This window comes from Christiangramia crocea (assembly GCF_022410465.1).
Taxonomy (GTDB): Bacteria; Bacteroidota; Bacteroidia; order Flavobacteriales; family Flavobacteriaceae; genus Christiangramia; species Christiangramia crocea.
In genome coordinates this window covers 57,672-103,859 of the sequence record NZ_JAJSON010000015.1, presented here as the reverse complement: position 1 = coordinate 103,859, position 46,188 = coordinate 57,672, and the positions used below count along the sequence as shown (strand labels likewise).

Here is a 46,188-nt window from a genome sequence, read left to right as displayed (position 1 = left end):
TATTGGTGACCTTTATTCCGGCCATCAGCCTTTGGTTACCAAATCTATTTGAATAAAAATAACAATAATGAACATGAAAAATTTATTCTTTTTAATTCTTACCATTGGATTTGTGGTCTCCTGCAAAAATGAAAACGATTCTAAAAAGTCCACCAAACTTCCTACTGAACCATTCAAAGACACTATCAGTAATTCACAGACCTATGCAGAAATTTCAGTAAGAAAAGGTGGTTCATGGAAAGAAAATAATTATATCGGAGGAAAATATGAAAATGTTAAAGAGCTTGAAGTTCCAAAGAACCACACTGATCATTCTGGCTTTATAAAATATGAAGGCCCGGGTTGGGAGAACCAGAATGTTGCCTATAGGTTATATCTGGACTGGCGCAATGCCATCGATATATTTGGAAAAAGAGTTGATACGCTGGTTTTACCTTTTGTAGGACAAGATGATTTTGGTTCCTACCATGAAGATGCTGAGTGGGGATTAGATATACTTAAAGCCGGTAAATCTTTGGGAATTGGAGGGTTTGGACGTTTTATGAATGACACCGTAGCCCATTTCAGAAATGTGGAAAATACTACGGCAACTATCAATAATTTAGAGAGCAGTTCTTCGGTAGATATTTTTTATGAAGCCTGGACTACCGGTAATGAAACCATTGATCTGGAGGCGAAACTGAGTATTTTTCCTGAAGGACTTTATACCAAAGTAGAGCTTTTTCCTTCCAAAGAAATTGAAGGACTTGCCACCGGAATAGTAAAACATGTACCGGAATTAATCAAGAAACAAAGCGATAATAGCAAATGGGCATACATAGCTACTTTTGGCGCACAAACTCTGGTTAATGACACAGATAAATTAGGTATGGCTGTTTTTTATAATACTGAACAACTGGATAAAATTGTAAATGGTGAAAATGATCACTTGGTAATTTTTAAACCAACTACCGAAAAAATAACCTACTACTTTCTTGGAGCCTGGGAGCAGCAAAAAAATGGTATTGCGACAAAAAAAGAGTTTAATAAATATTTGATTAAAACTCTGAAATACCTAGAATCAAATAACATTGAGAATAATTAATGCAGTTATAAATATGAAAAGAATAGCCATCTTTACTATCGTCTTTTTTTATGTCACCTCCTATGCTCAAAATTATAGCAAGGAGGTTGTTAACCTCTGGGATCAAAAAAAACCACCTTTTAATAAAGAAAACATAGAATTTAAGGAGACAGTAGATTCTACAGGAAGACGCTTTAGTAAAATTTCCGATCCCGTATTATATATCTACAGAAAAGATAGCCAAGAATCCAAGGGTCCGACAATTTTATATTATCCAGGTGGAGGCTATGCCATTGTTAGTATAAAAGATGAAGGAGAGAGTCGGGCTAAACGGTTCTTAGAAATGGGATTCAATATTGTAGCTATACTTAAATATAGGCTTCCTGATTCCTGTATTGTTTATGAACAAGAGAAAGTGCCATTAGCTGATGCTCAAAAAGCTCTTTCATTATTACATCAAAATGCAGAAAAATGGGGGATTGATGAAAACAAAATTGCGGTAATGGGTGGATCTGCTGGGGGCCATTTGGCCTCCTCTTTAGCTAACTTGAAAGATAGTATAGTTGCACCTGGAGTAAAACCTGAAAATTTGTCTCATGCAGTATCAATACTGATGTACCCGGTAATTTCGTTTAACTTACCTTATAGACACAAAGGCTCCTATAAAAGATTACTAGGTCAAAAATCAGAAAATCAATCTTTCCTAGATTATTATTCCATGGAAAATCAAGTATCTGAAAACACTCCTCCTACTTTTCTGGTACATGCTAGAGATGATAGTTCTGTCTCATATCAAAACAGTATAATCTACAGAGATAGCCTAAAAAAATACAATGTTCCATTTAAATATATTGAATTAGAAAAGGGAGGTCATGGATTCGGGTTTAATTTTGAAAAAACTGGCGGGGTGGATTGGACTATAGAGTTAGAAGACTGGTTGTATAAAAATACAAGCCTATTTGAAAATGCACATTCCACCAAAGAGAACAGAAAATTTGAATAGGTATTCGATCAGAAAGAACTACCGTGGTTGAGAACGCAAGTCTCACCACATAAAATCACATATCACATAAAAAACCCTGATAATAAAAATATTAACAAGGTTTCATTATAGGCTATAACCTTTCCAGTAGCCTCACCAGGTACGCAACCCTTTGAATTTTTGAAGCTCGCTAAAGCCCCTATTTTAGCTTGAAAGTATCATAAAACCTCACTATTCGCCTCAGGTTCAAAAGTTTCATGGAGTACACTCAAGTTTAATGAAATACAAATAAATTCAAAAAATGTCGGCACCCCGTCGGCACCCATTTTATTTTTTTAATACCTTTAAGTGGTTTCAAATGAGTTTACTATGGCTACCGTTAAATTCTTCATTAAGGGTAAATCAAATCCGGCTACGATATACCTCAGATTTGTCGCTGGCCGTAAAATCGACCTTAAACATACCACCTTTAAACCTATTGATCCGACTCACTGGAACCGAAAATCCGGAACCATTAAAAGAAATGCAGTATTTGAAGACCGATTAAAACTTGAAAATAATCTTACGGATCTCAAAGGCGAAATACTTAAATGCTATCGTATGGACTTTGAGCAAGGGATCTTAATAGATGCCGACTGGCTGAAAACTGTCATCATCCGCTTTTATAAACAGGATCAAAACTTAAAAACTGAATTCTTAATTGATTTTGCCACTTACCACCTGGGCAATTTACCTAATAAGATCCAGAAAGATGGAACTACTGGAGTAAGTAAAGCTACTATCCAGAAATACGCAACCAACCTTAAAAAATTAAAAGCCTTTGAAAAGTATAAAGGCAAACGATATTTAATCTCTCAGGTAAACATGGAATTTCACAGGGAGTTTATAGCTTATTTAAAAGAAAAACATCACCTCAACTACAACAGTATTGGGAAATACCTCACTATCATTAAAACAATATGCCTAGATGCCTATAGAACACATGGATTAAAAATAAATGATGCCATTTTAAACGGGAATTTCAGAGCCACTAAAGAAAAGACAAACTTTATAACCTTGAATGAGGCCGAAATAGAAAGGATATTTGAAAAGGATTTGAGTTCTACTCCATACCTAGAAAATGCTAAGGACTGGCTAATTATTGGAGTTTGGATAGGCGCCAGGGTAAGCGACCTATTAAGGCTTACAAAAGATAATATTAAAGGAGAATACATAGAATACACCGCCAAAAAAACCGGACAAAAAATCGTAATGCCTTTGCACTGGCAAGTTTCCGCCATTCTGGATAAAAGAAATGGAAATTTCCCTCATGCTATTAGCTCTCAAAAATTCAATGATTATATAAAAAAGGTTTGCAGTGAATCTGGAATCAATGATATCGTTCCGGGCACCAAAAGAGAAATAATCGGAAAAACTAAGGACGATAAAAAAATCTGGAGAAAGAAGGCCGGGGAATATAAAAAGAGTGATTTAGTAAGCACCCATATTTGCCGAAGATCCTTTGCAACTAACCATTATGGTAAACTACCTACTCCGGTAATAATGAGCGCAACAGGGCATAAAACTGAAAAAATGCTTTTGAATTATATAGGTAAAGCACCTAAAGATAATGCAGATATTTTAGCCGAATATTGGAAAAAAGCCAAACAAAACGGGGAAACCAAAATGGAAGTAATTAAAACAGCCCAATAAAATGGATATAAACCAACTTACCAAGCTATATTCAATAATTCTCACCTTTATTATAAAGAAGAAAGGAAGTTATAAGAACAGCTTAAAAAGAGAATTTCTAGTAAAGCTCTCTTAAAGGCTTATTATTTCAAAATTGTACAAATGAGTAATGATATAGAATTACAAAGAGACCAGGCCAAATTAAGGAAACGGAATCGAGAATATTTGGAAAAATTTGTATCTGAATATTTTGAATCTGCCTATTCAAAAATTTCTAGCAAATATGAAACCTTATTGCTTTCAGAATTATTTGATCCTGAAGATTTACAAGAAAAAAGAAAATTTTTAAAAGATCATTTTGCCAGAATTAAAAAAGAGCGACCGCTATTCTACGATTCACCTTATCATTTTTTCTCCAGTATCAAGGTCGAAAATGGAGTTTTCAAATATTGCATTGATGAAATACTTAGAAATACGAATGATTTAGTTAATGAAATATACCCTACATTGGATATTAAAACGGGCCAATCTGCATCTTTCCAATTTTTTACAGGAAGTCTTAGAACCTCAGCGGAAAAAGTTTATCTAAAAAATTTATTAGAGGTGAATTCTATTACTTTTAATCCTGCTGTTTTTAACTGTATTAAAGTTCAAGAATTTTTTGAATTGTCACTATACAAAAATTGGCTTTCGAGAATTGAAGATTGTAAACCTCAATTAAGCTACATTTATAAAAGACTTAAAGGCAGTGGAAGTTACATCGAAACAAATGATCCAGGCTCCATTATTTGTACTAGTAAAGTATTTATGAATTATTGGAATTCATTAAACCACCCCTTTAAAATAGAGGAGCGAAAAAATTCTAACATTTCACTCCATAATGAGCCGGGGTTTTCTCATAAGTCTAATTTTGACGCTTTTCTTCAAGATTTTTTGACTAGGAATGCATAAATAAATCTATCCTCTTTTATCCTTTATAAATCCTCTAATTTTCCTCTAATCTTAATGGAATAGGACTAAATACTTTTACAGTGTTTAACTTAAAATACTGTTTAAGAAATGGGAAATATCACACAACTTCACGAAACCACTCCAGAAGAATTAACCGATATTATTCTTAAAGGAGTAGATGCACGAATAGATGAACTCAAAAAGAATTTTCAGCCAAAAGAACCTGAAGAATTTTTAACCAGGCAAGAGGTTTGTAAATTGCTGAGCATCTCTTTTGGCACTCTGCACCAATGGGTAAAAAAGGGAATACTCGAACCACTTACTAAAGGCGGTCGGGTGTATTATAGCCGGAAGAAAATTATAGAAGATTTATATAATTCTAATCCCAAAAAATAATGGAAAAGGATAAAATGGATTTTACTGGTATATGGGTACCAGTGGAAGTTTTAGAATTGAAATGTGTTTCAGGAAATGAGCTTTTGTTACTATCCTATATAATTGGATTAAGCAATAATAATAGAGGATGTTACGCTACTAATAAACATTTGGCTGAAAGATTGGGTTTAAGTAGAGGTCGTATTTCAGAAATGATAAGCTCCCTTTTCAATAAAGGTTTAATAACATATAAGATATATAAAAGTGAGGGCAATAAGAGATCTATATTTCCTAACCTTGAGACCCTTTCTGAAAAATCCGTAAACCCAATAAAAATTAATGGCTACACCTATATGGGGAAAAATGTAAACCCTCTAACCGAAAAGGCAAAACATAATAATAAAGTATATAATAAAGAAGAAATTAAAGAAGAGAGAGGAATTTCTCACATTGAGTATTTAAACACTTATTGTTCAAAAGATATTCAAAATTGGAAGAAAGAAAACGAACATAAGTTATTCAATAAATTGGAGTTTTACGAGGCATTTAATAATGATATGATCCTTGAGAGCACAAAGATGAATGAAAAATTATTTTTTAGGTTTAAGAAATATGCTCGAAACTGGATAATTAGACAAAAACCTAGTGATAGACCGGAACCTAGACCACCTTGGTTGAGGAAATTTGAATAGGGGCATAGGGGTAAAAACATCTAGAAATTTCATTAAAGTACATCGCCACTCAATCTAAATTTTACTAGGAGCCATTTTTTAAGGGGGGGGTATGAAAAATAAATAGTCAAAAAACAGTATTCACTACTGGGGGCTTTATATATAAAAAGATTTTTATCTTATTACTGATCTTGCAAAAAGCTTAAAACTGTCTTTATACAATTCATTTTCTGGTAAAAGAATATATTTGATTTGATATTACGAGTTGGCAAAAATTATAAACACATTTGAGTACTAATAATTCCTTATCCCTCAAAAACTTTTATCCAACAGATTTATTCTACAAATGGAAAAAATTGATTGGAAAAGCTGATAAAAGCGTACAGATATTTACGCCATATTTAGATTCTACTGTAAATAAATTACTAAAATCTGCATCGAACGAGGTAGAAATCGATATTATTACATCTTTAGAAGGTCATAACCTATTTCAAAAAGATTATCAAATCAATGCCTTAATAGAGGCAATAAACAATGGAGTAGCAATTCATAATTTAGAGGGATTACATGCTAAAATCCTAATGGTTGATCATAAGTACATTTCCTTAGGCTCGCAAAATTTCACGAACAGAGGACGTAAAAATAAAGAGGCTGGATTTATAAGCAATGTAACATTCGAAGGGACTAATTTCTTAAATGTTTTAGAAGAATGGTTTTATGAATCCAAGGATGTAAGCATAGAATTATTAGAGAGTTTAAAAGAACATGTAGATGAAAATGAAGATGAAATTTCGGCCCTTAAAAATAAATTCGAAAATGGAATAGATGAAATTCTAACTAATTACTATCAAAAAATAGAGAAAAACAACTCAGTTTATTCAAATCATTATGACCCTATTTTACGGTTCGCTCAAGGTTCCGTCATTGTGAACAAGACTCTACCACCACCAGATTATAACTACTATTCATTTTTCGCAGGTGAAAATAATAATCTCTGTGAATGGATTAAAACCAATGAAAAAGGAATTGAAGAAAAAATATCTTTAGAGGAATATTACTATTATCCAGGATTAAATTATTCCACTATGCAAATGGCATTTATCAGGATGCACACTAGTAGAATAACTTTCATAAGAACTAATTTCAATTTTTTTGAATGGCGTGAAATAGAAATTGGAGGAGAAGAGTTTGAAATAGAATTTAACTTTCTACGGTCAAAAACGAAAAAGTCAAACATCAAGTTCTCTTTAAGAAATGATAATAAAGGTAAAGGAGATTTCTATTATTTGTTTAATGGTAAAGAATTTAAATTAGTAAAATATAAAAATGAAAAATTTAAAAGCTTTATAGAGGATGGTCTTATTTCCAACGAATTTCTGACTTTTTTAATTAAACCAGAAAAATTCAAAACTCCATGGGGCCACCCAGCGGAAATTGAAAAGCTTTTACCTAAAGATCAATATGAAGTGAAAATTATAGAGCATGTAGATTGTCCTGTACTTATCTTCAATGATAGATTATAACTTTTGCCAACATCGGTTAAGCGCAAATAGCGGGCTTAGTCGAAAAAGTGTATTTTAGATACCTAGTAAATAACAACAAAGCCGACAAGAACGTGTCCCTACTCCACGCTACTTGCCTCAACCAAGACCGTTGTAGCGCATTTTTCAAACTATGATAGAATTCCAAGTAAATGATCCGACCTTAGAATCTCAATGGAGAGCTCTAATATTATTCGGTAAAAATTCTGCCACTTATAAATTTGCTTTTGCAAAAAGTTTATTGGAAATCGCTGATAAAGAAACTACAACAGTATCATTGATTGATTTAGCAGAACCATTTTCAAGGCACATTACAGAACACTTAAAGATTAATGATAAACAAGGTAGTTCAAACTCTAGCAATTTTTTAAATGCATGTAGAAGTTTTAATGATGGTAAACTTAAGAAGGATGCCTTAATTACTATTACAGAAAAATTAGGCTTCGTAAATGTAGTTGACGCCTTTCAAAATATAAACGGAGGAAAAATCCCTAATTTATTTTACGAGAAAGATTTCAAAAACGGGAATAAAAATATTGTAGTAAGAGATGAACTTTTGAAATTGAAAGAAAGTTACCATTTTCAAAACTTCGATTCCGAAGTTGAAGCAAGATGGAAACTTGTTGAGACTGCCTGGAATTTGGAAATTAATCCAAACATATTAGAAGTACAATACGATGACGATTTAGATTTTCTTTTCCTTGAAAATAACATAATGAGAAGAAAATCTATTACTTCTGCAAGAAATGCTTTAAACGGATATCAAAAAGGAAAGTGCTTCTATAGCAATAACAACATTTCATTACAATCTGGAAACATTGATCTCTGTCATGTTGATCATTTTTTACCACATGTAAATAAACTCCAACACATCAAACATTCAGCAAATATTAATGGAGTATGGAATTTGGTTTTGGCTCATCCAACAATAAATTCTATTGGAGAAAAAGGAACAAAAATACCTACAGTGGAATATCTTCAAAAACTTTATAAAAGAAACGAATACTATATTGATAGTAAACATCCTTTAGGAGAAACTATTGTAAATCAAACTGGAAAAACAAAAGAATCCAGAAGAAGATTTTTACAAAAACAGTATGATGTAGCATTAGAGAATTCTATTTTAACTTGGTCTCCAAAAGATAAACTTGACAATAGCATTTAATGAGTGTGTTTGAAAAAATCCCAGAAGAAAATAAGTTATATAAAGGAAATAACTTTTTCCTTATTTATGATCGCTATCCTGTATCACCGGGCCATATTCTAATTATTTCTAACAAAAAGAAAAGTGATTATTTCTCTTTATCAGATGAAGAGAAATTAGAATTGCCAGATTTAATTGATAAAGCAAAAGAATTAATTCAACAAGAAAACTTTCCTGATGGATTCAATATTGGTATGAACTGCGGAGAAGTTGCAGGACAAACTGTAATGCATTTTCATTGTCACGTTATTCCTAGATATAAGAACGATATGGAGGATCCAAGAGGTGGAATAAGACATTGCGTAAAAGGAAAAGGTTATTACTAGAAAAACGCACAACAACAATGGTTAATCGCCAATAGCCGGCACGGTTATAAAGAAAATAATTAACTTGACTAAGAAACCAACACTAAGCCGACAAATCCGCGTCCCCAACTCCGCCAACTGGCGATAACCGAGACCGTTGTGCACAATATATTATATAGTGAAAGAATATATTAACCTATTAGAAACTGGAGAATGGAAAAGGAAACGTCTTGAAATCCTAAATCGAGACAATTTTACATGCCAAAGGTGCGGATTTAATAAATCTAATTTTAAGGATTCAATTGTTTCTTTCATAACTGGAGAATATGAAATAAAAGTTATAAAAGAAGCTTTAATTAATCATTTAGAATTAACCATCCACCAAAATCAAGGAATTAAAATAATTGCCAAATCGAATAAATTAATCCCAGATAAATCGGCATTTATTTTAGTATTAAATTTTATTGATAAACGCTTTAAAAATAAGGAATTTAAGGGGAGTTTAATTGAAGATAAATATTATGGGATAGATGATTATTCCCCAAAAATAAATGTTGAAAATCTTTTAGATAAGGACATAGATAAATACACAATCGATCTTAATGGTGTTTGGATAATAAATCCTCGCAATGATACTCAAGGAGTAATAAAGGAAAAGGAATACTTAGAAATTCACCACAAATGTTATAGAACAAATAAAGAGATTTGGGATCAAGATGACAATGAATATATTACCGTTTGTAATGTTTGTCATAAAATAGCTCACGAAAATTACAAGATCCCATATTACGATGAAAATAATAACATTTTAAACAATTTGATTCCATGCAATAGATGTTATGGAAAAGGATCTTTTCCTGAGTTTAGTCATGTGAATGGTGGCACTTGTTTTCGTTGTTATGGGTCTGGCCATGAAATAATTCAACAGTAATATACTGTGCACAACAGCGGTTCATCTCAAATTCCGGGAAGTTTAGAGAAAATTGTAATTTTAGAAATCAAGAATCTACCCGGTAAACCGACAAGTCCGTATCCCTACTCCCGCAACTTGCAGTAACCGTTGTGTGCAATTTTTTATAGTAATTCAAAAAATATAAACCTTAAGAATTGAAAAAATGTTTATGGTGTAAAAAAAATGAAACAATAGTTTCATTTGAAAAAAAAGCACATACTATTCCTAAATCCCTTGGCGGACAATCCTATAACAATAATGTCTGTGACAGTTGTAATGAATATTTTGGTAATCGAAATAATCATAATGGTCAATATTCAATAGAAGAAGCTTTAAAAGAAGCATTTAATATATCTAGAAAAAGATTTTTAAAAGAAAACCCAAAAAGAAAAGTTGGTAGATTCAAATCAAAGTTCTTTGAGGTTAAGTCAAAAAATGGAAAATATAGTTTAACAATAAAACCATCCTTTAGGTTTTCTGCACAATTCCAAAAAGAACTATGTAGAGCTTTCAAAAGAGGCTTATACAAAATGTTCTTAGAAGAACTTAACAGACAAAAGGATATAGGTTATGAGAAAAAGTTTGATTTTATAAGAGAGTTTGCAAGATATAATTTAGATGATTTACCAATAATTTACTTCAGAAGATCATTTGGTGCATTCCTTATGTTTGATAGAGAAGCAGAAACTCCAGTTTTATATTTTGATAGAATGAAATATTTATGTTCTGATGATAAATTCATAGAAATTGAATTTCTAGGACACGTATTTGGTTTTCCGATTTCATACGTTGATGAAAAAGAATTTGAAGAATATTTGAAGAAGTCTGTAAAAGCAAAAGAAGGTTTTTTTCATGACTTTGTTATGCTTACAAAATTAACAGATATAGATTTGGCTCTTAGCGTTCTTAATGATTAAAACTGAAGATTATATGAACACAAATTTTGATGAAATTGAATTGGAAAAAAATAGATTAAAAAACTTGAAAAACGAATTGATAATTCATTATCATCAAGATGCAACTTTTTATGAACGACGAACGTATATAGCATTTTTCTTGATTTCTGGAGTAGGCTTATATGCCTGTTCCGACCTTTATAATAAAATTGAAAGTATTGATTTATTAAATTCACTTTCAATACTTGCAGGATTTTTTATTGTACCTATTTTATTATCAGTTATATCAAATGAATTTGCCAGAAAGAAAAGTATGGAAAAAGCAGAGTGGTATCAGAAAGGGAATGAAATCTATAGAAAAGGCGCTAGAAAGTATACAAAATTAGAAAATGGTTTTAAGATTGCAATTGGATCTCTTTATCTACTTGGATCAATAGGAGTCGGAATATTATATTATTTAAGTTTCTAATAACTTCACACAACAGTGGTTTACCTCAAATAACGAGTTTAGCTGAAAAAGTGTAATTTTAGAAATCAACAAAGAAAATGGTTCATCAGGCAAATCCGCATCCCTACTCCTGCAATTTGTGATGACTGAGACCGATAACTGCAAGGCTTGAACAAAAGTTATAGAAATTAATGGAAATTTATTTAAAGAATTGGTATGATAAATTTATTCAGGAACTACCAAAAACAAAAAATCTAAGAATTATATCTCCCTTCGTAGGTGAACAAATACTAAGGAAAATAGAGAAGAACTTTAATTTTCAAAATTTTGAATTAATAACGCGATATAATCTACAAGATTTCGCATTGAAAGTTTCAAGTTTAGATGGAATTAAATTTTCTGTTAATAATGGAGCCCATATTTACGGAATAAAAGGATTACATAGTAAAGTATACTTACTAGATAAGAGAGCTGCAATTATTACATCTGCAAACCTTACTAATGGAGGATTGAGAAATAATATGGAATGTGGAATCTACTTAACAGATAAAAAAGTAATAGCGGATCTTCATAACCATTTCAAAGATTTGAAAAATATTGCCGGAAAGAAATTGGAAATAAATGAATGCCTTAAATGGGAAAGTAAACTATCTAATGTTAACACAAGCAAAGGTAAAGCAGCAACCTTACCAGATTATGGTTCAACCAAATCTAATTTTAATAGCTCTATAAATTATTTTATCAAATTTTTTGGAAAAGCGGATAATCGAGTAGAATTAGATTTTCCAGTTAAGGAAGAAATAGATCGTGCCTTATGCCATTATGCTTGCGGTTTTCCAATAAATAAAAAGCCTAGACAGGTTAAAGATGGAGATATTATATATATGGCAAGAATGACTGAGAATCCAAATGATTATGCAATTTTTGGAAAAGCGACGGCTCTAAAGTTTAAAGAAGGGAGAGATATTGCCTCAGATATAGAGAAGCACGAACGTGAATGGAAAAAGAAATGGCCAGTTTACTTAAGAGTTGAAAATCCAATATTTCTTAATGGAACTATGAGCGATGGAATACTACTTTCAGATTTAATGGAAAAGTTTGAATATGATAGTTTCCCTTCAACAAGAAAAAGGTATGATAATGGAGAAAGAGATATAGAAGTAAAAAGATCTTTGATGAGAAAAGCATATACTAGAATTACACATAATTCTGCCAATTGGCTAGATCAACAATTCGAAGATGCTCTTCAAATCACTGGAAAAGTTCCAGGTAGTTTTTTAAAAAAATTACCACAAACGACTACTAACTTAAATGATTGGTAGCTACTATAATTTGACAATAACGGTTCATTGGCAAATAGGCGGCACCGTTAGAAATAAAATAATTAACTTGATCAATAGCCAACACCTCCGCATCCCTTCTCCACCTACTTGCGATAATCGAAACCGTTATATGCAATTATTTATAAACAAAAATTATTATGCAAAAATTTAAAAAGATTAAACTAATAGAATTTGAAGAAATAGAAGATTTAAATGATTTCAGTCCATTAGTACCTAAAAATATAAATTTATTATCATTCAATGAACGAGGAAAAGAAATACAAAATGATAGCTTGAATAAAGATGGTTCAGTTGCCTATTCATGGTTTACAATCTATGATGAAAATGGACTTCAATTAGAAAGGTACAACAACAGTCATTCTCGATATCAACTGAATTATGATGAAAATAATAATTTAATTTCTGAAATATTTCTATCAGATGGTTCAGAACAATTTCGGAAAGAATTTAATTATGATATTGAAAATAGATTGCTTTCCGAATATTATAAAAATGGAAGTGCATTTACAAAAACGCTCTATGAATACGATAGCCAAGGAAATTTAAGGCAAAAACTATTAAAACCGTATAATGGAATCTGTACAACTGAAAGTCACTTTAAAAATGGTCTTTTAACTAGGATTAATCATTATGACCAAGATTATGGAAAATCAACAGGATCCACAAGTTATGAATATGATGATTTTGGTAATACAATAGAAATAAGGAAATTTTTTAGTCCATCAGAAATGACCCATATTGAAATATATGAATATAAATATGATCATAACAATAACTGGACACAGCGAATTCATATTAAGAATAGTGGTTGGAAAATTGTTACTAAACGAGAAATTGAATATTTCCAATAAATTACCGCATACCACAACGGCTCATCGCAAATAGGCGACACCGTTAGAAAGAAAATTACTAACTTCATAAACGAAGTCGAAATCGACAACATCTCGTTCCCTACTACAATGTCTTTCGATAATATAGGCATTTGGGTAAATGCCATTCGTCAGTTAACTATATTTTCTTAAAAACAATTTTTTCTCCAATTTAAAATGAAATACAGGAACAACCAGATTATTTATAGTCCATCCGATTTATCTTCTCATAGCAGTTGTAAACATCTCACTCAACTTAACAAACAACATGCAAGAGGTGAAATTGCAGATCCTGATTCTTACACCAATCGGGTATTGCAAATGCTCAAAGAGAAGGGGAGTGAGTTTGAAGAAGGTCACTTACATGAGATCAAGAGCCAGGGAAAAACTGTAGCAGAGATTTGTACTGATGATCCTCATGCTGAGAAGCATACAATAGATGCTATGAAAGCTGGTATTGATGTTATTTACCAGGCGAGGTTGAAAGAAAATAGTAAATGGAGCGGATGGGCTGATTTTTTAAAGAAGGTTAATGCACCAAGTGAATTAGGAGATTGGTCATACGAGGTATGGGACACCAAGCTGGCGAATGAAACGAAGGCTGGTACAATTCTCCAAATTGGTCTTTATTCAGAGCGTGTTGCTCAAATCCAAGGAATTTCTCCAGAATACATGGGTGTTATAAAGCCTGAAGGCAAAGAACGCTATCGTTATGATGAACATGCTGCATATATTCGGCTCGTCAAACGGAATCTGGAAGAAGCAATTTCCAATGATAAAGAGACCTACCCTGAGCCCGTCGCCCACTGCGATATCTGCAGGTGGTGGAAGAACTGTAATGCTATTAGAAGAAAAGATGATCACCTAACCTTCGTGGCTGGAATGGGTAAATCCCAGATGAAGGAACTCAATCTGCATGATGTTCACACCCTAGAAAAACTAGCCTGTCTTAATTTACCTGTACCTTTCGATCCTTCTAAAGGTGTTAAAGAGACATATAATAAACTTCGAGAACAGGCTCGTGTACAATATACGAGCAGACAAAAAGGGTTTGAGCCGATCTACAAAACCTTAGACATAGAAGATGATAAAGGGCTGAACAAACTACCAGAACCTTCTTTAAATGATATCTACTTGGATTTTGAAGGAGATAGGATGGTTGAACCAGATGGCCTTGAGTACATCATTGGCTATGTACACAATGGAAAATACCACGCTTTATGGGCTAAAAATGAAACGAAAGAGAAAGAGATTTTTGAACAATTCATTGACTTTGCCTTTAAACTAAAACAAGAAGATCCCTCACTTCATATATATCATTATGCGCCTTATGAAGTAACTGCCTTAAAACGATTGATGGGAAAATATGCATCTCGAGAAAATGAGATTGACACGTTTTTAAGGTCAAATACATTTGTAGACCTCTATAACATTGTTAAACAGTCTGTAATAGCTAGTGTGGAAAGGTACTCGATCAAAGATTTGGAAGTGTTTTTTGGTTACGAGCGCCAGATGGATTTGAGAGAGCTCTCAAGTCATAAATCACAATTGGAGTTACTTCTACAAACTGGAAATATTGATAAATTAACAAAGGAAAACAAAGACGCAGTCCAACTTTACAATCAAGATGACTGCGAATCATTGGTTCGCCTTCAAGCATGGCTAGAAAATATTCGTGCAGGGCTAATCAGCGATGGCGAAAATATTACGAGACCTGTAGATGGCGATGGTGAAGCCAGTGATAAAATCAGTACCCATCAAGAACGTATTAAGCCAATTTTGGATGCTTTACTTGATGACGTGCCTCAAATAAATTCAGACCGAAATGAAGTTGAACAGGCTCAATATATTCTTGCCCATATGCTTGATTGGTACCGTAGAGAGAATAAGTCTTACTGGTGGGAGTTTTTCCGATTAAAAGAACTTCCAGAAGATGAGCTCTTGGAAGAACGAAAGGCAATTCCTTTTCTAGAATACACAGGTAATCGAGAACCTGAAAAAAGAAGTGTAATTGACACCTATAAATTTCCTACTCAAGAATGTGATTTGCGCCCAGGTCAGAAAGTAATGGACCAGTTAAATAACAGACTAGGTACCATTCATGAAATAGACCTTGACGCAAATATAATCCGAATCAAAAAAGGACCAACTGCAATCGATATACCCCACCCGATTTCGATTATGAGTTTAGAATCAATTATTTCTACTTCCAAGGAAGAAGCTATTATCAGGTTAGTAGAATGGGTGGTAGATAAAGGCATGGATAGCGCCGATGAAATGTACCGAGCTGCAAGACAACTTCTCATAAATTCTATCCCGAGTTTAACGGAAGAACCAGTTGAATTTGATGATATTGTTGAGAGAACATTTGATTTTGCATCGAAACTTGATCACAGCTATCTTCCGGTTCAAGGTCCTCCAGGTGCTGGAAAAAGTTTCACGGCAAGCCATATTATTGTTCGTTTGGTAAAACAAGGAAAGAAAATTGGGATTACTGCCCTTAGCCATAAGGTGATCACAAATTTACTTACGAAAGTTTGGGAGGTAGCTGAAAAAGAAGGGCTCAATATTGAAATGATTCAGAAAACCGAACCAGATCCAGATCATCCTTCTCCATGGACAGTTAGTAAAGATGAAAAAACTATCCAAGCATCCATTGGCAGTATGAATGTTATCGCAGGGACTTCATTTATGTGGAGTAAGCCACCTTATGAAAACACCGTGGATTATCTCTTTGTGGATGAAGCCGGTCAATTATCATTGATTGATACTCTTGCAGTTTCCCACTGCTGTTCTAACATCGTACTTTTGGGTGATCCACAACAATTAAAACAACCCCAACAAGGCGTACATCCCGACGGAACTGAAGTATCGGCTCTAGAACATGTATTACAGAACCAGAAAACTATATCTGATGAGCAAGGTGTATTCTTGCCTGAAACCTGGCGGATGCATTCGTCTATAAATAATTTCGTGTCTGAACTTTTTTATGAGAACAGATTGCAATCAAAAGAACATCTTGATCAACAGCAGATAATAGGCTCAAAATATGGAGGAGCGGGATTATACCTGGAAGAGATAGAACATACAGGAAACATCAATTCATCCAATGAAGAAGTTGAGAAAGTGGTGGAAATTATTAATCATCTTACTTGTGGTGAGGTGAAATTTATCAATGAAAATGGTGAAGAAGCCGCTTTGACCCTCAATGAAATAAAAGTAATTACTCCTTACAATGCACAAGTACAAGCAATCAAACAACGTATGCCAAATTTGGAGGTAGGTACAGTTGACAAGTTCCAAGGTCAAGAAGCTCCCATCATTATTTATTCTGTAGCCACTTCAAGTTTGGAAGATGCACCTCGAGGAATGGATTTTATATTTAGCCCTAATCGATTTAATGTTGCCGTTTCCAGAGCCCGAACCCGATTTATAATGGTGGCAAACCCTGCAATTTTCGAGGTGGAATGCAAAAGCCCACACCAAATAAAGTTGGTGAATGCATTTTGCAGGTTTAAGGAACTTTCAATTTAAATAAGAGACCTACTATACTAGCTTGAGATGATCAAAAACCTAAGACATAACGGAGAAATGAAACACTACCAAGAAACTATTGATAAAATTTTTGGAAAGAACTTTAAACATAGAACTTTAAGGACATTGTTTGATTGTAATTCCGAGGAATGGAATGAAACTACCATATCTGAAAAATTAAAAATTTTAAGAACTATTAAAAAAAGTAAAGAATTTTCTTTAGAAGAACTTATTTTAGAATACAAAATTTATTATTCCGTCGAGTTAAAGAATAAAGATCATGTTCTTAATTCATTGGAAAAATCCCTTGAAATACTTTTAGAGAATGCAATCTGAGAAAATCAACACGATTTACAATACCAATGTAAAAGTGATTAATTTAGAAGAATATAAATATCAAAAAAATTTAACCTTAAAGCTTGATAATATAAATGACAACTTTGATCAAAATACTATTAATGAAATAGTCTTATGGAAAGTAAATCGTTATGCTGAGTTAAACAAAAAAACTTTAAGTCTATTAAACAAAATAAGAAAAAAAGATAGGTGTCTAGATAAATCACTTACAGAGCAAATCCTACTACACTTATTAGGTAAGAATCAGCAAGGAATCCAGCTCGCTATGGCATCAACAATTCTAAGGTTTAAAAACCCAAATATTTATCAAATTCTGGATCAACGAGTTTATCGATATATTTTTGGAGAAAAGCTTAATTATTCATTAAGCAATATTCATGAGCAGATCGAACTATATTTTAAATATTTAGAAAAATTACACCTAATATGTGAGGAGTATAATATTCATTTTTCCACAGCCGATAGATTGCTTTACCTTTTAGATAAAAAGTATAACGGCAAATTAAATTTAAAGGGTTATTGAAAGATGAATGTCCCACTCACTCATATTCGGTTGGGCAATGGATTTAATTAAACGTTTAGAATCACCAAATAAAAAAAGCCAGGGATTTATGTATCTTCTTTGGAGCAAAATTCTATAATCGAAACTTTGAGTTAAATAAAAAGAGATATGACAGAATTACAAGAAATGACTAAAGCATTAATCAGCTTTCGTGACGAAAGGGATTGGAAGCAATTTCATAACTCTAAAGATCTTGCCATTGCAATTAATAGTGAGGCCTCAGAATTATTGGACTTATTTCTATGGAAAGAAAAAGAAGATTTTGATCTTGATAAACTGAAGGAAGAGTTGGCTGACATTTTTGCCTTCTGTCTCTTGCTTGCAGAAAAACATAATTTGAATGTAAGAGATATTGTACTGGATAAGATCAAATTAAACGGAGAGAAATATCCAGTGGACAAGTCAAAAGGGACCGCCAAGAAATATACTGATCTGTAATATGTTGATTTACCAGGATACTACCTGCCAATTCGTTCAGGATGTTCGAGAGAACCGACTTAGTGATATAATGCTGCAATCATTTATCCTACGCTTTAATAAGGAACCCCATCCAAGTGAAATTACATCATGGCAAAACTCTCTTCCAAGAGTAAGGGACTTAATTGAACTGGCAGATTTGAAAGATAACATTATTGCTATCGAATACGAAGTGCCTTATAACCAGAGTCGAGTCGATGTTCTTCTATTTGGAAAGGATAAGGATAATAATGATAATGTTGTCCTAATTGAATTAAAACAATGGTCTTCAGTCACCGCACTCGTTGACGAAGGTAATTTTGTAGAAACTTACACGGGCGGTGGGGATCGAATTGTCCCCCATCCTTCCCAACAAGCTAAAGGCTACCATAATTACCTTAAGGGCTTTATACAGGAATTCGAAACATTGCCCGAAATGCAGCTATTTAGCTGTGCATACTGCCATAACTATTCACGCACTGATGATGAAGGGCTTTTCGATCCCATCTACAAGAAAATCCTTGATAATTACCCATTGTATACTAAAGATGATGTGCGTGCCATTGCGGATAAAATTGGGATACTGCTATCCGCAGGTAAAGGATCAGAAGTTTTTAATCGTTTTATGCAAAGTCCAATAAGACCGAGCAAAAAACTTTTAGAAAATGTGTCTAATGTCATCAAAAATGAAGAAGTATTTTCATTATTAAATGAACAATTAGTCGCTAAAAATCTGATTTGGTCAAAAGTCAGAAAAGCAAAAAAACAGAAAAAATCAGAAGTTATTATCGTTCATGGAGGACCCGGCACTGGTAAATCATTAATAGCATTGAATATCTTGGCCGAAGCAGCTAAACGCAATATGAACGTATTTTATGGATGCAAATCGAAACCTTTCACCGCGGGTATTCAAAAATTAGTGGGCCCCAATGGACGTATCCTAATCTCAAACCTTTACCGTTTTACTCCATCTCGGGTAAATGAGCAAGAACTAGACTTACTACTTGTGGATGAAGCTCACCGGATAGAAAAAACAAGCAACTTTCAATATACCCGACCAGAGCACAGAACCGATATGCCCCAGGTAGAACAACTAGTACGTTGCGCCAAAGTATCTGTCTTTTTTATTGATGATTGGCAAAATGTCCGATCTCAGGAAATTGGTCATTCAGACATGATAAGAAGTGCTGCTGCAAAATACAATCGCAATATATCAGAGGTAACTTTAGAAACCCAGTTCCGATGCATGGGGTCCAACGATTATTTACTGTGGCTTGAATCAGTTCTTGGTTATACCGATGAAAAAAAAGTTCTTAAACAGGATGAAAAGTTTGACTTTCAAATTTTCGATTCTCCGCGGGAACTTTATAGCACAATTGCTTCAAAGGAGAAAGAGAAACCTAATTCTGCAAGATTGGTAGCTGGATTTTGCTGGCCATGGAGTAAAAAACTTGATGCGAATGGTGAATTAGTAAATGATGTTCAAATTGGTTCATTTGCGATGCCTTGGGAAACTCACAGTAAAATTCGTCCTCCAAAAGGATATGTACAGTGGTTTGAATGGGCATACCGTCCTGAAGGTATAAAACAGATTGGTTGCATCTATACTGCCCAAGGTTTTGAATTTGACTACATCGGCGTTATTATAGGCGACGATCTTGTTTATGATCCAGAGTCCGACTCACTTAAAGCTGATATTACTGCAACGGAAGACCCTACTTTAAAGAGAGGGAAAGAAAATTTTGAAAATCATGTTAAGAACATTTATCGCACATTGATGACTAGAGGAATGTTGGGATGCTATGTATATTTCACTAATAAAGAAACTGAGAAATATTTTAAACGTAGAATAGAGGAAAAAACGCAGGCTAAATCAATAATTAGTCGCTAGCAAGCCAAACCGTCAGTAATGAAATTTAATCCTTATTATCCAGACATTCACATTACTGATTTATGGCTTAAAATTATTTAAAGTATAATAAAAGCAAATTAATGGATTTTTACCAAAAGGAATTTCTGACCACCAAACCTAAAAAAGAATATAGTGACTTCTATAATGAAGATATTTATGTTATTCCCTGCCGGATACTAGAAATTGGTGAAGAAGCAAACCATAATAGTATTTGGTTAACAATTGAACATCTTGATTTTAAAAATGCAGAACCCGTAAAAACGAAAGCAATTTGTTATAAAAAATCGCTTCGCTATATTTCTGAAGAAACTCTCCCATTTTATAATGAATGTTCATTAATAAAAACAGGTGATAGAATAAGGTTTTTAGTATACGGAAGATTTGATCCTTTTCTTGATATGACCCATAAATTTTTAGGAACATACGATGGAATGTCTCAAGATGAATTGAAGGTTGTTTTTCAAGAGAATTATAAAGAATTAAATGCCTGGTTAAAAGAACCTACAAAACATTACTAAAGATATTTTTTAGAGGTTGCGATAATTCTATTTTTAATTTGATTTCTAAAACTCTCAGGCTCTAACACCTCTATCTTTTCTCCAAATTGGAGAACTATACTCTCAAGCTCAAAATTTGGAACAACCTCAATAGATATAATTGTAAAATCTTTCCCTTTTTCTTTAGTTTTCTGAGATCCATGTAATGGCTTGGTTTGAATGTAGGGCCACAAACTTTGGTCAACCCTTAAACCTATTTTAATTGGTTTTTGGTCAGGAAAAATTGATACGCCAATCACATCTTCAAAATATTCTTCAAAATTCACATTCGCAAATTCATAAGGTCCTTTTAACTCCTTAATTTCTTCTATCCGATCAAGGGCCAAATTGATTAGACCATCAAAGTCATTATTCTTGCCATATACAAACCACCTATTATTATATTCCTTAAGATGATATGGAGAGAAAATTATTTCTACTGGTTCCGGATTTTTGAATGACTTATAATTGATTTCTAGAAGCTTTTTATAGAGGATGGCATTAAATAAAGGCCCTATAAACTCTATACCTTTCAAATATTCATTATTATCAAAACTAATGATCCCTTCAGAATCATTAGATATATTGAAGGCCTGATCAAGTTTAGGCAACAACTGATTGATCCACTTAAATTGAGGCAGACCTTTGAACCGATCCAAAATTGAGATTGCCGATTTTAGCTGTTCTGCTTCAAGCTCGTTCAACGGTTGGTTATTGATAGAAAAGTTCTGATCCTCATATCTGAAGTACGTCCGACGGCTATCCCTGACCCTCTCAATGGGCGCACTCCAACCTTCGGGGGAGGTCATAAAGGTGATATCATCATATAGTTGCCGCTTCCTAATTCCATTAGAGTCAGGATTTAATTCCCATAAAGCTTTATTACATTCTTCAAGCAAGTCCTCAATATAATAACGTTTACCTGGGTTTCGAAAACAACGATCAAGACATTGATATCTTATAAGAGCATTTTTCGTAATTGGCATGGCCTTTTTTTAAAGTTATCTAAAAACTTCAATTTTAAATTATTCTCTTTTTATCAGCATATCTATGATATCAAAAAAATCCTTATTTCACAGATATGTTAAAAACTATATAAATTAAAATTTTATATTTGAGATGATACAATCTGCCCCATCCCTACTAATTCTGGATTGTAATAAAGCAAAGATTAAAATTAAAATTATTTGTGCAGTTAGACTGCACAGATGATGCATTTATTTGCATTGTTCTTTGAAATACCTGCCCACAGAGATATTGAATTTGGGTGCTGGTCCTGAAATTATCAGGACAATGATCGGCATCTTTACCCGACTTTTAGTCGGCCAAAGGTTAGTGAGGAATTGAATCCTAAATTTCAAAACCTCCACTTATTATTTTTTTATGATTTATTATTATAAACTATTTCAAGACAAATGAATTAGTTCTGATTATTGAAATTGCTTTATAATATATACTTAAAGAGTATCCGGGCAGGTATTAGAAGAATTAATGCAAAAGTTATTATGAAAGCAAGCCCTGACCAACAAACCTACATTCGCAAAAAATTCGCTTTACTCGAATCTAAAGAGGATCTTCTAGTTCTTTTGAATGAAGCAAAACGAATGATGTATGGAGACGAGTGTAAAGTTTTTCGTCTCAAAGCTCTTAACTATTATGCCAATCCCGACTTCTGCAAAAAAAGGTACACCTCCTTTGATATTCCCAAAAAGAATGGTGCTAAGAGAATAATCAATGCTCCAGTTAAAGGTCTACGATCTATTTTGAGAGTACTTAATTTTATACTTCAGGCCGTATATGAAGCCCATCCCGCTGCAACAGGGTTTGTACAGGAAAAATCTATAGTCGATAATGCTCAGCCTCATGTCGATAAACATTATGTATACAATCTGGACTTACAGGATTTTTTCCACTCCTTTGACCGTAACAGGGTTAAACTAGGCTTCATGAAAAAGCCATTCAATTTAAGAAAAGATAGGAACAAAGAGCAACTAGCCTTTTTTCTATCTTGTTTATGTACACATCCCTTTAAAATAGATGGTAATATCAAAACGGTTCTTCCCCAAGGTAGTCCTACCTCCCCGACCATCTCAAACATTCTTTGCAGGGATCTAGATAGGCGCCTGAAAGGTCTAGCGAAAAGATTCAACCTGAATTTTACACGGTACGCAGATGACATCACTTTTTCTTCTTCCCATAACGTATATAATAAAAATGAGTTCCAATCGGAACTGACCCGTATCATAGAAGAAGATCAGCTCCTAAAGATCAATCCGTCCAAAACCAGACTTCAAAAAACAGGGTTTCGTCAGGAAGCCACGGGACTTGTGGTCAATGAAAAAATAAATGTTCCTAAAAACTACACGAAGCAATTAAGGATGTGGCTATACTATTGGGAAAAATATGGGACAAAAAAGGCCGAACAAATTTTTACCCAGGATTACTTAAAAGATAAAGGACATGTAAAGCCTGATCATCCTGAAATGGAAAATGTTTTAGCCGGCAAACTGGAGTTCCTGAAAATGGTAAAAGGTACAGATGATCCTACTTATAAAAAACTACAGGGAAGGTTCTTAAAATTGAGTATGGGGTCTCCACTTGTAGATAGGGTCCTCAAAGTTTGGGATGAGGAAGGCCTTAATAAGGCTATGGAGTTATATTACGAAAAAAAAGAAAGTTCTGAGGCACTAACCACTACCATACTTACATTATGAAAAAAGCGGAAACCTTGTTTATAACTAACCTTCTATCTAACCCTAAACTCACATCCGAGCAGAAAAGCAAAGTTTTTGAGCTTGCCATGAGGGATATTGGCAAGAATGGATCAGACAAACTCATATTACAAGAGCTTCAGCTGATAAAGAAAAAGATGGGAATCGGAACGTCAAAGACTTATGTAGAAAATGACTCCAAGAATTTCGAAGGAACAAATCCTAGTGGCTTTACCGGCCTTCCAGAATTTGATGAGAACACTGTGAAAATTATTACTAAGTCAAATGGCAATGAAGAACAGGAAAATAATTCTATCAAGTCATCAGAAAGTCAAATGCGCAATTCAACAGAAGAAAAAATTATAAGTGATGAAAGGGTGAAGGAGATATTGGAAAAAATGAAAAACAGAAAGAATGAGTCAAAGAAAAATAGTCTTTCATATTATTCTCCTGTTAGTCTTTATAAATATTTATACGATTATAACCAGGATCCTATTCTTCGATCAACTTGTCACGAAATTGATAGTAATGAATTAGTAACAATAAATGATTATTGCGGTACAGAAACCTATCAATTTCCGAAACACCTGGAAGCAATATTAAAAGCATTTGAAAGGCATGAGAAAAATCATTTTGCACCTTCAAGGGTTAAAGCTCTTATCCGTGGATATTTAACCGGAAAAGATTATTATAAGGTTGATTTAGGAGACGGTTGGTCTGGCGACAACATTAAATTTAGCTGGTCAAGTAAAGAATTAAAAAAATGGTGTAAAATGAATGAAAATTTTCCTCCATGCCCTGACCCAGGTTTAATTGAAAGTCATGAAATAATTGGTTTTGAATTTTCCGAAGCAATCAAATCTAAAAACTTCAATAAGTACTTAAAAACATTTAATGATCTGGTAATTCATTTCAAACATCTTTTCCACATTAGGCAAGACAACTCCCTAAAACAAATTTTACTCCTTCAAAACAAGATTAAAAACTGGAATGAGAAGATTGATTTTGAGATTGAAAACCAGGAATTTCCCACAAATATTGAATTGTTTACTGATGTTGATAAGCTAATTCAAGCTTACAACATTATCATAGATTTAATTTTGAAGAGGCAAATAGAGGAAATGCCTCGGGTAAAGCTGTCATTTTATCAAACATCCGGAGGTGTTGAACTTTCAATTCATCACTTAAACACAAGTTACCACAAAAGCTTAATTGACACAATTGAAAGACCTCTGGGTAAAACATATAAAGCATTGATAGACAATCAATTAAATGGAATGTGCAATTTTTATGTACGTGCAGATTTTGATCAAAAACAATTTGCCAAGGTTAATATTTGGAATGGTAAACCACGAACTGCTGAACCACTAGATTTCTTTGAAGGAGTAGAACATATATTTGAATTTAGAAAAAAATAATAATGATATATCTCATAGATGACAAGAAGCTCCGACAGGAAAATGATTATGGTTGGAATCTCCAAAAATTAAAAAAATATGAACACATTATTCAACCAATTTACGATCTAAAGGAGTTATCGAAGAGGAGGAAAGAAATCTTCCGAGATAATAATATCATTCTTTACCATGAATCTTTTCTGGACCACACTAATTTAAAACTTGAAGCTTCAGTAAAACGAAGTGATCTTGATGAGTTCTCAAGTAAGCAAAAAAATTGGCTGGCCTTTTTTAGTGGTAGTAAAAATTCCCGAAACATTGAGAACAACGTTGCTCATCTCCCTGTTTCAACCCTATATCAAAACCTGGAAACTTTTATTCAAAAGTACCTGCAAGGTGATCTTCAACTTAACTATCTTCTTTTTGGGGAGAATCCTGATGTTGAACAGGAATTGGTAGGCAAGTTGGAATCTAGTTTACATTTAACGGAAGAAGAGCCCAGTGCAAAAATAGTCTCTTCTAAAATCCTATTTTTTCGACCAGCAAAATTGAATATTTCCAATCCTATAGAAAATGCTAAAGAAACAGTTTTGTTTAATGACGTTTCTGACGAAAAATTGTCTCAGAAAATTGTAAAAGAACTAACAGAAGAAAAATATGATATAATTTTTCTTCCATTATGTTTTGGTCCAACTCTCTCAGACTATAATGGATTAAGATTGGCTACTCACATTCGTTGTACTAATACTCCAAATAAAGTTTCATCAATATTTATTTACAGCCCAATAAACATAGAAGAGTTAATTAAAAACCAATACTTTGATATACTCAAAACAAAAAATGTCGAAATAGTCGATTTTAAAAAGAAAGCTTTTGAAATAGCTGCAAATAAAAAAAGACCCGCAATTACAAATGGGGAGTTACCTAATGAACTAAAGAAGATTAAACTCGAGCCTCCAAAAAATTATGAAGACAACCACAGTATAGCTAATGAATGGGCCATATATAGATGGAGTTCTGCATTAAAAGCTAATGATGATGATATTGAGATTATCACAGATAAAGTTCAGCATCACTTATATTTTAAGTTTTTAAAAACTATTTATCCTGTAAAGGATTTATTTACTATTCCTGAAGCAAACTTAAAGATCAAACCTTCCTTAAGCCCAAAAATACTTTACATAGACGATGAAGCAAACAAAGGCTGGTACGAAATCTTTTGTAAAATTTTCTATGATGAAAATCGCCTTGAGTTTCATTATTTAGATGATGAATTAAACTTTCTAACCAGAGAGGAAATAATTGAAAAATCACTTGCAACTATTGGAGATAAAAATATTGATATAGTTCTGCTAGATTTCCGCCTTCATCCGGATGATTTCCGCGCTAAAAGTATAGAGGAAGTAACAGGCTTAAAATTACTAAAGGCAATAAAGGCATCAAATCCAGGGATTCAGGTAATTATTTTCTCTGCAACCAACAAAATTTGGAATCTACAAGCTCTAGAGAAAGCCGGATCAGATGGTTTTCTTATAAAGGAATCTCCAGAAAATAGCATAGATCCAGAATTTACTTCGGGCGCTATAAATGGAATGATTGAAATTTTGACCAAAAGAGCAGAACTCATTTTTCTAAAACAGTTTTATGAAAACTATAGAATACTTGAGAAGGAATTATTGCCGAGAAAAGAATACAAAAAAGTTCCAAATCCTTTACCAAAGGAATTTGTCGACGAAGTTTTGAAATGGTTCAAACTTAGCATAGATATATTGAAAAATGGTAATACAAATGATTCTAAAAAAACATCTTCATTTCTTTTTATGTTTTCAGTGCTTGAAAATTTGGCAAATCGTGTTATAAACGTTGATAACCCTATTAAAACGGAAAATGGAAAAAAAGGAAGAAAGGTTTACAAGTTTGAATACAGAGGAACAGATAAAAGCCTAAAATTTTTTACTGAAGATAAAAACCGTCCTGGGTATTATAGGAAAACAAATTCAATTTTGAAATGTGGTAGAAATATTCCATGGCATTTAAAAATTTTAAATACCATTGATCATATAACTAATGAAACTCTTACTGAAGAAGAGTTAAGTAATATTGTCAAGAAAAGAAATGACTTTATTCATTCAAACACAACTACAGGAGAAAAATTTATAATTGTAAATGATGATCTCATATGGCTGCATCAAGTAATCTACAACGGACTAAAAAATGTTATTTAATGCACTTCTTCTGCACAAGTTAAAATCACCTTTGTAAAAAGAAACAAGATAATGAGCATTTTTAACCACTTCTCGAATCTCTCTTTAAATCGTGATCAGCAAGAAGCGATCAGTAAGTTAGGAGATTTTCTAACTGGTGATCAGGAAATTTTCATACTCCAGGGTTATGCGGGTAGTGGTAAAACCACTTTGCTAAAAGGGATTACTGATTATCTACTAGAACAGAAAACAAATCACTTGTTAATGGCTCCTACTGGAAGAGCTGCAAAGATATTACGAGAAAAAGTGGGCGAAGCCTGTACAATCCATAAAACTATATATAACCTTTCTGCAATTGAACCCAAAATTGATGAAGAAGATGCTGGTAAGAGCATTAAATTTAAATTCCCTTTAGATGAAAGCCCGGTAAAGTCGGTGCTTATTATTGATGAAGCTTCCATGATCTCCTCAAAAGAATCTCACCACGAAATCTTTACTTTCGGAACTGGCGTACTACTTAATGATTTACTAACCTTTTCTAAACTACCCGAATCAGATAACAAGATCATTTTTGTTGGAGATCCGGCTCAGTTACCGCCAGTAGGTGATCCTGATTCTCTTGCGCTAGATCGTAGCTATTTTATTAAAAAGGGCTTTAAAGTAGAATTGGCTATTCTACGAAAGGTTAGGAGGCAAGAAGAGAATTCAATTTTATCTAATGCTACAGCCATAAGAGATGTGCTAAAGCAAGAAGTTAGAAATCGTTTAGAATTGATCTATGATAATAGTTCCTTTATTAAGATCAGCAACACAGAAATTGCAAACATATATGTAGATGAAAATCCCATCCCCAAAATAGGCGGGGGGATAATTATCTGCTTCAGTAATTCACAAGCTCTGTCATATAATAGAGCCATTAAGGAAAAACTTAATCCCGGGCGAAAGGATATTTTACCAGGCGATCTTTTGATCATCGCCAACAACAATTACCATTCATACTCTACTGAACTTATGAATGGAGATATGGCTAAAGTTATGGAAGTTAATAGAGAGATTATCTCTCGAAGAAATATTCCTGTCTATGATACTGTGAACGGAAAAAGAATCAAAAAATATATAGATCTAAATTTCCGTAAGATCGTTATTAGAATTGAAAATTTTCCCACTGAAATACCTTGTTACATAATTGATTCTTTGCTTAATTCCCCTCACAGGGATCTCAGTATCCTTGAAATGAAAGCACTTTACATAGATTTTGTAATGAGATTTAATTCAGAACAAGAAAGAAAAAAAGAGTTAGGACAAGTTTCTTATAAGGAAGGATCAGAAGAGTTTAAACAAACATTAAAAACCGATCCCTTTTACAATGCATTAAGAGTAAAATATGCCTACGCTATTACCTGTCATAAGGCTCAGGGTGGCGAGTGGGATACTGTCTTTGTGGATTACTTCGGAAGAAACAGTCTTAAAGATGATCCTTTAAAATGGTCATATACTGCTACTACAAGAGCAATAAGAAAATGTTATGCTGCCAATGCTCCCCACCTGAGTGAATTTTCTAATTTCAAAATTTCTTCTATTGGAGACTTAACCAAAATTCCTGAGGATTATTTCGATCTATCCCAAATTCCGGTTTCACCATTTCATGGAAGTGAAGATCATTTGGGAAAGAGCATGAAATACTGGGAGATTACAGATAAACTTAAAGAATCAGAATTTCAAATTACAGGTATCACAACCAGAGATTATCTTGAGCGTTATCAGATCCGTTTCGAGGACAAGAAAATTATAGTTGACGGGATACATAATGGTGCAGGTATTTTCCATGATTTTACCTTACAAAGTCCGACTAATGATGAATTTGCAAGTGAACTTCTAAAAATATTGAATGCTCCTTATCAGCAGGTTTTTAATATTAATTATCAACCCGATTCTCTTTTCTTAGAAAAGCTCTATTCCTTAATTCAAATAGCTTGTGATGAATCTGGAGTGGCAATAACCAATGTAAAAGAAAAAAAAGCGAACTATTTGGTTAATTATTATTTAAAAACTGATGCTAAAGCTGCTTTGATACAATTCTACTTTAATAAGAATGATCAGATTACTCGGGCAATGCCAAAATCAACAGAAGGTATTAATGACATTAAGTTAAATAATCTGATTTCCAAACTTGCTACCCTTAAATCTCAACCAATTGAAGTAAAAAATTAAACCATGAATTTATTTGATTTCAGCCAACAAATAAGTCAACTGAAAAAAGAGGGAAAATATCAGGATGCATTATCTTATTTTAAGGATAATAAAGGCAACTTTCGCAAGGAACAGATCTCAGGAAATGAATACATCATTGCCGATATGCTAACCTGTTTAAGAAAATCCTCATTTCTTGATGCTGGCCTTAAATTTCTTAATCATTATGGTATCGAAATTAAAGGTGACACAAAAGAAAGGGTCCTTAACGCTTATGGGTGGTTGCTATGGTCCAAATACAAAGCTGAAAATCAGATGCAGCATTCTCCTGAAGAAGATTACCAATTTGAAGATGATGAGGAAGAGACTGAAGTACAAGATTTTCATTATTCCAAGACAGAATTACTTCAAAAAATAGAGGAGGCTATTTTATATCTAATTGCTAATAAAAATGACTTTAACCAGACACTGATATCCAATTTATTTTCGGTAGTTCTAAAGAGTGAAAAGAAAAAAGCAGCTCCCAACTGGAAACTTATAAATGATTTCTGTGACCAATTCAACCCGGGTGAATTATCGAAAAAATGTGATTCTATTGAGATCGAAAAAAGGGGGAAAAAGATAGATATGGAACTGGCATCAGATTTTGAAAACTGGTATGCATACAAAACTAAGGCGTTAATGAAGCTGGGGCAATGGCAGGATTGTTTCGATAAATCCAAAGAGGCTTTAGAAAAAATTGAAAAATTCCATTACTCTAACGAAATCTGGTTTTCGCGAAGAATTGCTTTATCCAAGAAAAACTTAGGCAATACAGACGAAACCATTCAAGAGCTTGAATCGATCCTTAAAAAAAAGAAAGAATGGTTTATTCAGAAAGAATTAGCGGAGCTTTATTACGAACAGGAAGAAATTGACAAGGCATTCCGAATGAGCATAGAAGCCATAAATAATTTTGGTCCTCTTGAATTTAAAGTTGACTTGCTATTCTTAATGGGTAAAATCCATCAAAAGAAAAATGAACCGGAATTAGCTTTTAAACATTTTTCATTAGCAAAATTAATCAGGACAGAAGAGCAATGGAAAATTCCACAAAAGCTCCGGGATGCCCTTTCCAGTTTTTCTTTTGAAACTATATCTCCATCTGATATCAAGGGGCTTAAAAGAGAACTCTCCCGTTATTGGAGCAGTTTTGCAAAGAATAAAGAAATTACCAAAAAAACTACTGGTTCAAGAGGAAAGGTAATTAAAATACTGAATGATAATGAAAGAGGGAAAGATGGTTTTCTTGATGATGATGGCACGGAGTTATATTTCTCAATTTCATCGAATTTCTATCTTACCCCTAAAATTACGGTTGGCAGCACTTTGCTATATACCATCACCCCTAACCCTAAAGGGAAAGGAGAAAGGGTTCGAATTTTAAAACTTATTAGTTGAGAATGCATTTAGAAATAAATACACAAAAATTAACAAACTAGACCGTTGTGAAGCATCTCCTTATATTGCCTGATCTTAAGATGAAAAAGCAAATTTAGAATAAACCTCCAATTTAGCCTCGGGAAAGGAGTTTAAACATACCTATTCGGGTAATCGCCAATGCCATATAAATGAATATTGCTACCGTACATCCCCACCGTAATCTATACCTCAAGGAAATAGAAGAAGCTTTTGAGGTTCTAGAAGGTTTAAAGAAAAAAGGCTTCTACGATGTTCCAAAAATCACTTGGTGGATCCTGAAGTATGAGGAACTATACCACTACAGTTACAACCAACGACATGTCAATTCATGTTATGAAGGAATGGGATGCTGCTGTACTAACAAAAGTCCGGAGATGAGATTCAGTTCACTTTATACATCCCTGGAGAAAATCGTCGATTTATATTCCCATGAAAGATATTTTGAAGGAGAGATTAAGGCTTTTGAGCAGTTAAACGATAACCACCAGTCATTAATGCGGTGGTTGAAAAAGAATGAATATTTAGGTAGCGAAGAATTTCTATTATTCTGGTTGGAATGGCTGGATGAGAAAAAGGAAGTAGTTAATCCATATATCATGAACTGGCAGGATGAATTTATCTTTAAAGCTGAAGATTGGAAAAATACAATAAGTTTTTGTAAAGCCTTTAATAGTATCTACTGGACATCTGATATTTGCGCATGAATTCAAAAATCAACAGGTAGGTTTTAACGTAACTAACAGTTTTCATTAGGTAAAATTGATTATTTTCATTAAATATGTAATCTTCTTCGATGTTCCCTACTCCTCGAGGTTTTTTATTGGATGAATAGAATGGGGAGGCTGCCCATCAAATTATTCAAAAGAACTTTTAATTATAACCATGAAAAATCAGCAGTTAAATATCCTGCTTGCAAGGGCAACAAAATATATTCTTAAATTATCCTCTAAGCACAGGGAAAAGTTTATATCAACTTTAATTGAGGTACAAAAAATACAGAAATCCAACTTTACTGCTCAGGAAAAATCAAGACGAATTAAGATTGTTTTATGGAATAATCAAAGCCCTAGGATGAAGCTAGTCATTGGAGGCTTCCTAGGTACAATCGCCGGTTTGATTACTTTGGGAACTGGAGGAATAGGTATTGCAGCGGCGGGTGGAGCAATTGGGATTTGGGGTTTTTTAGCAGGGACCGCCGGTGGAGTTTTTATTTCTGCTATTGTACAGATTTTTGAAAAAGATGTAAAAAAATTAAAAGGATAGATTATTAGCCATAAAGTTCTCTTTTGCAACCCTGAATTTTATAAAATGTTCTGGTTGGTCTATTATATCTCATGATTTCTTTCTTACCATCTAGAAGTTAGTTATGAAGAATAGTCAAAAAAAAGCGACCCGTTAAGGCCGCTTTGAATGTTTTCACAACGGAATAATCCTTATTGTGAATTGCTTCAAAATTGTAAAACGAATATAGCAAAATATTTTAAATGAAAAGGATTCTAGGATTGGACTTGGGAACCACTTCCATAGGTTGGGCCGTGGTCGATGAGGCTGAAAATAATAAAGAGAAATCAGCTATTATTAAAACAGGCGTTCGGGTCGTCCCTCTTTCTACTGATGAACAACAGAGCTTCGAAAAAGGACAGAGCATTACAATTAATGCAGATCGTACATTAAAACGTGGAATGCGCAGAAAACTTCATCGTTATAAAATGCGCCGATCCTCCGTTATCGAAATTTTAAAAAGTATCGGATTCATTACCAATCAAACACCACTTACCGAGACAGAAAATAATTCAACTTTTTCTACCTATCAAGCCCGGGCGAAAGCTCCTAAGGAAAGAATTTCTAAGGAAGACTTTGCCAGAGTTCTACTAATGATCAATAAAAAAAGAGGGTATAAAAGCAGCAGAAAAGCAAATAAGGAAGAAGAGGGCCAGTTAATTGATGGAATGACCGTTGCTAAAACGCTTTATCATAAAAACTTAACTCCCGGACAATATTCTTATGAACTTTTAAAAGAAGGCAAGAAGATTTTACCTGATTACTATCGCTCTGACCTTCAGGATGAGTTTGACAAAATCTGGAAATTTCAACAACAGTATTATCCTGAAATTTTAACAGAAGAACATAAGGAGAGTTTAAAAGGAAAAAATAAAAGTGCTACTTCAAATTATTTTGAAAAAAAATTAGGCATTTCTCGGGCAGAAAATAAGGGAACTGATAAAAAACTTCAGCACTATGAGTGGCGAGATAGGGCCGTTATAGAACAAATCGAAATTACAGAGATAGCTTATATTCTCACCGAGATCAATAACCAAATCAATCAATCCAGTGGTTATCTAGGCGCGATAAGTGACCGGAGTAAAGAACTTTTTTTTAATGATCTTACCGTTGGCCAATATTTATATAATCAACTTAAAGAAAACCCACAAACACCATTAAAGAATCAAGTATTTTACCGTCAGGACTATATGGATGAATTTAATGTCATCTGGAAAGAACAGGCCAAACATTATCCCGAATTGACGGAAAAAATACGTCAAGAGTTGCGGGAAACTACCATTTTTTATCAACGCAGATTAAAATCTCAAAAGGGACTTATTAATATTTGTGAATTTGAAGGCGTGGAAAGAGAGGTCGAAATTGATGGTGAATTGAAGAAAAAGCTAGTTGGACCACGTGTGGCGCCGAAATCCTCTCCTGTATTCCAGGAATTTAAAATCTGGCAAAACATCAATGCCATTCGTGTAACAAGAAAGAATAATGACTTTGAAGTTTATGAACTGGATGAAGATACCAGGCTTTTACTTTTTGAAGAATTGAACTGGGTCGATAAAATGACCGATAAGCAATTTTTAAAATGGCTATTTAAGGGTTCTGAAAACAACCTAAAAGACTGGAAAATCAACTTTAAACATCTAGAAGGGAATCGAACCAATGCCGCCCTTATGGAAGTTTATAAAAAGATCTTAAAAATTGAAGGTTATGAACTTGACTTTAAAAAGCATTATTCAGAAATTCTCGAAAACATAAGAGCTTGTTTTAAAACTATCGGCATCAATGAAAACCTTCTGGATTTTAACAGTGCAATACCCGGAAGTGATTTTGTCAAACAAGCATCTTATGAACTTTGGCATTTGCTATATTCTTACGAAGAAGACAAATCCACAACTGGTACAGAAGCCCTGCTAAGAAAACTTCAAGAGAAATTTGGTTTTCAGGAATCCCACGCTCGTTTATTGGCTGGAGTAACTTTTCAAAAAGATTATGGAAGTCTTAGTGTAAGGGCGATAAGAAAAATACTTCCTTATTTACAGGACGGATCTCTATATGACGAAGCCTGTTCAAAAGCCGGATATAATCATTCAAATTCCATTACGAAAGCTGAAAATGTAGAGCGAGAATTATTACCGGAGTTAGAAATACTTAAAAAGAACAGCTTACGAAATCCGGTGGTCGAAAAGATCTTAAACCAGATGATCAATATCGTTAACAAAATTTTAAAAGACGAAAATCTTGGACGACCAGACGAAATTCGTATCGAATTGGCTCGAGAGTTAAAAAAAACAGCACAGCAACGCAGCGAAATGACTAAGCAAATAAGTAAAGTCACAAAAGAATATGATGCTATCCGAGCTTTGCTTAAAAAAGAATTCGGTCTTCCCTATGTAAGCCGAAAGGACTTGATTAAATACAGGTTATATAAAGAATTAAAAGCTACCGGTTATAAAACCCTGTACTCAGGCACTTATATAAGACCGGAAGAACTTTTTACGAATAAATTTGATGTAGAACATATTATTCCACAAGCATTATTATTTGATGATTCCTTTTCCAACAAAACATTGGAATTACGTGATGTAAATCTGGATAAAGGGAATGAGACCGCCTATGATTATTGTGAACGTAAAGGCTGGCTGGAAGGTTTTAAACAACGAGTAGAAGAAGTTTATGCTGCTGGTGATATTAAATATATGAACCGTAAAAAGCTTCTAATGACCAAGAAAGAAATTCCTGAGGGATTTCTAAATCGGGACCTGGGAAATTCGGCTTATATAGCTCGAAAAGCTGCAAAAATCCTGTTGAATGTCACCCGAAATGTCACTCTTACTTCGGGAACAATTACCTCAAAACTTCGGGAAGACTGGGAATTGATTGATGTCCTAAAAGAACTGAACTTTGAAAAATATAAAGAATTAGGACTTACTTATACCATAGAAAATCGTAACGGTAAAGAATTGAAACGTATCGCTGAATGGACAAAGAGGAATGACCATCGCCATCACGCTATGGATGCTATTACTATAGCGTTTACCCGCCCGGCTTTTATTCAGTATTTAAATAGTATGAATTCGGAAAGTATAAAAAACGGTTCCTTTTATGGCATTAAAGAAAAATACACTTATCGGTCTAAAGAAGGTGGAAGACAATTTGTAAAACCTTTTAAAAATATTCGAGAAGAGACAAAGAGAAATTTAGGATCTATCCTGGTTTCACATAAGGCAAAAAATAAAGTCGTTACTAAAAATAAAAATAAGATAAAGGTTAAAGGAAAAGGAAATTTTAAGACCAAAACAGAGCTTACACCAAGGGGACAACTACATAAAGAAACTATTCACGGTAGCTCTAAAAAATATGAAACGAAATTTGAAAAAATAGGAGGAAGCTTTGATCAGGATAAAATTTCTACTGTAGCTAAAAAGAAATATCGGGAAGCATTACAGAAACGGTTGGCAGAATTTGAGAATGATCCTAAGAAAGCCTTTACAGGAAAAAATAGTTTAGGGAAAAATCCTATAAGACTTAATAATAATGGAGCAGTGTTACCTGATAAAGTCAAGATGGTTCAGCTGGAAAATCAATATACCGTTCGAAAAGAGATCACTCCAGATATAAAAATTGATAAGGTCATTGATGTAGGGGTTCAAAAAATTCTTAGCAAACGGCTAGATGATTTTAAAGGAAAAGCCAAAGAAGCTTTTTCAAACCTCGATGAAAATCCCATTTGGCTGAATGAAGAAAAGAAAATCCCTATCAAGCGAGTTACTATTTCGGGAATAAACAACGCAGAAGCATTACATAATGCTAAGGACCATCTAGGGAATGAAATTGCAGATGATAAAGGAAATACAATTCCTGTTGATTATGTAAGTACTGGAAATAATCATCACGTAGCCATTTATCAGGATGAAAAGGGAAATCTGCAAGAAGAAGTTGTGTCATTCTATGAAGCGGTAATTCGAAAAAACCAGGGCCTTCCTATTATCCAAAAGGAACATCCAAAAGGATGGAAATTTTTGTTTACAATGAAACAAAATGAAATGTTTGTTTTTCCTTCTGAAGACTTCAATCCTGAAGAAATTGATCTCTTGGATCCAGATAATAAAACTGAAATAAGCAGGCATTTATTCAGAGTTCAAAAATTTGGGGCGCTTTCTAAATCTGGGTTTTGGTTTCGTCATCATTTAGAAACTACTTTAAATAATAACACCGATTTAAAAAACATAACATTCATTGATATATATTCAACAAAATCCATTGAGAATATAATTAAAGTTCGTTTAAATAACTTAGGAGATATAATACAGGTAGGGGAATATTAAAAATATAAATAATGATCAAACGCACCCTGTTTTTGGGTAACCCGGCCTACCTCAGAACTAAAAATGAGATCTCTTGAGTTTCCTTCTTTTTTTTAATCCTACCAATCCCCTTAAAAAATAGGATAACAGATCGTTACGGTGTATTTACTGTGAATCTTGAAAAAAATACAATTCTGAAAGCAATTCACAACTACACTAAAAACAGCATTATGAGATTTCAACCTGTGAATCCTGATTAAAAATACAATTCTGAAAGCAATTCACAACAACACCAAGTAAGATGAAAAGTATAGATAACCTATAAATTCTGATTAAAAATACAATTCTGAAAGCAATTCACAACTACAAGGGTGTTATAAAAGATAACAGTATGACCTGTGAATCATAGTGCAAAGTACAATTCTTAAAGCAATTCCCAAATATGATAAGGATAATTGATAATAATCTAGCTTTGTCAAATTTATAAAGCCTATATAATCGCTGATTTATTAACCGACACTCCCTTAAGTCCAATGAAGTTCATTGAGTTACGTTTAGATATAATTTTAAAAAACAATTAAAAAAGTCGGCACCCCGTCGGCACAAAATGAAGAATGCCCTCTCATATATCCTATAAAGAGGGCATTTCTTGAATTATGTTGTAGCCTCACCAGGAATCGAACCTGGATCTAAAGTTTAGGAAACTTCTATTCTATCCATTGAACTATGAGGCCAATTAGGCTCACAAAAGTAATAGGTTTCTTTAAGAAATTAAAAGCCCAAAGTATAAATCTTAAATTTTTACTTCAGGACTGTAAAGCTTACCTTGGTGCAATAGTTAAAATAGTTGTTATGAAGTTATTTTCAAAAATCGCAATTGGTATAATCATTTTATTCAGCAGCTGTGGAACCGGAAATACGGACAAGGGTCAGCAATATTCAGGAATCATTGAGCCTACCGGAATAACCAGCTATCAGTATGGTACACATACACTGGATACAGGAGATGAATTTTATGCTCTTAAAAGTGAAGTTATTGACCTTAGCCAGTATGAAGGTAAAAAAGTCACCATAACTGCGACAGAAATTGAAGGCTATCCTGTGGATGGAGGTCCGGTTTATCTGAATGTTACAAAAGTTAAAAATCAATAGTATCTTTTTTGAAACTTGTGCCTGAGTTTGGGTGGAATTATATTTGCCAAAAAAAATCAGGTTTTGAAAAAGCTATTTACACTTCTATTTTCGTTATTTATTTGTTTTAATTCCCAGGCTCAGGTTGATGAAGACCAGTTAGGTGGATGGTATATGTATTTTTGGAATACCGATTTTGGAGAATCAAAATTCGGACTTCAGGGTGATGTACAATATCGTAACTGGGACGTCATGGGAGATCTGGAACAACTTCTCCTTAGGGCAGGAGTAACCTACAGCCCAAATTCCAATCTTAAGCTTACCCTGGGTTATGGAAATATAACCTCCGGTACATTCGGGGACTCTAACGACACCTCATCTGAGAGCCGAATTTATCAGGAAGCCTTGCTCCCTCATAAAATTTCAGACAGAATTTATTTAAAACACAGATTCAGGTATGAGCAGCGATGGGTAGAAGATCAGGATTTCAGAACGAGATATCGGTATAATCTATTTCTAAATATTCCACTAAATCAGCCCAATCTGGATAAAAACTCCATATACCTGGCATTTTACAACGAAGTGTTCATCAATGGCCAAAAAGATATAGGCGATGGAAGACGTGTAGAGATTTTTGATCGCAACCGTCTATATGGCGCCCTGGGATACTCAATTAAAGACAATCTAAAAGTCCAGGCTGGATTTATGGAACAAACTTTAAATAATATCAGCAAAGGTCAAATTCAGCTGAGTCTTCATCACAGCTTCTAGGCTTTTAGTACCTTTAGGCAAATCTGAAAAAACTATGAAAAAGCTTTCCTTTCTCTTTTGCCTGTTATTTACTTTTGGCTTAAGTGCTCAAAATATTAAGGGTATATCTAAAGATGCCTTTGCACATACTTATTCTATAGTTGCACGGGATACGGTCACTGGGGAAATGGCGGTCGGTGTTCAGAGTCACTGGTTTTCAGTGGGCCCTTTAGTGGCCTGGGGAAAAGCCGGTGTTGGGGTGGTCGCGACCCAGTCCTTTGTTAATCCGGCCTACGGTCCAAAAGGACTTGAACTAATGGCGAAGGGAACCTCTGCCGAGCAGGCCCTTACCCAACTGGTTGAACAGGATAATGGCCGTGAATACAGGCAGGTCGCTTTTCTGGATGCTCATGGCAGCGTTTCCGCATTTACGGGAGAAAATTGTGTGGAAGCAGCGGAAGACCTTACCGGAAAGAACTTCTCTGTCCAGGCTAATATGATGCTGAACGACAAAGTGGTACCTGCTATGGCTGAAGCATTCATGAGATATTCGGATTATCCTCTTGCAGAAAGAGTGGTTGAAGTCCTGAAGGTGGCCCAGCAGACCGGCGGTGATATTCGTGGGAAACAATCAGCTGCACTTATTGTGGTGGGACCTGAAAAGACTGATAAAAGCTGGGAAGATAAAAAGATCGACCTGCGGGTAGATGACCATAAGCAACCGGTTCAGGAACTGGAAAGACTGCTAAAAGTTGCCAGGGCCTATGACCATATGAATAAGGGAGATCTTGCCGTAGAGGCTGGAAATATGGAAAAAGCGCTAAAAGAATACGGAACTGCAGAAAAGATGTTCCCCGATAATCTTGAGATGAAATTCTGGAAAGCAGTGGCGCTGGCCAACAGTGGCAGGATCGAAGAGGCCCGGCCTATCTTTGACCAGGTGTTCGAAGAAGACGCTAACTGGAAGGAAATGTTAACCCGACTGCCGAAATCGGGGATACTTACAATTTCGGATGAAGAACTTCAGAAAATACTCGAATAATTTAAATATCTTTATATCAGTAAATTACTTGTTATGAAAACTTTCAAAAAACTATCAATTACTGCCCTTGCCATACTTTCTGTATTTATATACTCATGTAAGGATGAGGAAAAAAAATCGGCAGATGCTGAAGAAACCACTACCACTGCGTCTGCAGAGGAGATGAAGAAGGAAATGTCAAAAAGTACCGACCTTAAATATAATCCTGCACATGGAGAAGATGGTCACCGCTGTGATCTTCCGGTTGGAGCTCCCCTGGATCAGGCCAGCGCTTCTACCACCCAGGATATGAGCAGTTCTCCGGTAAGATTAAAAAGCGCAACACCAAAGGTGAATCCTCCACATGGAGAACCGGGGCATGACTGTTCCATACCTGTGGGTGCTGCACTGTAAAGTGTTAGGGTTTTAAAATAGAATCTCCAGAATTCAATCGAAATGTTCACTGCTAGCCTTCGACCAATTATGTATGCCATCTAAAAACTCTGATTTTTATTCCAATTTAAAGATTCATAAATTATCTGTTAGTAAACTGGTAGCTGAAAAAAAATTGTTTACTGAGGTGCCTGAAAACTGGCATATTTTGGTTTCAGATATCAGGGATTCCAGCGGTGCAATCAAAAATGGAAAGCAGAATGAAGTGAATCTTACTGCTACCGGAAGTGTGATCGCTATTCTTAATCTTGCCTTCAAATCAGGGATTCGTGTGCCATTTTTCTTTGGAGGAGATGGTGCTGTTCTCCTTATTCCTGAAGAACTGCTGGATGAATCTCTCGCGGTTCTCTATAAACATAAAGTAAATACTTCCAATAATTTTGGACTTCATCTTAGGATTGGTCATGTTCCCGTTCGGGAAATTTATGATCAGGGCCTCGATTTGAAAATTGCCAGAGGCCAGGTCACCGGACTTTTGAGTATACCCCTGGCCCTGGGGAAAGGATTGCAATATGCTGAACAGAAGATCAAGGAAGCTGAAGAAAGCGAAAAGGTGGACTTGAATAACGTGGAACTGGATCTTACAGGAATGGAATGTAAATGGGAAAAGGTGGAGCCTCCCCGCATTGATCATGAAGTGATGAGCCTCATCATTGACGGCTGCCAAAATGAGGATCCAAGTCAGATCTACTCTGAAATTCTGGAAAAAATAGATGCTATTTATGGTCCCCATACCGATAGAACACCAATTACAGTTAATAAGTTAAAACCTATAACCGGATTAAGGCAGATCCGGAACGAAATGAAATTAAAACAGGAAAAATCAACCCTTATCCAGATTTTTAAGCACTGGCTAATAGCCATGTTTGGAGAGATATATCTGAAAAATACAGCAACGGGAAGAAATTATATGCGCAAGCTTGTGGAACTAACCGATAATCTCACAATCGATGGACGTATTAATACGGTTATTACAGGCACCTTCCGGCAGCGTAAATCCTTGCTGGAATATCTGGACAGACTGGAAAATGAAAAGAAGATCAAATATGGCTATCATGTGAGCCGACAAAGTATTATGTCCTGTTATGTTCGAGACATCCATACCGATGATCATATACATTTTGTAGATGGAGCAGACGGTGGATATACAAAAGCGGCAAATAATCTTAAAGCAAAGCTCTCCTAAGCCTTATTCCTCTTTCAGCATTCCCCTTCTAGTATTCCCCTCCTTTCAGGATCCCCTATGTCAGGCTTGCTTTAATATTTTTTAAGTCAATAAGGAGGTAAGGATAGAAATTTATTCCAAATTACAGGAATAGCCATCCCTAAGGATGGCTATGGACATTAAAAATCAAATTTTCTAAGAGCCTCCGGCCCAGAAAAGATCAGTAAGCATAACCCGGTACTGTTTCTTAACTGGATCATAAGTTATTTCATAAGAATTGGCATAATAGCCCGGCTCTTCATAAGCCCCTAATGGTATAATCTGGTATGAATCCTCAAAATTTTTGGCCTTCAGATATTCCATAGTAATCATAGGTTCATAGAAAGTAAATTTCGAATCATAGGATCCATAAATAAATGTCTGATCAAAATCTGAAGAAAATGATGATTCATGCAGCCAGTGCCTGCCCATTTGGGGAACGGTCACAGCATCGGGACCATAACCTTCCGGCCAGATACCGGCATCCGGAAGATCGTCCATGCCTGCGGAAAAAGGGATACTTAATTTTTCATCTACCGAAATCCAGTAAAAATGCATGTCAAAATGTTCCACCGAGAATCCAGGCCCCGCATGGCCATGAGGATTGAATCCAAAATCAATATGATTCACTATTAGTCCTTCTGCCTTATTATGAAGTTCCAGGGTGAGACTGAGATCTTCATCGGGAAGGTTCGCAAGGGCCTTTTCAGAGAAAATGACTCCCACGGCAACGGGATCACCATTATGGTCAATAGAAACCACACTACGAACAACTCCATTTCCCATAGGCTGGGTTGGGCCGTAAAAATCATTGATCTTTTCAGATGGATCGCTTTGATTTACCTTGAGATCAGATTGAATAATTTCTTCTCCTGAATTAAGGTTGTTTTCAGGTTCACATGAATTAAATGCGATAAGAAATAGAGAGCTAAGAATGATTTGGAGCGACAATTGAAAATTGAAATTTCTCATAATGACGCTAGTTTTAAAATAAGCCTAAAAATACAAATTAAACTCTTACGTTCTGATTTTCAGGTATTAATAATTTAAACTGTATTTATTTTAAATGAAATACGGGAATTCAAAATTTAATTACCTTGTTCCATACCCGATAAAAACTGATATTTAACCTGAATATCTCAAATTTTTACATCCTGATGAAAATTAAACTTTCCTTATGCTTATCCCTCTTTGCAAGCATATTTTATTTTAACATACATGCACAAACCTCAGAACTAAGCGTTGAAAAAATAATGCAGGATCCGGAATGGATGGGCAACTTTCCTTCTTCAGTGTACTGGGGAATACATAGCAAGAATATATACTTCGATTATAATCCCGAGAATAACCCGGCCGATTCACTATACAGGATCAATATCAATGAACCTGGAAAAATAATTAAGGTGACTGCTCCTCAGGAACATGTACTTGTTCCGCGCAGCGGAGATTTCAACGATGACAGATCCAAAAAGGTGTTTTCACAGGATGGTGATCTATTTATTTATGAAATGCGTTCCAAAACAAAACGTGAACTACTGGACCTGCCTTTTTCTATCGAAGATCCGGTATTTCTTAAGAACGAAGATCAGATAGCTTTTGAAGCCGAAGACAATGTTTTTTTTTATAACCTGAAGAAAGGTAGCTTAAAACAGATTACCCATATAAAATCTGGAACGGCATCTAATAAAAAAGACAAGAACCTTTCTGATAAAGAAGAATGGATCCGGCAGGAAAACATGGAATTATTAGAGGTTGTCAACCAAAGAAAAAAAAGCAAAGAAAGTTCCAGGAATTATCGGGAATCTGTCAGCGAAGATGAAGAATTCACTTTTTATCTCGAGAAGCGGCAACTGGCTAACCTTCAGGTATCCCCTGATGCTAAATATGCCGGCTTCAGCCTTATTTCACGTGAACGTGGCAAAAGTACAGATGTACCAAATTATGTAGATGAAAGTGGTTATACCGTAAACCTTCCAGCAAGGAGCAAGGTAGGAGATATGGATTATAAGGCAGAACTTGCCCTATACAATTTTGAGAAAGATACCGTTTTTATAATCGACCTCTCAGAACTTCCTGGTATTACCGACCTGCCGGACTATACTAAAGATTATCCCGATAAAAACTGGAATACTGAAGCCCGTGAAGTGATTCCTTCAAAAATTCATTTTTCTGATAATGCTAAAAAGGCTGTGGTCAATTTACGTTCCACCGATAATAAGGATCGCTGGATCGCACTTATAGATCTTGATAAAGGAAGTCTTAAGTCCATAGAACGCCAGCGTGACGAAGCCTGGCTGGCAGGACCGGGAATTGGTTATACTTATTACGGGTATGAAACTCTGGGATGGTTGCCCGATAACAAACATATCTACTTCCAGAGCGAAGAATCGGGGTATTCCCATCTTTACATTTTGAACGTGGAAACCGGTGAGAAAAAGGATCTTACTCCCGGTGAATATGAGGTTTTTGATCCCTTCATCTCAAAAGATAAAAAGCACTGGTATTTTACCTCCTCAAAGGTCCACCCTGGAGAAAGACATTTCTACAAAATGCCTTTAATGGGTGGTACAATGGAACAGCTTACCAGTATGGAAGGAAATAATGAAGTGAAGCTTTCACCTGACGAAAAGTATATGGCTATTTTGTATTCCTATATGAACAAACCGGAAGAGCTATACCTTAAAAAGACCAAAGCGAATGCTGAAGCTCAGCAGCTTACAAAGGGACAATCCGAAGTCTTCGCTTCCTATAACTGGCGTGAACCGGAACTTATAAAATTCAAAGCCCGTGATGGTTCCATCGTACCTGCGAGATTATATCTTCCGGATGAAACCCGGAAGAATGATGCGGCTGTTGTTTTTGTTCACGGTGCCGGATATCTTCAAAATGCCCATAAATGGTGGTCAAATTATTTCAGGGAATATATGTTCCATAATCTGCTTACAGACCTTGGATATACAGTGATAGATATAGATTACCGCGGAAGCGCGGGCTACGGTAGGGACTGGAGAACCGGTATCTACAGGCATATGGGCGGGAAAGACCTTACCGACCAGGTAGACGGGGTAGATTATCTTATAGAGAATCACGATATAAACCCGGAAAAAGTAGGAATCTATGGTGGAAGTTACGGAGGCTTTATCACCCTTATGGCGATGTTCACCGAAGCGGAGACCTTTAAAGCAGGAGCCGCTTTAAGATCGGTGACAGACTGGGCTCACTACAATCATGGCTATACCTCGAACATTCTGAATGAACCTTCAAAAGATCCCATATCCTACCGAAGATCCTCTCCTATCTATTTTGCCGAAGGCCTGGAAGGAGACCTGTTGATCGCCCACGGGATGGTAGATACCAATGTGCATTTTCAGGATGTGGTGAGACTGGCACAGCGACTTATAGAACTCGGTAAGGAAGACTGGGAAATGGCGGTGTACCCGGTAGAAGACCATAGTTTTGTAGAACCTAGCAGCTGGACCGACGAATACCGAAGGATCCTTGAATTATTTAATGAAAGTTTATTGGGGCAATAATGGATATAGAATTTGTAAGAGATCAGTTTCCGGCGCTTAAAAGGAACTTCATCTTCATGGACAATGCAGGTGGATCGCAGGTATTAGGCAAAGTAATAGAAAGAATAAGTGGTTACCTCGTTCATCATAATGTACAACTGGGTGCTTCCTATAAGGTTTCCAGAGAAGCCGGAGAAAAACTTAAATATGCCACTTCAAGAATTGCAAGACTTATAAATGCAAATAAAACCGAAGAGGTGGTAGTTGGCTCATCCACTACCATGCTATTAAGGATCCTGAGTCTCACTATCAGCACACAATGGGCAGAAGGGGATGAAGTTATAGTCACAGATACCGATCATGAAGCTAATGTTTCTCCCTGGACTGACCTGAAGGAAAAAGGTATCAATATAAAAGTATGGAAGGTCAACCCCCAAACTCTGGAACTGGAGGTCAATGAGCTTAAGAAACTAATAAACAATCGCACAAAACTGGTAGCAGTTACTCATGCTTCCAATGTTCTGGGTACTATCAACCCAATAAAAAAGATAGCAAAGGAAGTGCATAAGGCAGGCGCATTGATCTGTGTGGATGGTGTGGCATATGCTCCCCACCGCCAGGTGGATGTACAGGAATTGGATGCAGACTTTTATACCTTCAGCTGGTATAAAACATACGGGCCTCACCTGGCTGTGATGTATGGAAAATATGATGAGCTACTCAGGCTGAATCGTCTTAATCATTATTTCATCGGGAAAAATGAAGTTCCCTATAAGTTACAACCAGGGAATTTCAATTTTGAACTCACCTATAGTACCCTTGGCATCACTGAATACTATCAGGAATTTTACAGGCATCATTTTAGACCGGAGAAGGATGAGAATTATCAGACAAGACTTACAAAGACATTTGATCTTATTGCCTCCCATGAAGAAAAACTGGCTTCTATTCTTTTAGATTATCTGAATGAGGTTCCTGAGATAAAGATAATAGGAATACCTAAAGCCGAAGCAGCCCGGCGAGTACCCACAATTTCATTTGTGCATTCAAAACTGAAGAGCGATGAAATCGTTGAAAAAGTAGATGGTCACAGAATAGGTATCCGTTTTGGTGATTTTTATGCAAAGAAACTTATCAAAGCCCTAAACATGGAAGAAAAGAATGGCGTTGTAAGGGTAAGTCTGGTACATTATAACACTCCCAGAGAAGTGAGAAAACTGATAGATGTCTTTAAGGGAATATTTTAGAACTTTATTCTAACGGTAACCTCCAAAAACACGGTTTACCGGAACCTTCATACTAAAAAAAATGGCATTTCTGCGAACATGGTCCATAACAACCTCCATGGCTTCCACATGTAATCCTAATTCCAAAGTCACCTGATTTCTAATTCTGTAGGAAGCAGATAATTTTATTGGAACTGTGATTACCCTGATGTCTTCTTCCTTTACTGCTGATCCATATTCCGGTGCTTCCTGAATGAAGGAAATTCCAATGCCGGCACCAAAATACAGGTTTCTAATATGCCGGAAAGGATCATAATTCACATATGGCAAAAAGGTGAGGGAGTTATAATGATTATCGTCCTCCAATTCAGAGGAGGATGTCCGGTCATAAAAAAGCTCTGCTCCAATTCCTATTTTGGGTTTCAAATAATAGATACCATAGATCCCCAGGGCATAGTTAGGTTCAAAACCAGAATTGGAGAAGCCTTCATTAGCACTTTCGTCAAAAAGATCATTTGCAACATACAGGGATGTATGCTGATAATTAAACATGGGCCCAATTTCAAATTCCCTGATTTCCCTCCATTTCTGGCTATAACTACTAACTGAGAATAAGAAGAAAAGGCAGTAAACTAGTTTCTTTAACATCTGCCAAAATTAAGTTTGGAAATTATAATTTTGATCGTCCTTTAAGACTTCCAAAACAAGTTTTTGTCAC

38 protein-coding genes and 1 tRNA gene are annotated in these 46,188 nt (G+C 34.8%); 35 read left to right on the top strand and 4 right to left on the bottom strand.

The window, feature by feature from the left end:
- The first annotated feature begins 73 nt into the window (after positions 1 to 73).
- The 20 genes from LU635_RS05950 to LU635_RS05855 all read left to right on the top strand — a co-directional run bounded on the left by LU635_RS05950 (position 74) and on the right by LU635_RS05855 (position 20,610).
- Positions 74 to 1,084 (top strand): DUF4861 family protein, encoded by a 1,011-nt coding sequence (locus LU635_RS05950; protein ID WP_240097205.1) that lies wholly within the window; start codon positions 74 to 76, stop codon positions 1,082 to 1,084.
- Between the two features lie 13 nt (positions 1,085 to 1,097).
- A complete protein-coding gene (locus LU635_RS05945; RefSeq protein ID WP_240097203.1) occupies positions 1,098 to 2,066 on the top strand; it encodes an alpha/beta hydrolase in 969 nt (322 codons plus the stop codon).
- A gap of 348 nt (positions 2,067 to 2,414) precedes the next feature.
- On the top strand, positions 2,415 to 3,737 hold the full coding sequence (locus LU635_RS05940) for a phage integrase SAM-like domain-containing protein (protein ID WP_240097201.1): 1,323 nt from the start codon (positions 2,415 to 2,417) through the stop codon (positions 3,735 to 3,737).
- 141 nt (positions 3,738 to 3,878) lie between these two features.
- Positions 3,879 to 4,667 carry a hypothetical protein gene (locus tag LU635_RS05935; protein ID WP_240097199.1) on the top strand — a complete coding sequence of 263 codons (789 nt, stop codon included), beginning with the start codon at positions 3,879 to 3,881 and terminating at the stop codon, positions 4,665 to 4,667.
- A 108-nt stretch (positions 4,668 to 4,775) separates the two neighbouring features.
- On the top strand, positions 4,776 to 5,063 hold the full coding sequence (locus LU635_RS05930) for a helix-turn-helix domain-containing protein (protein ID WP_240097197.1): 288 nt from the start codon (positions 4,776 to 4,778) through the stop codon (positions 5,061 to 5,063).
- Positions 5,063 to 5,734 carry a helix-turn-helix domain-containing protein gene (locus LU635_RS05925; RefSeq protein WP_240097195.1) on the top strand — a complete coding sequence of 224 codons (672 nt, stop codon included), beginning with the start codon at positions 5,063 to 5,065 and terminating at the stop codon, positions 5,732 to 5,734. Before LU635_RS05930 ends, LU635_RS05925 begins: the two co-directional genes overlap by 1 nt.
- Before the next feature lie 266 nt (positions 5,735 to 6,000).
- Entirely contained in the window at positions 6,001 to 7,236 is a 1,236-nt protein-coding gene (locus LU635_RS05920; protein ID WP_240097193.1) for a phospholipase D-like domain-containing protein, read from the top strand.
- Positions 7,237 to 7,387: 151 nt separating this feature from the next.
- Entirely contained in the window at positions 7,388 to 8,419 is a 1,032-nt protein-coding gene (locus LU635_RS05915) for an HNH endonuclease family protein (protein ID WP_240097191.1), read from the top strand.
- The gene (locus LU635_RS05910; protein ID WP_240097189.1) at positions 8,419 to 8,784 is read left to right on the top strand and encodes an HIT family protein; all 366 of its coding nucleotides are present in this window, start codon (positions 8,419 to 8,421) and stop codon (positions 8,782 to 8,784) included. The genes LU635_RS05915 and LU635_RS05910 overlap by 1 nt, the downstream gene beginning before the upstream one ends.
- A gap of 157 nt (positions 8,785 to 8,941) precedes the next feature.
- Positions 8,942 to 9,694, top strand: a complete 753-nt coding sequence (locus tag LU635_RS05905; RefSeq protein ID WP_240097187.1) for an HNH endonuclease — start codon at positions 8,942 to 8,944, stop codon at positions 9,692 to 9,694.
- Between the two features lie 176 nt (positions 9,695 to 9,870).
- Positions 9,871 to 10,632, top strand: a complete 762-nt coding sequence (locus LU635_RS05900) for an HNH endonuclease (RefSeq protein WP_240097185.1) — start codon at positions 9,871 to 9,873, stop codon at positions 10,630 to 10,632.
- A 13-nt stretch (positions 10,633 to 10,645) separates the two neighbouring features.
- Positions 10,646 to 11,080, top strand: coding sequence for a hypothetical protein (locus tag LU635_RS05895; RefSeq protein ID WP_240097183.1), 435 nt, complete (start codon positions 10,646 to 10,648; stop codon positions 11,078 to 11,080).
- A 170-nt stretch (positions 11,081 to 11,250) separates the two neighbouring features.
- Complete coding sequence (locus LU635_RS05890) at positions 11,251 to 12,381, top strand: phospholipase D family protein (RefSeq protein WP_240097181.1); 1,131 nt, start codon at positions 11,251 to 11,253, stop codon at positions 12,379 to 12,381.
- 158 nt (positions 12,382 to 12,539) lie between these two features.
- Positions 12,540 to 13,253 carry a hypothetical protein gene (locus LU635_RS05885; protein ID WP_240097179.1) on the top strand — a complete coding sequence of 238 codons (714 nt, stop codon included), beginning with the start codon at positions 12,540 to 12,542 and terminating at the stop codon, positions 13,251 to 13,253.
- A gap of 195 nt (positions 13,254 to 13,448) precedes the next feature.
- Positions 13,449 to 16,805 (top strand): TM0106 family RecB-like putative nuclease, encoded by a 3,357-nt coding sequence (locus LU635_RS05880; protein ID WP_240097177.1) that lies wholly within the window; start codon positions 13,449 to 13,451, stop codon positions 16,803 to 16,805.
- A gap of 27 nt (positions 16,806 to 16,832) precedes the next feature.
- A complete protein-coding gene (locus tag LU635_RS05875) occupies positions 16,833 to 17,141 on the top strand; it encodes a hypothetical protein (protein WP_240097175.1) in 309 nt (102 codons plus the stop codon).
- The gene (locus LU635_RS05870) at positions 17,131 to 17,685 is read left to right on the top strand and encodes a hypothetical protein (RefSeq protein ID WP_240097173.1); all 555 of its coding nucleotides are present in this window, start codon (positions 17,131 to 17,133) and stop codon (positions 17,683 to 17,685) included. The genes LU635_RS05875 and LU635_RS05870 overlap by 11 nt, the downstream gene beginning before the upstream one ends.
- Before the next feature lie 147 nt (positions 17,686 to 17,832).
- Complete coding sequence (locus tag LU635_RS05865) at positions 17,833 to 18,162, top strand: nucleotide pyrophosphohydrolase (RefSeq protein ID WP_240097171.1); 330 nt, start codon at positions 17,833 to 17,835, stop codon at positions 18,160 to 18,162.
- 1 nt (position 18,163) lies between these two features.
- The gene (locus LU635_RS05860) at positions 18,164 to 20,071 is read left to right on the top strand and encodes a DUF2075 domain-containing protein (protein ID WP_240097169.1); all 1,908 of its coding nucleotides are present in this window, start codon (positions 18,164 to 18,166) and stop codon (positions 20,069 to 20,071) included.
- A 101-nt stretch (positions 20,072 to 20,172) separates the two neighbouring features.
- Complete coding sequence (locus tag LU635_RS05855) at positions 20,173 to 20,610, top strand: hypothetical protein (RefSeq protein WP_240097167.1); 438 nt, start codon at positions 20,173 to 20,175, stop codon at positions 20,608 to 20,610.
- On the opposite strand, the gene LU635_RS05850 is transcribed toward LU635_RS05855, so the two are convergent.
- Positions 20,607 to 21,614, bottom strand: coding sequence for a helix-turn-helix transcriptional regulator (locus tag LU635_RS05850; RefSeq protein WP_240097165.1), 1,008 nt, complete (start codon positions 21,612 to 21,614; stop codon positions 20,607 to 20,609). The two genes, LU635_RS05855 and LU635_RS05850, sit on opposite strands and share 4 nt — an antisense overlap.
- 519 nt (positions 21,615 to 22,133) lie before the next feature.
- On the opposite strand from LU635_RS05850, the gene LU635_RS05845 reads away from it, so the two are divergent.
- The 8 genes from LU635_RS05845 (at position 22,134) to cas9 (ending at position 36,194) form a co-directional block, all read left to right on the top strand.
- Positions 22,134 to 23,342: a reverse transcriptase family protein gene (locus LU635_RS05845; protein WP_240097163.1), complete on the top strand. Its 1,209-nt coding sequence runs from the start codon at positions 22,134 to 22,136 to the stop codon at positions 23,340 to 23,342.
- Entirely contained in the window at positions 23,339 to 24,757 is a 1,419-nt protein-coding gene (locus tag LU635_RS05840) for a hypothetical protein (RefSeq protein WP_240097161.1), read from the top strand. The genes LU635_RS05845 and LU635_RS05840 overlap by 4 nt, the downstream gene beginning before the upstream one ends.
- Before the next feature lie 2 nt (positions 24,758 to 24,759).
- Positions 24,760 to 26,961, top strand: a complete 2,202-nt coding sequence (locus LU635_RS05835; protein ID WP_240097159.1) for a DNA-binding transcriptional response regulator — start codon at positions 24,760 to 24,762, stop codon at positions 26,959 to 26,961.
- A gap of 51 nt (positions 26,962 to 27,012) precedes the next feature.
- The gene (locus tag LU635_RS05830) at positions 27,013 to 29,151 is read left to right on the top strand and encodes an ATP-dependent DNA helicase (protein WP_240097157.1); all 2,139 of its coding nucleotides are present in this window, start codon (positions 27,013 to 27,015) and stop codon (positions 29,149 to 29,151) included.
- 3 nt (positions 29,152 to 29,154) lie between these two features.
- Positions 29,155 to 30,570, top strand: coding sequence for a tetratricopeptide repeat protein (locus LU635_RS05825; protein WP_240097155.1), 1,416 nt, complete (start codon positions 29,155 to 29,157; stop codon positions 30,568 to 30,570).
- A gap of 170 nt (positions 30,571 to 30,740) precedes the next feature.
- Positions 30,741 to 31,295: a hypothetical protein gene (locus LU635_RS05820; protein ID WP_240097153.1), complete on the top strand. Its 555-nt coding sequence runs from the start codon at positions 30,741 to 30,743 to the stop codon at positions 31,293 to 31,295.
- 178 nt (positions 31,296 to 31,473) lie between these two features.
- Positions 31,474 to 31,854, top strand: a complete 381-nt coding sequence (locus LU635_RS05815; RefSeq protein WP_240097151.1) for a hypothetical protein — start codon at positions 31,474 to 31,476, stop codon at positions 31,852 to 31,854.
- Positions 31,855 to 32,075: 221 nt separating this feature from the next.
- The gene (gene cas9 / locus LU635_RS05810; RefSeq protein ID WP_240097149.1) at positions 32,076 to 36,194 is read left to right on the top strand and encodes a type II CRISPR RNA-guided endonuclease Cas9; all 4,119 of its coding nucleotides are present in this window, start codon (positions 32,076 to 32,078) and stop codon (positions 36,192 to 36,194) included.
- A 641-nt stretch (positions 36,195 to 36,835) separates the two neighbouring features.
- Here cas9 and LU635_RS05805 read toward each other — a convergent pair.
- A tRNA-Arg gene (locus LU635_RS05805) sits at positions 36,836 to 36,907 on the bottom strand.
- Between the two features lie 118 nt (positions 36,908 to 37,025).
- On the opposite strand from LU635_RS05805, the gene LU635_RS05800 reads away from it, so the two are divergent.
- From LU635_RS05800 to LU635_RS05780, 5 genes are all read left to right on the top strand, one after another.
- A complete protein-coding gene (locus tag LU635_RS05800; protein ID WP_240097147.1) occupies positions 37,026 to 37,325 on the top strand; it encodes a hypothetical protein in 300 nt (99 codons plus the stop codon).
- Positions 37,326 to 37,388: 63 nt separating this feature from the next.
- Positions 37,389 to 38,075, top strand: coding sequence for a DUF2490 domain-containing protein (locus tag LU635_RS05795; protein WP_240097146.1), 687 nt, complete (start codon positions 37,389 to 37,391; stop codon positions 38,073 to 38,075).
- Between the two features lie 34 nt (positions 38,076 to 38,109).
- Entirely contained in the window at positions 38,110 to 39,096 is a 987-nt protein-coding gene (locus LU635_RS05790; protein ID WP_240097144.1) for a DUF1028 domain-containing protein, read from the top strand.
- 33 nt (positions 39,097 to 39,129) lie between these two features.
- Entirely contained in the window at positions 39,130 to 39,489 is a 360-nt protein-coding gene (locus LU635_RS05785; protein ID WP_240097142.1) for a hypothetical protein, read from the top strand.
- Positions 39,490 to 39,562: 73 nt separating this feature from the next.
- Positions 39,563 to 40,714 carry a DUF3095 family protein gene (locus tag LU635_RS05780; protein WP_240097140.1) on the top strand — a complete coding sequence of 384 codons (1,152 nt, stop codon included), beginning with the start codon at positions 39,563 to 39,565 and terminating at the stop codon, positions 40,712 to 40,714.
- A 174-nt stretch (positions 40,715 to 40,888) separates the two neighbouring features.
- On the opposite strand, the gene LU635_RS05775 is transcribed toward LU635_RS05780, so the two are convergent.
- Complete coding sequence (locus LU635_RS05775; protein WP_240097138.1) at positions 40,889 to 41,704, bottom strand: DUF5602 domain-containing protein; 816 nt, start codon at positions 41,702 to 41,704, stop codon at positions 40,889 to 40,891.
- A 185-nt stretch (positions 41,705 to 41,889) separates the two neighbouring features.
- Here LU635_RS05775 and LU635_RS05770 point away from each other — a divergent pair, with 185 nt between their 5' ends.
- Positions 41,890 to 44,265: a S9 family peptidase gene (locus tag LU635_RS05770; protein ID WP_240097136.1), complete on the top strand. Its 2,376-nt coding sequence runs from the start codon at positions 41,890 to 41,892 to the stop codon at positions 44,263 to 44,265.
- Positions 44,265 to 45,491, top strand: a complete 1,227-nt coding sequence (locus LU635_RS05765; RefSeq protein ID WP_240097134.1) for a cysteine desulfurase-like protein — start codon at positions 44,265 to 44,267, stop codon at positions 45,489 to 45,491. The genes LU635_RS05770 and LU635_RS05765 overlap by 1 nt, the downstream gene beginning before the upstream one ends.
- 9 nt (positions 45,492 to 45,500) lie before the next feature.
- On the opposite strand, the gene LU635_RS05760 is transcribed toward LU635_RS05765, so the two are convergent.
- On the bottom strand, positions 45,501 to 46,118 hold the full coding sequence (locus tag LU635_RS05760; RefSeq protein WP_240097132.1) for a hypothetical protein: 618 nt from the start codon (positions 46,116 to 46,118) through the stop codon (positions 45,501 to 45,503).
- Positions 46,119 to 46,188: the final 70 nt, after the last annotated feature.

What these genes read in the sequence shown, in the direction of transcription:
- LU635_RS05935 (WP_240097199.1), top strand. Translation starts at nt 3,879, where the DNA reads ATGAGTAATGATATAGAATTACAAAGAGACCAGGCCAAATTAAGGAAA.
- LU635_RS05775 (WP_240097138.1), bottom strand. Translation starts at nt 41,704, where the DNA reads ATGAGAAATTTCAATTTTCAATTGTCGCTCCAAATCATTCTTAGCTCT.
- LU635_RS05885 (WP_240097179.1), top strand. Translation starts at nt 12,540, where the DNA reads ATGCAAAAATTTAAAAAGATTAAACTAATAGAATTTGAAGAAATAGAA.
- LU635_RS05780 (WP_240097140.1), top strand. Translation starts at nt 39,563, where the DNA reads ATGCCATCTAAAAACTCTGATTTTTATTCCAATTTAAAGATTCATAAA.
- LU635_RS05855 (WP_240097167.1), top strand. Translation starts at nt 20,173, where the DNA reads ATGGATTTTTACCAAAAGGAATTTCTGACCACCAAACCTAAAAAAGAA.
- LU635_RS05860 (WP_240097169.1), top strand. Translation starts at nt 18,164, where the DNA reads ATGTTGATTTACCAGGATACTACCTGCCAATTCGTTCAGGATGTTCGA.
- cas9 (WP_240097149.1), top strand. Translation starts at nt 32,076, where the DNA reads ATGAAAAGGATTCTAGGATTGGACTTGGGAACCACTTCCATAGGTTGG.
- LU635_RS05895 (WP_240097183.1), top strand. Translation starts at nt 10,646, where the DNA reads ATGAACACAAATTTTGATGAAATTGAATTGGAAAAAAATAGATTAAAA.
- LU635_RS05950 (WP_240097205.1), top strand. Translation starts at nt 74, where the DNA reads ATGAAAAATTTATTCTTTTTAATTCTTACCATTGGATTTGTGGTCTCC.
- LU635_RS05800 (WP_240097147.1), top strand. Translation starts at nt 37,026, where the DNA reads ATGAAGTTATTTTCAAAAATCGCAATTGGTATAATCATTTTATTCAGC.
- LU635_RS05785 (WP_240097142.1), top strand. Translation starts at nt 39,130, where the DNA reads ATGAAAACTTTCAAAAAACTATCAATTACTGCCCTTGCCATACTTTCT.
- LU635_RS05850 (WP_240097165.1), bottom strand. Translation starts at nt 21,614, where the DNA reads ATGCCAATTACGAAAAATGCTCTTATAAGATATCAATGTCTTGATCGT.
- LU635_RS05890 (WP_240097181.1), top strand. Translation starts at nt 11,251, where the DNA reads ATGGAAATTTATTTAAAGAATTGGTATGATAAATTTATTCAGGAACTA.
- LU635_RS05790 (WP_240097144.1), top strand. Translation starts at nt 38,110, where the DNA reads ATGAAAAAGCTTTCCTTTCTCTTTTGCCTGTTATTTACTTTTGGCTTA.
- LU635_RS05825 (WP_240097155.1), top strand. Translation starts at nt 29,155, where the DNA reads ATGAATTTATTTGATTTCAGCCAACAAATAAGTCAACTGAAAAAAGAG.
- LU635_RS05940 (WP_240097201.1), top strand. Translation starts at nt 2,415, where the DNA reads ATGGCTACCGTTAAATTCTTCATTAAGGGTAAATCAAATCCGGCTACG.
- LU635_RS05765 (WP_240097134.1), top strand. Translation starts at nt 44,265, where the DNA reads ATGGATATAGAATTTGTAAGAGATCAGTTTCCGGCGCTTAAAAGGAAC.
- LU635_RS05915 (WP_240097191.1), top strand. Translation starts at nt 7,388, where the DNA reads ATGATAGAATTCCAAGTAAATGATCCGACCTTAGAATCTCAATGGAGA.
- LU635_RS05760 (WP_240097132.1), bottom strand. Translation starts at nt 46,118, where the DNA reads ATGTTAAAGAAACTAGTTTACTGCCTTTTCTTCTTATTCTCAGTTAGT.
- LU635_RS05830 (WP_240097157.1), top strand. Translation starts at nt 27,013, where the DNA reads ATGAGCATTTTTAACCACTTCTCGAATCTCTCTTTAAATCGTGATCAG.
- LU635_RS05870 (WP_240097173.1), top strand. Translation starts at nt 17,131, where the DNA reads ATGCAATCTGAGAAAATCAACACGATTTACAATACCAATGTAAAAGTG.
- LU635_RS05925 (WP_240097195.1), top strand. Translation starts at nt 5,063, where the DNA reads ATGGAAAAGGATAAAATGGATTTTACTGGTATATGGGTACCAGTGGAA.
- LU635_RS05865 (WP_240097171.1), top strand. Translation starts at nt 17,833, where the DNA reads ATGACAGAATTACAAGAAATGACTAAAGCATTAATCAGCTTTCGTGAC.
- LU635_RS05835 (WP_240097159.1), top strand. Translation starts at nt 24,760, where the DNA reads ATGATATATCTCATAGATGACAAGAAGCTCCGACAGGAAAATGATTAT.
- LU635_RS05770 (WP_240097136.1), top strand. Translation starts at nt 41,890, where the DNA reads ATGAAAATTAAACTTTCCTTATGCTTATCCCTCTTTGCAAGCATATTT.
- LU635_RS05845 (WP_240097163.1), top strand. Translation starts at nt 22,134, where the DNA reads ATGAAAGCAAGCCCTGACCAACAAACCTACATTCGCAAAAAATTCGCT.
- LU635_RS05840 (WP_240097161.1), top strand. Translation starts at nt 23,339, where the DNA reads ATGAAAAAAGCGGAAACCTTGTTTATAACTAACCTTCTATCTAACCCT.
- LU635_RS05945 (WP_240097203.1), top strand. Translation starts at nt 1,098, where the DNA reads ATGAAAAGAATAGCCATCTTTACTATCGTCTTTTTTTATGTCACCTCC.
- LU635_RS05910 (WP_240097189.1), top strand. Translation starts at nt 8,419, where the DNA reads ATGAGTGTGTTTGAAAAAATCCCAGAAGAAAATAAGTTATATAAAGGA.
- LU635_RS05820 (WP_240097153.1), top strand. Translation starts at nt 30,741, where the DNA reads ATGAATATTGCTACCGTACATCCCCACCGTAATCTATACCTCAAGGAA.
- LU635_RS05880 (WP_240097177.1), top strand. Translation starts at nt 13,449, where the DNA reads ATGAAATACAGGAACAACCAGATTATTTATAGTCCATCCGATTTATCT.
- LU635_RS05875 (WP_240097175.1), top strand. Translation starts at nt 16,833, where the DNA reads ATGATCAAAAACCTAAGACATAACGGAGAAATGAAACACTACCAAGAA.
- LU635_RS05815 (WP_240097151.1), top strand. Translation starts at nt 31,474, where the DNA reads ATGAAAAATCAGCAGTTAAATATCCTGCTTGCAAGGGCAACAAAATAT.
- LU635_RS05930 (WP_240097197.1), top strand. Translation starts at nt 4,776, where the DNA reads ATGGGAAATATCACACAACTTCACGAAACCACTCCAGAAGAATTAACC.